This is a genomic window from Streptomyces sp. NPDC002809 (genome assembly GCF_040295435.1).
Lineage (GTDB): Bacteria > Actinomycetota > Actinomycetes > Streptomycetales > Streptomycetaceae > Streptomyces.
In genome coordinates this window covers 1-46,629 of the sequence record NZ_JBEOVJ010000067.1, presented here as the reverse complement: position 1 = coordinate 46,629, position 46,629 = coordinate 1, and the positions used below count along the sequence as shown (strand labels likewise).

Sequence of the window (46,629 nt, the reverse complement as noted above, 5' to 3'; positions counted from 1 at the left end):
GCGCGCCCCCCCCCCCCCCCGCCCGCCCCCCCCCCCCCCGCCCCGCGCCCCCCCCCCCCTCGGGGGGGGGGGCCCCCGCGTCGTTGTGCGGCAGGGCGTGCCGCCAAGTGTCCCGCAGTGCGTGCGACAGGCGTGCCGCAGTCGGCCGGGTCAGTCAGGGGCCGGGCCGGACGCCGGGGTCAGCCGGCCCGGGGGACCAGACGGCCCGGACCGCGCCCCAGTTCACTGCCGAGCTTCTTCTGAAGCTTCTTGTCCGTCGGTGTCAGCTTCTGCGGGCCACCGAGGGGTGGCACCCCCTCGACCCTCTGCCCGGGGGACCGAGGAGTCTCGTACCGCGTCGGCGCCGTTGCCAGGGTGATCAGCGTCAGCCCGATCAGCAGCACGGTGAACGCGATGGCCGCCCTGGTCCACAGCTGTGCCTTGCGCTCGCTGCCCGTGCGGATCAGGTCCGGAACGGGCAGCGAGGACGCCGGCTGGGCGAGGGCGAGGGCGCCGAGGTGTTCGTGCAGCAGCGCGGACTGCTCGTCCGGTGTCGAGGGCTCGGCCAGCTCGGGCAGCTGCTCGGCGACCGCGGCCCGGGCGTTCACCAGCCGGCCGGCCGCCGCCGGGGTGCTCGCCTCGGTCTCGGCCGCGGTCTCCGGCAGCCCCAGGCCGACCCCGTCGTGCAGGAGCAGGGTGCGGCGGTACGAGGGCGGCAAGGACAGCAGCGCGTCGAGCAGGGCGCGCGGGCCGGGTGCCTCGGGCGGCGGGTCCGGGTGGCGGTGCTCGCGGCGCAGCCGGTGCCACGGCGACATCGCGTACTCGTAGGCGGCCGCCCGCACCCAGCCCACCGGGTCGCGGTCCACGGCGACCTCCGGCCAGCGCTGCCAGGCCTGCTCGAAGGCCTTGCCGACGGCCTCACGGGAGAGGGCGCGGCGGCCGGTCAGCAGATAGGTCTGGCGGAAGAGCGCGGCGGCCGTGTGCCGGTACAGCGCGTCGAACGCCTCGGCGGGCGAGGGTCCGGCCCCGTCGCCCCCTCGGGTTCCCTCGGCCGCCTCGACCGTTTCGGCTGCACGGGGCGCCTCGGGTGCGGTGGTGCCGGGCTCGATCGGGTCCATGGCGTCGCTCCCGGTGGCTTCGACGGGGATCGGCGGACGGGTGCTCGGGGACGGCGTCGCGGTCGGCTCGGCGGCCTTCGGAGCCGAAGGGCCGGCTGATTCCGGGGCCGAGGGGCCGGCCGGTTCCGGAGTCGAAGGCCCGGCAGGTTCCGGAGCCGAAGGGCCGGCTGTTTCCGGGGCCGAGGGGCGGGCTGTCCTGGGGGCCGAAGGTCCGGCCGCCGTCTCCGGCACCCCGCCCACAGCAGCCTGAGACGGCTCACCCGCAGGCGCCTGAGACGGCTCACCCGCAGCCGCCCGCGAGGCCCCGCCCGCGGCAGGCCTCGACGCTCGGCCCTCAGCCGCCATCGCGACCGCGGCCGACCGGGCCTGTCGCGCGGTGGTGGCCCTCGGCCGGTTGTTCGGAGTAGCCGGCTTGACGGTGGAGGGGCGTGAGGTGGGCCGCGTACTGCCGGTTCCGATCAGCCGCGCGTACACCTCGCGCTTGCGTCCGCGCGGGCTGGTGCGGCCGGTCTCCCAGGCCCGGACCGTGGCCCGGGTGACGCCCACGGCAGCCGCGACCTGCTCCTCACTCAGTGACTTCGCCTCCCGCAGCCTGCGTCGCTCCTTGGGCGAGGGGAGCGGATGGGCGGCGGCCGCGCCGGTCGTGCTCTGCGTCATGAGGGCTCCCCGCCCGGCCTGCGCTGGGTCAAAAAGTACATAAACGTATATTGAGCGACACAACGGCCGTTCGCCCGTTACACGGAATAAGCGCGTGTCGTTGGGAGCATTGCGGCGTGACCCAAATGACCGAACGCGGCCCGTTGTTGTCGGCAGAGCACGGACGGTCCGCCGTGCAGGCCCGGGCGCTGTTGCGCGGGGCCGTCGCGGCAGGGCTGGGGCTGGGCTCCGTCGCCGTGCTCGTCGTGGTGCTCTGGATCAGTTCCCCGGCACCCGACAGCGGCCCGGGTGAGGCCGTCCACGCGGCGGCGGGGCTCTGGCTGCTCGCGCACGGCGCCGAACTGATCAGGACCGACACCCTGACCGGGGCTCCGGCCCCCGTCGGCGTCGTTCCGCTGCTCCTCACCGCCCTGCCGGTCTGGCTGGTGCACCGGGCTGCCAGGGACGTGCTGGAGCCCGAGGAGGGGCGCGGAGCTCCCTCGGCCGGGGGCACGATCGCCCTGGTCGCGGGGGGATACCTGCTGGTCGGGGCTGCTGTCGCGCTCTACGCCCGGGGTTCTTCGCTGTCCGCCCGGCCGCTGTCCCTGCTGTTCCCGTCGGTCCTCGTGGTGGCGGGCGCGGCGGCCGCCGGGGTGTGGACGGCCTCCGGGCGCCCGCTCGGGCCGCCGCCCTCGTGGGCGCCGGTGTGGCTGCACGAGGCGATGGCGCGCTCCCGGTTCGCGCGGCGCGCGGAGGCGGTGGGCCGGTCCGCGACGGCCGGTGTGGCGGTCCTGCTGGGCGGGGGCGCGCTGGTGGCCGGGGCGGCGCTGGTGTGGCACGCGGAACCGGTCCAGGAGTCGTTCCTGCGGCTCTCCGGCGACTGGGGCGGGCGCTTCGCGGTGCTCCTGCTGGCGCTGGCGCTGGTGCCGAACGCCGCGGTGTGGGGTGCCGCGTACGGGCTCGGCCCCGGCTTCGCGCTCGGTACGGCGTCCACGGCCACCCCGATCGCCTTCGAGGGGCACCCTTCGCTGCCGGACTTCCCGCTGCTGGCCGCGCTGCCGGCGCAGGGGGCCGGGACGCCCGTGAACTGGACGGCCGCGGCCGTGCCGGTCGCAGCCGCGCTGACGGTCGCCTGGTTCACCGTACGAAGGGCGGCGCCCGCCCATGGTGAGCGCGAGGGGGCGTGGAGCCTGCGCGAGACGGCGCTCACCACCGCGCTGGCGGCGGTCGGCTGCGGCATGGGTGCCGCTGTGCTGGCGGCCGCGGCCGGAGGGCCGCTGGGGACCCACGCGCTGGCACGGTTCGGCCCCGTCTGGTGGCTCGCGGGGGCGGCCGCCCTGGTGTGGACGGCGGCACTCGCCGTCCCGGTGGCGCTGCTGCTGCGGGCCTGGCGGCTGCGTGGGCGTACGCCGGCCGGACAGCGGGCGGCCGAGGCGCAGGGTGCCGTTCCGGGCGGGACGGTCGAGGGGCGGGAGCCCGGGGGAGTGGCGGAGGGGGAGGCCGGAAAGGCCCGGCGCACGTGGTGGCCGGGGCGCGGTCCCCGGCCGGCGGAACCCGCGGCGGACGAGACCCCCGTGGTCGTGCCCCGCCCGGCCGGGCCGGTGAGTCCTCGCCAGGGGAACGCGGACGACGAGTTCGATGCGTACGACTTCCTGCCGACCGACCCCTGGCATGCGAAGACGTCCGACGCGCCGCCGGCCCGGTCCGCTGCTCCCGCGGCACCCGGAGAAGCCGCCGCACCCGCCGGACCTGCAACACCCGAAGCACCTGCCGCACCCGGAGTGTCCGCACCGTCGACGGACCCCGCGGTGTTCGGACCGGCCGCGCCTCCCGGCCCGACCGGCCCGACCGGTTCGCGGGACGCTACTCCTTGACGCCGAAGAAGGGTTCCAGCGGCTTCGGGAGCAGGTCGTTGCAGGACAGCTGGCCCGCCTTGGTGAGGGAGTCGTTCACGCAGGTGTAGTAGTCGCGGTAGACCAACTGCACGGTGAACGTCGTCGCGACGACGGAAAGGGCGATCAGCGCCGTCACCAGGCCGCTGACCGCGGCCGTCGTCTGCTGCCGGCTGCCGCGCTGGACGTAGTTGGTTCCCTGCCGGCCCGCCGCGGCGGTGGATCCGGTGATCGGTGCCGGTGCGGACGGCGCGGACGGTGCGCCGGGTGCGGTTCCGTGGCCCTGTCCAGGGGTGCCCGTGCCGGGAGCTCCGGCCGGGCCGGCCGCCTCTCCCGGAGCCGACGGCTCCTTCCCCTTGGCCCGGAGCGCGCTGATCGACCAGTAGGTGGCGAGTGCGCCGAGCAGCAGCGCGATCTCCGGGAGGTCGAAGAGCGCGAAGAAGAAGGCCCACATGCCGGAGAGCAGTGAGTAGCGGGCGCGGCGCTGGATCGGGTCGGTCGGGTCCCAGCGCATGCCGCCGCGGGAGCCCTCCGGGCCGCCGCCCTGGCCGTTCGTCTGGCCGGGGCCGGTGGGGCGTCCGCCGAAGTTGCCGCTCTGGCGTCCCGGCTGGTGGCTGCTCCACTGGCTGCCCCAGGCGGGCCGGCTTTCGGAGGAACCGCCCTCGGGTGCGTCACCGGAGTCGCCGTTGCCCTCGCCGTTCGTATTGCCGTTGACCGGGTGGCGCGGCTGCCACGGCTGGTCGGGGCGATCCTCCGGCGGCGGGGCGAACGGGTTGTCGTCGCCGGGGCCGGAGGATCCGGATGAGCCGGCCGGTGAGGAGGAGGGTGGGGTGGAAGAAGAGGAAGAAGGTGTGGAAGAGGAGCCCGGCGCGGGGGACTGGCGTTCCCGCATCAGCAGTGAGGACCGCTCGGGCAGCGGGTGGCGGAAGGCGGTGCGGCGGCGTCGGTCCGGCATTTGGTGAACGTCTTCCCCATCTCGTCATTTCCGCCCGGCGGACGGTTCGCTGTCCCCTGACGCTACCCTCCGGCGCGGAGGGGCCGGAAGCTGGGCGTACGGGCGCGGTGGCCGACAGCTGCCACCCGGACCGCCCGCCCCTGCCGGGCCGGCGGTCACCGGACCCTCACCCCCGTCAGACGAGGGTCTTCCGAGGTGCCGGTATCGTTGCTGACGGTCGGCTCGTTCGTAGAGTTCCCCGTATCGAGGGGCGCGATTCTTTCGTATGACCGTACAAACAGCATGGCCGTCGTGCCGCCGCTCCCGCAACGTGGCGGGTGGTGCGGCCGCTTCGAACTGCTCCACACGTGAGAAAGGGCCCAGCCGTGGCCTCCCCGCTCCCCTCCGCCGGACCGGCCCGTCTGGTTGTCCTGGTCTCCGGTTCCGGTACGAACCTCCAAGCCCTGCTCGACACGATCGGCGACGACCCCGAGGCGTACGGCGCCCGGATCGTCGCGGTCGGTGCGGACCGCGACGGCATCGCGGGTCTGGAGCGGGCCGAGCGTGCCGGTCTTCCCACTTTCGTGTGCAGGGTCAAGGACCACGCGACACGTGAGGAGTGGGACGCCGCGCTCGCCGCGGCCACCGCCGCGCACCGCCCGGACCTCGTCGTGTCCGCGGGCTTCATGAAGATCGTGGGCAAGGAGTTCCTCGCCGGGTTCGGCGGCCGGTTCATCAACACCCATCCCGCCCTGCTCCCCAGCTTTCCCGGTGCCCACGGTGTGCGCGACGCGCTCGCGTACGGCGTGAAGGTCACCGGGTGCACCGTCCACTTCGTCGACGACGGCGTCGACACCGGTCCGATCATCGCGCAGGGCGTGGTCGAGGTGACCGAAGAGGACACCCCGGAGGGCGAAGCAGCCCTCCATGAACGCATCAAGGAAGTCGAGCGCAAGCTGCTCGTCGAGGCCGTGGGGCGGCTCGCCCGTGACGGCTATCGCATTGAGGGACGAAAGGTTCATCTCGGTCATGTCGGTGAATAACCCCACCCCGGTGAATAAGCCCATCCGCCGCGCCCTGATCAGCGTCTACGACAAGACGGGGCTCGAAGACCTCGCCCGTGGTCTGCACGAGGCGGGTGTCGAGCTGGTCTCCACCGGCTCCACCGCCGGGAAGATCGCCGCCGCCGGAGTACCGGTGACCAAGGTCGAGGAGCTCACCGGCTTCCCCGAGTGCCTCGACGGCCGCGTCAAGACGCTGCACCCCCGGGTACACGCCGGCATCCTCGCCGACCTGCGCCTGGACGCCCACCGCGAGCAGCTCGCCGAGCTCGGCGTGGAGCCGTTCGACCTGGTGGTCGTCAACCTCTACCCGTTCAAGGCGACCGTCGCCTCCGGCGCCTCCGACGACGAGTGCGTGGAGCAGATCGACATCGGCGGTCCGTCGATGGTCCGCGCCGCCGCCAAGAATCACCCGTCCGTGGCAGTCGTGACCAGCCCGGAGCGCTACGCCGACGTCCTCGCCGCGGTCAAGGCGGGCGGCTTCGACCTGACCGCCCGCAAGCGGCTCGCCGCCGAGGCCTTCCAGCACACGGCCGCCTACGACGTGGCCGTCGCCGCCTGGTTCGCCGCCGACTACGCCGCCGCGGACGACTCGGGCTTCCCCGACTTCTTCGGTACGACGTACGAGCGCGAGAACGTCCTGCGCTACGGCGAGAACCCGCACCAGCCCGCCGCGCTCTACACCTCCGGCGCCGGCGGTCTCGCCGAGGCGGAGCAGCTGCACGGCAAGGAGATGTCGTACAACAACTACACGGACACCGACGCCGCGCGCCGGGCCGCGTACGACCACGCCGAGCCGTGCGTCGCGATCATCAAGCACGCCAACCCGTGCGGCATCGCGATCGCCGACGACATCGCCGAGGCGCACCGCAACGCCCACGCCTGTGACCCGCTGTCGGCGTACGGCGGCGTCATCGCCGTCAACCGCCCGGTGACGGTCGCCATGGCCGAGCAGGTCGCCGAGATCTTCACCGAGGTCATCGTCGCCCCGGCGTACGAGGACGGTGCGGTCGAGGTCCTCACCCGCAAGAAGAACATCCGCGTGCTGCGCTGCCCCGAGGCCCCGTCAGCCGAGGTCGAGGTCAAGCCGATCGACGGCGGTGCGCTGCTCCAGGTCACCGACCGCCTCCAGGCCGACGGCGACGACCCGGCCAACTGGACGCTCGCCACGGGTGAGGCGCTCTCCGCCGACGAGCTCCGTGAGCTCGCCTTCGCCTGGAAGGCGTGCCGCGCGGTCAAGTCCAACGCGATCCTGCTCGCCAGGGACGGTGCCTCGGTCGGCGTCGGCATGGGGCAGGTCAACCGCGTCGACTCCGCGAAGCTCGCGGTGGAGCGCGCGGGCGAGGAGCGGGCACGGGGCGCGTACGCGGCCTCCGACGCCTTCTTCCCCTTCCCCGACGGGCTGGAGATCCTGACCGCGGCCGGCATCAAGGCCGTGGCCCAGCCGGGCGGTTCGGTCCGCGACGAGCTGGTCGTCGAGGCCGCGAAGAAGGCGGGCGTGACGATGTACTTCACGGGTACGCGCCACTTCTTCCACTGATTCGAGTCGCACCCGGCAGCGGGTGGCCCGGGTAAGACCGAAGGCCGCCAATTCCCCTGAAAGAGTGGGGAATTGGCGGCCTTCGCCGTGCGGTGAGGGTGGTTACGCCTTCAGCATGCTCACTTCGTCTTGATGACGATGGTGCTGCCGGCGCGGTCGTGCCAGCCCTGGAGCTTGCCCGAGTTGTCGAAGAAGGGGGAGAGGTAGACCAGCAGCGTGCCGAGGCCGCAGAAGAGCGAGCCGACCATCGGGATGATCCAGCGGATGAAGCCCGCACCCAGGCCGGGGGCCTGGCCGGTGTTCTCCCTGACGACCTTGACGTTGAGGACCATCTTGCCGAGCGTGGCGCCCCAGATGGAGACCATCAGCCACTCGTAGAGCAGCGCGATCAGCGCGAACACGGCGATGAAGCCGAGGAAGCCCGCGAGGATGCCGACACCGGCATCGGCCGCGTCGTTCACGCACTGGGTGTAGGCAGGAGTGCCGTACTCCATGCCGCTGCAGTCGTCGATGGACTCCGAGGCGCCCACGAGGCCCGCGACGCCGATCACCGAGAAGACCACGTAGAGGATGCCGTACGCGACGGCGTCCAGCGCACGCGCGCCCAGGCGGCGCCCCATCGTGGCGAGTTCGACGGTGCCGAGGCCCGCGACGTTGATGTAGCCGTTGTTGGCCTGAAGGGTGCCGCCCGGCTGCTGGGGCGGGTAGCCGTAGCCGGGCTGGCCCTGCGGGGGCACGCCGGGCTGCTGCTGCGGGTAGCCGTAACCCGGCTGACCCTGCGGCGGGACGCCCTGGGGGGCCTGCTGCGGGTAGCCGTAACCGGGCTGGCCCTGGGGCGGCTGGCCCTGCGGTGGCTGGCCGGGCTTCTGCCCGTAGGGATTGTTCGGGTTCGGGTCGCCGAAGCTCATCTGGGCGTTCCTCCAACGGACGTACGGGGACGAATGCGGCCGCGCGGAGGAAAGAAAACATCAGCGGTCCGCCCCCCGGGTACTTCTGCGGCACTGCGGCCTTCATCGTTATAAGCGGGACGTAAGTTTGTCCAGCCGCTGTCCAAGAAGTTGTCCAAGTGCAACCTTGTGTCCACGGCCGCGCCCGCAATTGGTCCGCGGGGCGGGTCATCCGCGAGAATGTGCCCATGACTGCCCAGATTCTCGATGGCAAGGCCACCGCAGCCGCGATCAAGTCCGATCTCACCGTCCGAGTAGCGGCCCTCAAGGCCCGGGGCATCACCCCCGGCCTGGGAACTCTGCTGGTCGGGGACGACCCGGGCAGCAGGTGGTACGTGAACGGCAAGCACAAGGACTGCGCCCAGGTCGGCATCGGCTCCATCCAGCGCGAACTTCCCGACACCGCCACGCAGGAGGAGATCGAGGACGTCGTCCGCGAGCTCAACGCCGACCCCGCGTGCACCGGTTACATCGTGCAGCTGCCCCTGCCCAAGGGGATCGACACCAACCGCGTCCTGGAGCTGATGGACCCGGCCAAGGACGCCGACGGTCTGCACCCGATGAGCCTGGGCCGGCTCGTACTCAACGAGCAGGGTCCGCTGCCCTGCACCCCGCAGGGTGTCGTGCAGTTGCTGCGTCACCACGGTGTCGAGATCAACGGGGCGCACGTGGTGGTCGTCGGGCGCGGCGTCACCATCGGCCGGTCGATCCCGCTGCTGCTGACCCGCAAGTCCGAGAACGCCACGGTGACCCAGTGCCACACCGGCACCCGTGACCTCTCCTCCCACCTCCGCCGGGCCGACATCATCGTCGCAGCCGCCGGCGTGCCGCACATCATCAAGCCCGAGGACGTGAAGCCGGGCGCGGCCGTGCTCGACGTCGGCGTCAGCCGCGACGAGAACGGCAAGATCGTCGGCGACGTCCACCCGGGCGTGGCCGAGGTCGCTGCCTGGATCTCGCCGAACCCGGGCGGTGTCGGTCCGATGACCCGCGCGCAGCTGCTCGTCAACGTGGTCGAGGCGGCCGAGCACGCCGCCGACGCCGCCGACGTCGTCTGAACCGGCTGATCCGATCCGGAAGGAACCCCATGGGTGCTGGTACGAGTCCGGCCGACCGGGCCGCCTCGGCGACCGGCCCGGCCGCCGAGCAGGCGGAGGGCACGACTGAGGCCGCGGCCGACGCCCCTGCCGCGGGTACGGCCGACGGTCCCGCCGTGGACGCGGCCGACGCCCCCGCCGCGGATACGGTCGATGCCTCCGACGCGGCCGACAGCCCTGGCGAGGGTTCGGAAGGCCGCACCGGCAGCCACCCGGAACCCGGCTCCGACGCGCCCCCCGTGAGGCGCCGGTCGCGGCGGTTCCCGTCGTTCACCAGGGACACCGCGCGTCCCGAGGGCGGCGGCCGGGCTGCGAGCGGGGACGCCCCGGCGCCCGCCCGCCAGTGGCCGCTGCTCGCCGTGCTCTGCACGGCCGGGGCCGGTCTGCTGATCGTGGCCGCCGATCCCTTCGCCGAGGCTTTCCGGATCGGCACGATCCTGATCGGTGTGGCGCTCATCGGCGGCGCGGTGCTGCGGCTCGTGGTCCCGTCGGTGGGCATGCTCGCGGTGCGGTCCCGCTTCACGGACCTGGTGACGTACGGACTGCTGGGCGTCCTCATCGTGATGCTGTCGCTCATGGCGCAGCCCAAGCCGTGGCTGGACATCCCGGTCCTGGAGGACGCGGTCCACTTCACGATCCGCTGAGGCCGGCCGGTCCGAACGGTGTCCGTCCCCTCCCCCGAGAAGGGACGGACACCAGGGGCGGGGCCCGCCGGAGCGAAAAGCTCCGGAATCTGGCGACTTGAGCGGCCTTGCCCCGTCCTGGCTCCAGCTTTGTTGACGGGGGTCGAGGGTTCAAGGCATGGCTGTTGCCTGTGGCACGGAAGTGACCATTCCGCCACGGTGTGATCGCTGGGCAACGGAGGCGGAACGCCCCCGGCCGCAACAGTGGCGGCATGAGGCGGCGACCCGCACACCCGGCCGCAACAGGGTGGGGGCGTGCGGGCGTGCGTGCTGACGCCTGAATGCCACCATGCGCTGTCTTCTCAGGAGCCGGCAGTCTGCGTTTGCGCATCTACTTGGGTAGTCCGGAACGGAAGACCACCGTTCGGACAGGGGGCAGACCTTGCGCGGCGCAGTGGAAGCCGGGCGAGCCGAACGGGACGCACATGCAACGAGTGGTAAGCGGTGCAGCAGTAAGCAGGGGGAATTGATGCCTCGTTGGAAGGCACTGCCGGAGGAGCTCGACCCACAGATCCGGGAGTTCACCGGCCAGCTGCGCAGACTCGTCGACCGCGGCGGCCTGAGCATCGCCACGGTGGCCGACCGGACGGGTTACAGCAAGACGTCGTGGGAGCGGTATCTGAACGGCCGGCTGCTCGCTCCCCGCGGGGCGATCGTCGAGCTCGCCGAGGTGACCGGTACCAACCAGGCCCATCTGAACACCATGTGGGAGCTGGCGGAACGGGCCTGGAGCCGTGCCGAGATGCGCCACGACATGACGATGGAGGCCATCCGGATCAGTCAGGCGCGGGCCGCGCTCGACGAGGCCGGGACCCGGCGTGGCCACGGCAGTCCCCGTCCCTCCGGCGCCGTCGGAACGGCGGAGGGTGCGGGGCCGGGCGCGGCGCCGGGTGAGGGGCACTCTCCGTCCGTGCCGGCTCAGCGCGGTTCTCTTCCGCGGGTACCGCCGCAGCCGGGGACCGGTCCGGACTCCGCCCCGGTCCCCGGCGGGCCGCCCGACGCTGCCTTCGCCGCTGCCGCTGCCGCTGCCGCTGCCGCCGGCGTCGGCGGACCGCGGCCGCCCGCGCCCGGTGACGGCGGGCGGGGCACGGCCGGGGGCACTCACAGGGCGGCCGTGATCGCGGCGGCTCTCGTGGGTGTTCTGCTCGTGGTCATCGGTGTGGTGCTGCTGATCGGCTGAAACGGCGACTCCGAGGACGACGCGGCCGCGACCACGCCCTCCCGACTCCGATGCCGACGACCAGCGCTCCGTTGCTCCCGCCGGGGTCGCGTGCAGCGGCTCCACGTGCGCGGGCCAGGACCCCGAGGCCATGGGCCGCGGCGGCGAACACGCCCGTACGCTTCTCCGGCGCCACTGCCGGCACAAGCGTCATGGAGGTGCGCCACAGCAGTATCCGTGCGGCGGCGTGGGCACGGATCACGGAGGCGTCCCCCGGCGACTCTGTGGAGGTCAGCGCGGGTGCGGCCGGGCAGAACGGCACGGCGGACGCGGCCGCGGACGCGTGCACGCCGATGGCGGCCGTGAAACGGGTTGCCGACGTCCGGGCGTGCGCGCTCCCCTCCCCGGCGCGGGGGTGCACGGCCGAAGCGGCCGGGTGAGCCGAAGGGCGTAGTGGGGTGAGCGGGGAGTGACCGGTTGTGTGCGGTGCCACAGGGGGGTGGGCGGCCGCGGGGTTCCGGGTCGGATAGCCTGATCGCTGGATATCTCTTCACATCAAGATTCAGGGATGTCCAGCATCAGGGGCCAGGAGCCCCCACCGCCAGCTGTCTAACGGAGATCGCCATGACCCGCACTCCCGTGAATGTCACCGTGACCGGCGCAGCCGGCCAGATCGGCTACGCGCTGCTCTTCCGCATCGCCTCCGGCCACCTGCTCGGCCCGGACGTGCCGGTCAACCTGCGTCTCCTGGAGATCCCGCAGGGGCTGAAGGCCGCCGAGGGCACCGCGATGGAGCTCGACGACTGCGCCTTCCCGCTGCTGCGCAACATCGAGATCACCGATGACGCCAACGTCGGCTTCGCCGGCGCGAACGTCGCCCTGCTCGTCGGCGCCCGCCCGCGCACCAAGGGCATGGAGCGCGGCGACCTGCTCTCCGCCAACGGCGGCATCTTCAAGCCGCAGGGCAAGGCGATCAACGACAACGCCGCGGACGACATCAAGGTTCTCGTCGTCGGCAACCCGGCCAACACCAACGCGCTCATCGCGCAGGCCGCCGCCCCGGACGTACCGGCGGAGCGCTTCACCGCGATGACCCGTCTGGACCACAACCGCGCGATCTCGCAGCTGGCCGCCAAGACTGGTGCCGCCGTCTCCGACATCAAGAAGCTGACGATCTGGGGCAACCACTCGGCCACCCAGTACCCGGACATCTTCCACGCGGAGATCGCCGGGAAGAACGCCGCCGAGCTCGTCAACGACGAGGCGTGGCTGGCCGACACCTTCATCCCGACCGTCGCCAAGCGCGGCGCCGCGATCATCGAGGCCCGTGGCGCGTCCTCGGCCGCCTCGGCCGCGAACGCCGCCATCGACCACGTGCACACCTGGGTCAACGGCACCGCCGAGGGCAACTGGACCTCCATGGGCATCCCGTCGGACGGCTCCTACGGTGTCCCCGAGGGCATCATCTCGTCCTTCCCCGTCACCACGGAGAACGGCACGTACAAGATCGTCCAGGGCCTGGACATCAACGAGTTCTCCCGTGCGCGCATCGACGCGTCGGTGAAGGAGCTCACCGAGGAGCGCGACGCGGTCCGCGAGCTCGGCCTGATCTGATCCGTCCGTCCCCTCGCGGGACACGGACGCCACCGCCCCCGGCAGCAGAGTCAGTCGCTGCCGGGGGCGGTGGCTTTCGCGTACGTACGGTGTGCCGATGCCTCAGGACGCGCGCAGCCCGTCGGCGATCCCGCCCAGGGCCGCCATGGCGCGGCGCTGGAGGCCGGGGCCGAACGTGACGCGGGCGGCTCCCAGTTCACCGAGACGCCGCGGGCCCGGACCGTCCGGCCGGGCGAGGGCGTTCAGCGGCACCGGCACGGCGGCGGCCAGGCGGGGGAGCGCCTCGGGCGGCGCCATGATCGGGTAGACGCCGTCGGCGCCCGCCGCCACGTACAGCAGCGCGCGGCGCACCGTTTCGGCCTCCTGGTCCGTGCCCTCCCGGACCCCGGTGACGTAGGTGTCCACCCGGGCGTTGACGAACAGCCCGTCCCCGGCGGCCGCCCGCACCTCCGCCAGCCGGTCCGCCTGCCGGCGGGCGTCCACGAGGACCCCGTCCACCGTGTCCTCCAGATTGCAGCCGACGGCCCCGGCATCGAGCAGCCGCTCCACCAGCTCCCGGGGCGCCAGCCCGTACCCGGCCTCGATGTCGGCCGACACGGGTACGGAGACGGCGCGGGCGATCCGCGCCACCGCCGCGAACATCTCGGCGGCGGGCGTTGCCCCGTCGGCGTACCCGAGCGAGGCCGCCACCCCGGCGCTCGGTGTGGCGAGGGCCGGGAACCCCGCGTCGGCGAGAACGCGGGCACTCGCGGCGTCCCACGGGCCGGGGAGGACCAGCGGATCGCCGGGGACGCGGCCGTGGTGCAGGGCGCGGAGGACGGACGCGGTCATGGAGCAGGCCTCCTGAGAAGCCGCGGACGCGGCAGGCGCGGCATGGTGGGACGGGCAGGGCGGGCGGGAGTCAGGAGCGGTGGTCGCCCGGGGTGTAGTGCCCCGGGACCATCCGGGTGGTCACGGCGAACCGGTTCCACGAATTGATCGTGATGATCGCGGCGATGAGATGGGCGAGCTCGGCGTCGTCGAAGTGCTTCGCGGCGTTCTCGTACACCTCGTCCGGAACGAAACCGTCGGTCAGGACGGTCATCGCCTCGGCCAGCGCGATCGCGGCGATCTCCTTCGGCGTGTAGAAGTGCTGCGACTCCTCCCAGGCGCTGAGCTGCACGATCCGCTCGATGGACTCACCTGCGGCGAGTGCGTCCTTGGTGTGCATGTCGAGGCAGAACGCGCAGTGGTTGAGCTGCGAGGACCGGATCTTCACCAGCTCGGCCACGACCGGGTCGAGCCCCTTGCGGGACGCGGCCTCCAGGCGGGCCATCGCCTTGTAGACGTCGGGGGCGTGCTCCGTCCACTGCATGCGGGGGGCGTGCTCGGGGGCGTACTCGGAGGTCGCGTGGTGGTGCGTGTTCGTCGTCATGGATATGACGCTACGTGGCGAGTGGCGCACCTGTATGGTCCATTTCCATGACAGATGCCTGGGCCGCTTTCGGGGCCGACCTGCATATCGACCTGACCGGATCGAGCGGGCTGCGGGCCGGTCTCATGGACGCCCTGCGGGAGGCGGCCCGGACCGGCCGACTGGCGCCCGGTACCCGGCTGCCGTCGTCCAGGACCCTCGCCGCCGACCTCGGCATCGCCCGCAACACCGTCGCCGACGCCTACGCGGAGCTGGTCGCCGAGGGCTGGCTCACCGCCCGGCAGGGCTCCGGCACCCGGGTGGCGCAGCGGTCGGAGCCGCGCCCGTCCGCGACCAGGGCCCCGCGCACCCGGCCGCATCGCAGCAGCCCCGCGTACAGCCTGATGCCCGGCTCGCCGGACCTGGCCACGTTCCCGCGCGCCGAATGGCTGAAGGCGGCCCGCCGCGCCCTCACCCGCGCACCCAACGACGCCTTCGGCTACGGCGACCCGCGCGGCCGCATCGAGCTGCGCACCGTGCTCGCCGACTATCTGGCACGGGCCCGCGGGGTGTACGCGGATCCCGAACGCATCGTGGTCTGCGCCGGCTTCGTCCACGGACTGAGGATGATGGGTCAGGTGCTGCGGGAGCGCCGCGTGCGCGAGGTGGCCGTCGAGTCGTACGGACTGGACGTGCACACGAGCCTGCTCACCGACGCCGGTCTGCGCATCCCCTGTCTCCCGCTCGACGGACTCGGCTCCCGGACCGGTGAACTGCCCGGGATGCGGGGCGCGGGAGCGGTGCTCCTGACACCCGCTCACCAGTTTCCGACCGGTGTGCCGCTCCACCCCGACCGGAGGGCCGCGGCCGTCGACTGGGCGCGCAGCACCGGTGGACTGATCCTGGAGGACGACTACGACGGAGAGTTCCGCTACGACCGCCAGCCGGTCGGCGCGCTCCAGGGACTGGACCCCGAACGTGTCGTGTACCTCGGGACGGCCAGCAAGTCCCTGGCGCCGGGGCTGCGGATGGGGTGGATGGTGGTGCCGGAGTCGCTGATGGGCGAGGTGACCGCGGCCAAGGGCTGGAGCGACTGGGCGTCGAGCGCGCTGGACCAGCTGACACTGGCGGAGTTCATCGCGTCCGGCGCGTACGACCGGCATGTGCGTTCCATGCGGCTGCGCTACCGCAACCGCCGCGACCAGCTGGTCGCGGCACTGGCGGAGCGGGCCCCCGCCATCCGCGTCAGCGGAATCGCCGCCGGCCTGCACGCCGTGCTCGAACTCCCGGAGGGCAGCGAGGCCGCGGTGATCCGCGCGGCGGCCTGGCAGGGACTCGCGGTGGAGGGGCTGTCCTTCTTCCGGCACCCGGAGGCCGAGGTGCGGCGCGAGGCGCTGGTCATCGGTTACGGAACGCCGACCGACAGCGCCTGGGCGGGGACGCTGGACGCACTGGTGCGGGTGCTGCCGTGAGGTGACGAGCGCGAGGCTACCGGCCCGCCCGATGCCCGATGCCCGGTCCGACCGGGCGCGCCGCGCGGCGGGTGTCACCACCGGCCCGGCGGTCGCGTAACAGCAGGTGCGGGGCGGTGTGATCCCGCGGAGAGGATTCCGTGACAGTCGATGTTCATGCAGACATGGACAGGATGATCGAAATTGCTACACATTCAGCTTGGGAGCCTGGATGTGAACCGTGCCCGTCTTCTCGATGTACAGGAATTCAGCCTTCCCGTCCCCGTTGATGTCGGCGAACTGGATGTCCTCCGGGGGGTATTGGGTGTCACTCACGATCTCGTGGATGGCTCCGAGGGTTACACCCGACTCCCCATCGCTTTTGTTGAGCCGGGCCTGTGCGCCGCCCCCGGGGGTGATGATGATCTGGTCGGCACGACCGTCTCCGTCGATGTCGGAGAACCTGATTTCACGGGGATGGCGAAGCGGTTGGCTGATCACCTCGGGCGGGGACCAGTCCAGGTACTTTCGGCCGTCCTTGGCTGTGAAGCCCTTGTTGTGCCAGACGGTCACCCTGCCGTCCGGTTCGACCCGCAGGTAGTCGTCGAGCCCGTCTCTGTCGATATCAGCAAACTGGATCTGCTTGATGTCCATCGAGCCGCCGGCGGAATCGCCCAAGGGCACGTCGGCGACGCCGTCGTACTTCTTCTTGCACATCCTCTCACCGGGATCGGCTTTTCCGTCCCAGGTGTAGACGGTCACCCCGCCGGTCCGGTCGACCACCATGCAGTCGGGTCCGCCACCCGTGTCCTTGATGTCGCCATCGATGTCGCCAAGGCGCAACGCAGCGCCGTCCGAACCGGCTTCAGGGTTGTACGAGTTTGCTCCCTGGTGGTCGAATTCAGGCAAGAGGCTGTTCTTGATGCCGTCGTTCCACCAGAACCGGAAGCGCTGGTTCATGTCGACTGCCACATATTCGGCCATGCCGTTTCCATTGATGTCGACCATCCAGAACCTGGTTGTGGTCGGAAACATCCTGGGCGGGATGGCACGGGTTTCCTTCCGCGCCGGGTCCGGAGCGATCGCACCGGTGCCTGAAGCAGATGGTTTGGCGTCCGCAGCGGGTGAGCCGGTGCCCGGTGTCCAAGGCATCGGGGCGAAACGCAGTACCGATGCGGCGACCGCCAGGGCGGCGATCACGGTGAACGTGATCAACGGGCGCCGCTGCTTCCTGACGGGCTTTCCCATGGCCGGGGCGGGTGCGGCGGGCTCCGTTGCCGGTTCGGGGCCGGGTGTCGAGGTGCGCAGAGCGATGCTCTTCGGAAGAGGCTCAGCCTTGCCTCCGTGCGGTGCACCGGCAGTTCCCGAAGGAGCCGGAGGCGCGGGCGGAGACGAGGACGGGCTCGGCGGCGTGGGGTCGGAGGCGTGCACCTCGTTGTGCGCGGCGAGGATGAGGCGGCGCAGAGCGGTGAAGGTCCGATGCCGGGGCGAATCGGTCGCGAGAATGCTGGAGTGGTCGCCCGGCAGCGCGGAGCTGTCAGGAAAGACGGACTGTGCCGAGGAGCGAGACACCACGCGGTCGCTTTCACCGGCGTACACCGAAACCGGAATGGGACAGGTCCGCTCGGTGATCGACGTGGCGTGCACGACATCGCGCAGGACTGTACGCAGGGTCGTGCTGACCTGGTCATTCAACGGGCGCAGATCCTTCTCCTGCGGATGACGCAGCCCAAAGGCGCGGCGACGCAGGGAGAGCATCAGCTCGGACCCGTTGCTCGGGCAGGCGATCATCACGATTCGATGGATTCGCGCCAGCTCGCCGCCTCTGCCGTCTTGGAGCATTCGAGCCAGGTATCGCTGGGCGACCAGCCCTCCTTGGCTATGGGTGACCAGTAACAGCTGGTCGAAGGCACCGGCCTCTGTGGCCAGATACTCCTTCAGGCTGTCTGCAACCGTGTCGATCGAGGGGAAGACCCGTAGCGGGTGAGCCAGCCACAGTCCGGTTGCATACTCGAACGCGAGCGGTTCGACGAACTCAAGTTCCCTGTCCGCGGAAATCAACGTCCGTAACGGATCCCACACCCTTGGCCCGGACATGATTCCGTGGATCATCACCAGTCCCAGCCGACTTTCCGTCACGAACCCAATCCCTTCCCCGAACGGATGGAACGTTCACTGTAATGCTCTCCCTCATGTACGGCTGACCAGCCTCAGGTTGACGGGAAGTGCGAAGAATGGGAACGATGCCGGGCACGATTGCCTCCGGTAACTTCTGCTACCGGACGGCCAGATGGTGGATCGCCGTCTCTCTCTGCACCGAACTGGTGCTGGACGTCTTGGAGATGGCAGTCCGGCAGCGTTGCCGTGCCGACGTCGACCTGTCTGATCCGGTAACAACACGATGCCGGCGAAACGGAACTGCGGATGCTGACCGCCCTGGCTCCGTACCGCCGCCACGCGCTCGTCGGCGAGCCTCGCCCGCGCGGTGCGGCCTCGACGGCGTGCTCGTCGCAGCCGCCGCCACCGGGCCCCTACCTCTGGCTCACCGCGGCCGGGGCGTCCCTCGCGTCCTCCGCCGGGGCCTCGCCGAACCGGGCCAGGGCCAGCGCTCCCGCCACGGCCACCGCGAAGCCGGTGACCGCCAGCCAGCCGAGGCCGTCACGGGTACGGTCCCCGAGCCACACGACCCCCACCAGCGCGGGCCCGATCGTCTCGCCCAGCACCATCCCGGCCGTGGCCGTCGTCACCGAACCGCGCTGCAGTGCCGAGGTGAGCAGCAGGAACGCCGAACCGCCGCCCACCAGCAGCGCGTACACGGCGGGATTGGTGACGAGCGCGGAGGGCGACATGTCGTCGATCAGCCGGACGGCGACCTCCACCACCCCGAAACCGCAGCCCGCGCCGAGCCCCAGGACGAGGGCGCGCCCCCGCTCGGGCAGCCGGCCCGCCGCGGTGCCGATCAGTAGGATGCCGACGGCGATGCCGAGCATCCACCAGCGCAGCGCATCCGATCCGGCGGCCCGTCCCTCCTCGCCCGAGGAGAGCCCCAGCATGCCGAGGCCCGCGCAGACCACGGCGACGGCCGTCCACTCGGTGGCGCTCAGCCGTACCCCGAGCAGCCGGGCGGCGACGACCGCGGTCACGGCGAGACTCGCGGCCAAGGCCGCGCCCACCGCGTAGATGGGCAGGGAGCGCAGGGCGATGATCTGGAACACGAATCCGAGGCCGTCGAGCGCGAGCCCGGCCACGTAACGCCACTGGCGAAGGGCCCGGAGCAGCAGCGCCGGATCCACCCCCGCACCGGCCCCCGGCTCGGCGGCGGCCCGCGCGGCGACGGCCTGAAGGACGGAGGCCGTGCCGAAGCAGACCGCGGAACCGAGCGCGCAGATCATCCCCAGGAGCACAACGGGGACTCTACTGGGACCGGGCGCGAGGTCCCGGTGCCGCCGGAACCCGGGGTCGCTCCGGAACGCGGTGCCAGCCGGAACGCGGTGCCAGCCGGAACCCGGGCCCGCTCCGGAACCCGGGCCCGCTCCGGAACCCGGGCCCGCTCCGGAACCCGGGCCCGCTCAGGAACCCGGGCCCGCTCCGGAACCCGGGCCCGCTCCGGAACCCGGGCCCGCTCAGGAACCCGGGCCCGCTCCGGAACCCCGGCCCGCTCCGGAACCCCGGCCCCAGCCCGCCTCTCGGCCGCGCCCCCGACCGCGCCCCCGGCCCCAGCCCGCCTCTCGGCCGCCCCCGATCGCGCCCCCGGTCCCAGCCCGCCTCTCGGCCGCGCCCCCGGCCGCGCCCCCGGTCCCAGCCCCCCACCTGTGCCAGCCGGTCAGCCGCGCAGCACCTCGCGCAGCTGCTCCAGCCCCCAGTCCAGGTCCTCCTTGCTGATCACCAGCGGCGGGGCGATCCGGATCGTCGAACCGTGGGTGTCCTTCACCAGCACCCGCCGGTCCATCAGCTTCTCCGAGATCTCCCGGCCCGTGCCGCGGCCCGGATCGATGTCGACACCCGCCCACAGCCCGCGGCCCCGCACCGCCTCCACCGCGCCGCCGCCCACCAGCAGCCCCAGCTCCTGATGGAGGTGCTCGCCCAGCTCCGCGGCCCGCTGCTGGTACTCGCCGGTGCGCAGCATCGCGATGACCTCGAGCGCCACCGCGCACGCCAGCGGATTGCCGCCGAACGTCGAGCCGTGCTCCCCGGGCCGGTAGATCCCCAGCACCGCCGCGGACGACACGACCGCCGACACCGGCACCACACCTCCGCCCAGCGCCTTGCCCAGCACGTACATGTCGGGCACGACACCCTCGTGCTCACATGCGAACGTCTTCCCGGTCCGACCGAGGCCCGACTGGATCTCGTCGGCGATGAACAGCACGTTCCGCTCGCGCGTCAGCTCCCGGACCCCGGGGAGATAGCCGGGCGGCGGCACCAGCACCCCGGCCTCGCCCTGGATCGGCTCAAGCAGCACCGCCACGGTGTTCTCGGTCATCGCCGCCCGCAGCGCGGTCAGGTCCCCGTACGGCACGATCTCGAACCCCGGGGTGTACGGACCGAAGTCCGCGCGCGCCTCGTGGTCCGTGGAGAAGCTGACGATCGTCGTCGTCCGGCCGTGGAAGTTGTCGGCGGCGACGATGATCTTCGCCATCCCGTCCGGGACGCCCTTGACCCGGTAGCCCCACTTGCGGGCCGTCTTCACGGCGGTCTCCACGGCCTCCGCCCCGGTGTTCATCGGCAGCACCATCTCCATGCCGCACAGCTCGGCGAGCCGCGTACAGAAGTCGGCGAACCGGTCGTGGTGGAACGCCCGTGAGGTGAGGGTCACCCGCTCCAGCTGTGCCTTGGCGGCGTCGATCAGACGGCGGTTGCCGTGGCCGAAGTTGAGCGCCGAGTAACCGGCGAGCATGTCGAGGTAGCGCCGGCCCTCGACATCGGTCATCCAGGCGCCCTCCGCCGTGGCGACGACGACGGGCAGCGGATGGTAGTTGTGCGCGCTGTGCGCCTCGGCGGAGGCGATGGCGTTTTCCGTGGTCGACACGGGGTCTCCGTTCGTCGTGCGGCGTGGGCTGGGGTCGTGCCCACTTTGTATCGTCGGTCGGATCGCCCACGAGGAAACCTTCACTTCACGGCGCGCCCGCGTTTTCCGCTGCCGTACTGGCCTTCGGGCCGTCGCAGGGCCCTGTCCGGAGTCCTCACGCCTTTCTTACACCGGCTGCCCGCGATCGGTTCCGTACCTGAGACAATGAGTTCCATGGCCTCTGAACGTCCCCGTGTGCTTTCCGGAATCCAGCCCACCGCAGGCTCGTTCCACCTCGGCAACTACCTCGGCGCGGTCCGTCAGTGGGTGGCTCTGCAGGAGTCCCACGACGCGTACTACATGGTGGTCGACCTGCACGCGATCACCGTCCCGCAGGATCCCGCGGAGCTGCGTGCCAACACCAGGCTCGCCGTCGCCCAGCTGCTTGCCGCCGGGCTGGACCCGGAGCGCTGCACGCTCTTCGTCCAGAGCCACGTCCCCGAGCACGCCCAGCTCGGGTGGGTCATGAACTGTCTGGCCGGATTCGGCGAGGCGTCCCGGATGACGCAGTTCAAGGACAAGTCCGCCAAGCAGGGCACCGACCGCACCACGGTGGGGCTCTTCACCTATCCGCTGCTGATGGTCGCCGACATCCTGCTCTACCAGGCCGACCAGGTCCCGGTGGGAGAGGACCAGCGCCAGCACCTGGAGCTGACCCGCAATCTCGCCGAGCGGTTCAACGGCACCTACGGGGACACCTTCACCGTGCCGGACCCGTACATCCTCAAGGAGACGGCGAAGATCTACGACCTGCAGGACCCGTCCGCCAAGATGAGCAAGTCGGCGGCGACCACCAAGGGTCTGATCAACCTCCTCGACGAGCCGAAGACGACCGCCAAGAAGGTGAAGAGCGCGGTCACGGACACCGACACCGTGATCCGGTTCGACCAGGCGGAGAAGCCGGGCGTCAGTAATCTGCTGTCCATCTACTCCACCCTCACCGACACGTCGGTCGCCGACCTGGAGCAGAAGTACGAGGGCAAGGGCTACGGTGCGCTGAAGACCGACCTCGCCGAGGTCATGGTCGATTTCGTCACACCGTTCCGTACCCGCACCCAGGAATATCTCGACGACACGGAGACGCTGGACTCCATCCTGGCCAAGGGAGCGGAGAAGGCCCGGGCCGTCGCCGCCGAGACCCTGGCGCGAACCTACGACCGGATGGGCCTTCTGCCGGTCAAGCACTGAGTCCAAGGACCCTGGCGTCAGGACCTCCACAGGCGGCACACTGGCGGCGTAAAGCATGCGGCCGGCAGTGGCTGAAAACAGACCATCGAGGATTGAGGAGAACGACGTGGGGACCGTAACGCTCGGCGTTTCGATCGCGGTCCCGGAGCCCTACGGCAGCCTGCTCCAGGAGCGGCGCGCGAGCTTCGGGGACCCTGCCGCACACGGCATTCCCACCCACGTCACCCTCCTGCCGCCGACCGAGGCGGAGGCGGCCGACCTGCCCGCGGTCGAGGCGCACCTCGCCGCGATCGCGACCGGCGGCCGCCCCTTCCCGATGCGACTGTCCGGCACGGGCACCTTCCGCCCGCTCTCGCCGGTCGTCTTCGTCCAGGTCGTCGAGGGCGCATCGGCCTGCTCCTGGCTCCAGAAGCGGGTCCGGGACGCCTCCGGGCCGCTGGTGCGCGAGCTCCAGTTCCCGTACCACCCGCATGTGACCGTGGCGCACGGCATCTCCGAAGCGGCGATGGACCGGGCCTACGCCGAGCTCGGCGACTACGAGGCGTCCTGGACCTGCGGTTCCTTCGCCCTGTACGAGCAGGGTGCGGACAGCGTCTGGCGCAAGATCAACGAGTTCCCGTTCGGAGCGGGCGGCGGCAGCCCCGCCGTCCCCGCGCAGAGCGGCAGCTCCATGGACGCGCCCTCGCTCCACGGCTGAGGAGCCCGCGGGCCCCGTACGCCACCGCACCCGTACGCCACCCCCTTGCTCCACAGCCGAGCGGGCCGGGCGGGCGACTGCCCTCCGCCTCAGACGGGCAGGCGCCGGAACAGCGGCCGCGGCACATGTCGCAGCGCCGACATCACGGCCCTCAGCGCTCCCGGCACCCACACGGTCTCCGAACGCCGCCGCAGCCCCGTCACGATCGCTTCCGCGACCGCGTCCGGCGTGGTCACGAGCGGGGTCCGGGTGAACGGGATCATCGCGAGCGGCGCCTCGGCCGCCGCGGGGCCGGACCCGGCCGGCGCGGTCGCAGGCCGGACGAGCCCGGGCCGTACGACCATCACGTGCACGCCCGTCCCGTGCAGTGCGTCCCCGAGGCCCTGCGCGAACGCGTCCAGGCCCGCCTTGCTCGACCCGTAGATGAAGTCCGCGCGCCGGGCGCGCTCCCCCGCCACCGAGGAGAGCACCACCAGGGAGCCATGGCCCTGCGCCTGGAGTGCGCCGGCGCACACCAGACCGGCGGAGACGGCCCCCGTGTAGTTCGTCTGGGCGACCCGGACCGCGGCGAGCGGCTCCTCCTCGTCACGCTCCTGGTCGCCGGGGATGCCGAAGGCGAGGAGCACCATGTCGATGTCGCCCTCGGTGAAGATCTTGCCGAGGCCGGTCTCGTGCGACTCGGTGTCCAGCGCGTCGAAGTCGACGGTACGGACGTAGGCGCCCCGGCCGCGCAGTTCGGCCGCGGCCGACTCCAGGGCGGGGGAGGGGCGTCCGGCCAGCCAGACCGTGCGGGTGCGGCGGGCGATCAGGCGGCGGGCGGTGGCGAGCCCGATCTCCGATGTGCCGCCGAGGATGAGCAGGGACTGCGGGGCACCGAAGGCATCCTTCACGGGAACGCTCCTTAAGGGCGGGTGGCGGAAGGCGGAAGGTGGAGAGCGGAGGGGGCGTTGCCGGAGGGGGTGCGTTGCCGGCGCGGTGGTTGTCGCGTCGTCAGAGGGAGAGCCTGCGCGACAGATCCGACCGGAATGCCCCGTGCGGGTCCAACTCGGCTCGGAGCTGCCGGAACGCGTCCAGTCGCGGGTACATCGCGGCCAGCGTGTCGGGGCGCAGCCGGGAGTCGGCCGTCAGACAGACCCGGCCGCCCGCCGCCGCCACCTCCTCGTCCATGCGGTCGAGGAAACGGGCCAGACCCGGCAGGGCCGCGGGCAGATCGAGGGCGAGGCTCCAGCCGGGTTCCGGGAAGGACAGCCAGCCGGGATCGCCGGGCCCGAACCGTTTGAGTACGGCGAGGAACGAAGGGCAGCGCCGCTGCGAGACCTGTCCGACGATCCGGCGCAGTGTCTCCGCCCGTCTGTCCCCGACGGCGAACTCGTAGTGCACGAAGGCGCTCCGGCCGCGGATCCCGTGCGCGTGCGGCGTGCCGTCCAGAGGGTGGAAGAACGTGGAGATCCGCTGGAGTTCACCGGTGCGGGACCGGGGCGCGCGGCGGTAGCGGAGCTCGTTGAACGCGGCGGCGGACATCCGGCCGAGCAGCCCGCCGGGCACGAACTCCGGTGCGAGGGAGTGCGCGGGAGGCAGGGGAGCGGAGCGGAAGAGCAAGGGCGTGCGCCGGGCGTGCGCTGGGAGCATGTGAAGAGGGGCGTGCTCCCCCTGGGTCAGGATGCCGCGCCCGGTGGACCGGCCGCGGGCGGTCAGGTCGACCCAGGCGGACGCATAGCGGTGGCGGCGGCTGCCGGTGGCGAGCCTCGTCATCAAGTCGTCGAGATCGAGGGCCCGTTCGGTGTCGACCGACATCAGTGACGTCACGACGGGATGGAACCGCAGCGTGGCCGAGAGGATCACCCCGGTCAGGCCCAGGCCTCCCGCGGTCGCGTCGAAGAGCGGAGTGCCGGGGCGGACCGTACGGATCCCGCCGTCCGCGGTGAGGAGTTCGAACTCCGTGACGTGGCGGGAGAAGGAGCCGGCGATGCGGTGGTTGTGACCGTGGACGTCGGAGCCGATCGCCCCGCCCACCGTGATGTACCGGCTGCCGGGCGTCACCGGCAGGAACCAGCCCAGCGGCAGCATCACCTCCAGCAGCCGGTGCAGGCTCACGCCCGCGTCGCACACCACGACACCGGTGCCGGCGTCGATGGTGCGGATCCGGTCGAGCGCCGTCATGTCGAGGACGGAGCCCCCGGCGTTCTGGGCCGCGTCGCCGTGGGACCGGCCCAGGCCACGGGCGATCGAGCCGCGCGGCCCGCAGCCGCGCACCGCGGCGACGGCCTCCTCGTAACTACGGGGGTGAAAGCGCAGCGCGGTCGTCGGGGCGGTACGGCCCCAGCCGGTCAGGGACACGGTGTCGACAGACATGAGGGTGACCGTATCGCCCGAGAAAACACCTTTGAGGGATTTGTTACAACACTCACCGAAATGGGTGATTGAAAGGGTGTCATCTCCCGCGCGGCGGACCGGTCGCCGGTTTTCGGTGCCCAGGAGGGTAGTCGTACGTTATGGACTGGCTGAAAAAACTCCCCCTCATCGGGCCGCTCGTCTCCCGGCTGATGGAGACGCACGCCTGGCGCAGCTACGAGACCCTGGACCGGGTGCACTGGGCCAGGCTGGCCGCGGCGATCACGTTCATCAGCTTCCTCGCCCTCTTCCCGCTGATCGCGGTCGGCGCGGCGATCGGCGCGGCGCTGCTCTCCGACGAGCAGCTGGACAAGATCGAGGACAAGATCGCCGAGCAGGTGCCCGGCATCTCCGATCAGCTGGGCATCGACAATCTGGTGGCCCACGCGGGGACCGTCGGGCTGGTGGCCGGTGCGCTGCTGCTCTTCACCGGCGTCGGCTGGATCGGCTCGATGCGGGACTGCCTGCGCGCGGTCTGGGAGATGGACGACCTGGACGAGGGCAATCCGGTCCTGCGCAAACTCAAGGACGCCGGGGTGCTGTTCGGGCTGGGCGGGGCGGCCCTGGTGACCCTGGCGATCTCCTCGGTGGGGTCCGTGGCAGTCGGCCGGGTCGCCGATCTGCTCAACATTCCGGAGAACGGCGCGGGCGGCGTACTGCTGCGCGTCGCGGCCCTGGTGGTGGCGGTGATCGCCGACTTCCTGCTGTTGCTCTATCTGCTGACCCTGCTGCCCGGCGTCGAGCCGCCGCGACACCGGCTCGTGGTCGCCGCGCTGATCGGCGCGGTCGGGTTCGAGCTGCTCAAGCTGCTGCTCGGCAGCTATATGAAGGGCGTCGCCTCGAAGAGCATGTACGGAGCCTTCGGTGTGCCGATCGCGTTGCTGCTGTGGATCAACTTCACGGCGAAGCTGCTGCTGTTCTGCGCCGCCTGGACTGCCACACGGAGCAAGGGGGACGCCGTCCCGGCGGCGGACACGGAAGAGGACTCCGTGCCCGCCGCCGGAAAGGAAGCCGGGGGCAGCACCCTCAGCGGCGGGGAAGGCGGCGCACCAGGTCCGGCAGCGGCCAGCGCCGGTTGACCAGGAACGCCGCCCCGGCCAGCAGCACCAGCACACCGCCGACGATGCCGAGGGCGATCCCGACCCCGCTCGTACGGTCGGCGGCCGCGACGGCCTTCGTGGCCCCGGGGCCGTTCCCGCCCTTGGCGGCGGCCGGCTTGTCGGCCTGGGAGCCCTTGCCCGTGCCCGTCCCGGTTCCGGTCTCGGCGGACTTCGGCGGAACGAGTTCGCCGACCGGGGTGACCTTGCCGCTCGCGGCGAAGCCCCAGTCGAGCAGGCTCGCCGCTTCCTTGTAGACGGCGTGCGTCTCGTTGGACGACGGGTTCATGACGGTGACGAGCAGCACCTTGCCGTTGCGCTCGGCGACGCCGGTGAAGGTGTTCCCGGCGTGCGTCGTGTAGCCGTTCTTGACACCCGCGATGCCCTTGTACGGAGTGACGCCGTCGGCCCCGGTGAGCAGCCGGTTGGTGTTCTGGATACCGAAGCTCTCGCGCTCCTTGCCCTTCTTCTGCTCACCCGGGAACTGTGCCGTGGCGGTCGAGCAGTACTCGCGGAAGTCCGCCTTCTGCAGCCCGCTGCGGGCGAACAGCGTGAGGTCGTACGCGCTGGAGACCTGGTTGGGGGCGTCGTAGCCGTCGGGCGACACCACCGTGGTGTCCAGGGCCTGGAGCTCGTCCGCGTGCGTCTGCATGTCGGCGACGGTCTTGGGCACCCCCCCGTACATCGAGGCCAGCACGTGCACCGCGTCGTTGCCCGAACGCAGGAAGACCCCGAGCCACAGGTCGTGCACCGTGTAGCTGAGGTCTTCCTTCACGCCGACCAGGCTGCTGCCCTCGCCGAGATCCGCGAGGTCCTCGTCCTTGACCGTGTACTCACGGGTCTTCGGCGTCAGCGTCGGCGCCTGCATCACCGTGTCGGCGAAGAGCATCTTCAAGGTGGATGCCGGAGGCAGCCGCCAGTGCGGATTGTGCGAGGCGAGCACGTCGCCGGTCTCCGCGTCCGAGACCATCCAGGACCTGCCGGTCAGATCCTTCGGCAGGACCGGAGCGCCGGCGCCGAGGTTGACCTGGGTCCCGCTCCGGCCGAGCTGCACGCCGCCGACCTGTGACATGCCGGCGGGCGGCTTCGGCTCGTCGTCCGTGGTGTCCTGACCGACCGCGGACGCGGGACCGACGAGGAAAACGGACAGCAAAGCGGCAGAGGTGACCGACAGCGCGGCCTTCTTGAGAGCTGGCACGGTCGAAAACGTACATGCAGTTGATCTGAATATGGATACCGGAGGTATGACCCGCCGTGTGTACCGCCGGGACAGCCCACCCCGGGCGGAGCGGCCGGAGCGTGACGGAGATACTGATTCCATGAAGCTCAGCCGCCCCGTCTCCTGGTTCCTGCTCGCTTTCGGGGTATGGAGCTGGTTCATTTGGGTCACTTTCGTAAAAAATCTGTGGAAAGACGGCAGTGGTCTCGCCTTCGACGACGCGGGTGACCCGACTGCCTACTTCTGGGTGCATCTGCTGCTCGCCATCACGTCCTTTCTCCTGGGGACGGCAGTGGGAGTGATCGGGTTCCGTGGCGTCAGGGCCCTGCGCAGCCAGGGCTCTTAGTACGTCGACTTCCGGCCGGTGCCGGATGCGGACAAACGAGACGAACGAGGCGGGGAGTGCGCGTGGCGGTCATGGGGTTCGCTCTGCTGGCGACCGCGGTGCTCGCGCTACTGGCCGTCGTGCACCGGTACGTGTGGCGCCGCCTCGTCGGTGACACGACGACAGCGGGCAGCCCCCTGCGCCGGGCCGGAACGGTGGCGGCGTACGTCCTGCCGTTGCTGAGCGTCGGCGCACTGGTCTCCGGGCGCACGGGGGCACCCTTCTGGCTCCAGCAGGTGCTGGCCTGGCCCGGCTACCTCTGGCTGGCCGCCCTGCTCTATCTGACGCTCGCCCTGCTGGCCGGCGAGGCGGTACGGCCGCTGCTGCGCCGGCTGCTCGCCCGCCGGGCCGCGGGTGCGCCCGAAGCGGCCGCGCCGGAAGCGGTGGCGGCGGAGACGGCCGCGCCGGAAGCGGTGGCAACGGAGACGGCCGCGCCGGAAGCGGTGGCGGCGCCCGCCGAACCGGTCACCGCCGCACACGCGTCCACCCTCACGACTGCGGCCCCGGCGGCTCCGGTTCCGCCGACCGCGGCCCCCGCGTCCCCGGCCCCCACCCCCGCCGGCCCTTCGCGCCGCCTCTTCGTCGCGCGGGCGGTCGGGGGCGCCGCCGCTGCCGCCGGACTCGGTACGACCGGCTACGGCGCCTACGGGGTGTTGCGCGGCCCCCGCGTCAAGCGCGTCACCGTCCCGCTCGCCAGGCTGCCCCGGTCCGCCCACGGCTTCCGGATCGCCGTCGTCAGCGACATCCACCTGGGCCCGATCCTGGGCCGGGCCCACACCCAGCGGATCGTCGACACGGTCAACCGGACCCAGCCCGACCTGATCGCGGTCGTCGGGGACCTGGTCGACGGATCGGTCGCCGATCTCGGCCCGGCCGCCGAGCCGCTCGCCCGGCTCCGCTCCCGGCACGGCGCGTTCTTTGTCACCGGCAACCACGAGTACTACTCGGGGGCCGCCGAATGGGTTGATCACGTAAGGGAATTGGGCCTTCACCCGCTGGAGAACTCCCGGGTCGAGGTCGACGGCTTCGATCTCGCCGGAGTCAATGACATCGCGGGCGAGAGCGAGGGGCAGGGCCCCGACTTCGGCCGGGCGCTCGGCGACCGGGATCCCGGTCGTGCCGCCGTCCTCATGGCCCACCAGCCCGTCGTCATCGACGAGGCGGTCGAGCACGGCGTGGACCTGCAGCTCTCCGGGCACACCCACGGCGGCCAGCTCTGGCCGGGCAACTACATCGCGGAACTGTCCAATCCCACGGTCGCGGGGCTCGAACGCTACGGCGACACCCAGCTGTACGTCACACGCGGCGCGGGCGCCTGGGGTCCGCCCGTGCGGGTCGGGGCGCCGTCCGACGTCACCGTCGTCGAGCTCGCGTCCCGCCGGGCGTAATCGCCGCACTGTTCACAATCCCCGCCCAACGACTCCGAAATGCCCGTTCGGGTGACCGGTGATGAACCCTCTGTATTCGACCTATCGACCCAAGGTTTCAACTAACGAACAAAAGGCTATGAGCCTCCGATTTCCTCTTCCAGATGTGAAAACCGTGTGATTGGCTGAGCGCGAACGTGCGGTGATCTGCGTATCTGAGCGCGACGCCGAGGTGGGGCTGGTAAGGGAGAGCACGGCAATGCGGTCGATCCGGCTACGGATTCTCGCGATTCTCGCGGTATTGGTCATCGCAGGCGTCGGCGCCTGGCAGTTGCTTCCCTCGGATGAGGGGAAGAGTGATCCGGTCACGGTCGGCACGACCGACGAGGTGACCTCGCTAGACCCGGCGGGCGCGTACGACGCGGGTTCGTGGGCGATGTACAGCAACGTCTACCAGTCGCTCATGACGTTCAAGTCCGGGGCGATCGTCCCCGAGCCGGACGCCGCCGAGAGCTGCGGCTTCATCGGCGGGAAGCTGCAGACGTACCAGTGCAAGCTCCGTGACGACGTGACCTTCTCCGACGGCAAGGAGATCACCGCCGAGGACGTCAAGTACTCCTTCGACCGGATGATGGAGATCAAGACGGACGTCGGTCCCTCCGTCCTGTTCCCCAGTCTGAAGAACGTGGTGGCCGAGGGCCGGACCGTCACCTTCAACCTCTCCGCGCGCGACGCGACCTTCCCGCAGAAGCTCGCCACCGGTGCGGGTTCGATCGTCGAGAAGGACGCCTACTCGGAGCGCAAGCTGCGCACCGACAACAAGGTCACCGGGTCCGGGCCGTACGTGCTGAAGTCGTACAACCCGGGTGTCTCCGCGGAGCTCGTGCCGAATGCGAACTACAAGGGCGCGCTGAAGAGCACCGGTGGTCCGGTCACCGTGCGCTACTACAAGCAGTCGGACGAACTCCTGGCAGCCTGGAAGTCCGGGCAGGTCGATGTCACGCACCGTCAGCTCCCGTCGTCCACGCTCGCCGAGCTGGACACCGCTGACGTCGGCCAGCGCGTGACCGAAGCCGACAGCGCCGAGATCCGCAACCTGGTCTTCAACGTCCGCAAGAGCTCACCGCTCGCCGACAAGAAGGTCCGCCAGGCCATCGCGGCGCTCATCGACCGCGCGCCCCTGGTGACGGACGTCTTCAAGAGCACCGTCGAACCGCTCTACTCGCTGATCCCGCAGGGCTACATCGGGCACAGCACCCCGTTCTTCGACGCGTACCCCGCGCCCGATTCCGAGCGTGCCAGGGAACTGATGCTGGAGGCGGGTGTCCAGCTGCCGCTGCACATCAACTTCGCCTATCGCGACGATGCCGAGTACACGAAGGAGTCCGCGGAGATCCGTCGCCAGCTGGAGGCGGACGGGCTGTTCAAGGTCACGATGAAGGCCGTGGAGTGGCAGACCTTCCAGAAGGGGTACGCGGCCGGTGAGTACGACATGTACACCCTCGGCTGGCTCCCCGACTACCCCGACCCCGACACCTTCAGCCAGCCGCTCGTCGGCCGCGACAGCAGCCTTCACAACGGCTACACCAGCAAGAAGATGGACCAGCTGATCAGCTCCACGCTGCAGTACAGCGACCGCAGCCGCACCTCGGCCGACTTCAAGGAGCTGCAGAAGCTGGTGGGCGAGGACGTGCCCCTCGTACCGCTGTGGCAGAAGAAGGACTACGTCCTCGCCAAGCCCGACATCTCCGGTTCGCAGTACCTCTCCGACGGCACCGGCATCTGGCGGCTGTGGGAACTGGGCTGGATCTGATCGGCATCGGTGCACGACGGCGAGCGGCCGTCCCGGGATTCGGATCCCGGGACGGCCGCTCGGTCGTTTCCGCACCGTCCTGCCGTCGTCACCCGGCCGCGGTCCGGCCCGTCGCTCCGGGCAGGAACTCCTCCAGCACCTCGTAGACCTGGCGCACGAGCGGCCGCAGCACCCGGAACCGGGACAGGGCGACGGCCCGCGCGACGATCGGGGCGGTGCGCTCGACGAGGCGGCGGCTGCGTTCGGCGTCGTCCGTCCGGTCGTAGACCCAGTACAGCACCAGGCCCATCTGGTTCAGCCACATCAGCTGGGGCAGCAGCTCGGCCAGTTCGGGGTCGATCTTGGTGCCGGAACCCGCCAGGCAGCGCTCGTGGATGGAGATCGCCGCCTCACGCGCGGCGACCGAGTCCTGCGAGAACGGGCTGAGCGGGCTTTCGGGGTCCGCGGCGTTCTTGAAGAACTGGGCGGCGAAGCGGTGGTACGGCTCCGCCACGTCCAGCCAGCAGAGCAGGACCCCGCGGATGCGTACCGCGAGGTCCTTGTCGCCGGCCAGGACCTGCTGGACCGCCGCTTCGTGCTCGGCGGCGATCCGGTCGTAGAAACCCTGGACGAGATGTTCCTTGGACGAGAAGTAGTAGTACGCGTTCCCCACGGAGACGCCGGCCTCCTGGGCGATGGCCCGCATCGTCGTCTTGTCGTAGCCGCGTTCGGCGAAGAGCCGGAGCGCGGTTTCGAGGATGAGTGTGCGGGTCTGCTCGCTCTTGGGAGCCTTGACTTCCTTCACGTCGTTCTCTTCCTTCACCACGGTCCCGAGGGTATCCGGACCGGCTACGTTCCAGGGCCGGGGCCCCGCACCCGGCACTCCCCGCCCGCACCTCCGCCGCCGTCCGTGCGGCACGGCTCGGCCGTCAGGGAGCGGTACTTGGCGGCGGCGAGGACGGTGGCCCGGGCGAACGGCCGGCCGGCCGGGGTGGTCAGCCAGTGGGCCGTCGGCCGGTACCCGTCCAGCGCCCAGAGGCAGACGATCCACGCGGAGGTGGAGCGGTAGATCTGCCCCCGGTCACCGATCACCGTGATCTCCTCCAGCGTGCCGGAGTGGTCGAGACCGGGAAAGCGGCGGTGCGCCTCCGCCGAGTCCGCCGGCACGAGGTCGAGTGGGACCAGCTGACGCCGGCTCATCAGCCACTGGCGCAGATGGACGCAGAGCGAGCACTGTGCGTCGTAGAGCACGGTGAGCCGTTCGACGGACAGCCGCCGTCCATCGGTGCGGGTCGTCATGGCCGGTCCTCACACCCTGGGGGCGGGCGCGGCCCACGGTCCCTGTCCCGGGCCCTGACCCACCCAGCCCTGCGGCGAGACGGGCGGGGTCTGCTCGCGTTCCATCAGGCCCCGGCGGCGGATCTTGTTCAGCACGTAGACGTTGCCCAGGTGCATGACCCCGAGGACGAGCAGGACGACGCCGACCTTGACCGACAGTGCCTCGAAGAGCTGCCGGGCGTCGGCGACGCCGTCGGAGTTCTTCAGGTAGAGCGTCACGAACCCCAGGTTGACCAGGTAGAAGCCCACCACCAGCAGGTGGTTGACGGCGTCGGCGAGCTTCTCGTTCCCGTGCAGCACATCGGCGAGGAACACCTTGCCGTTGCGGCTGAGCGTGCGGGCGACCCAGATGGTGAGCGCCACGCTGATGAGCAGATAGATGACGTACGCGACAACAGTGAGGTCCATGCCCCACCCTCCCTTGAACGCGTTCAAATGCTGTTGTCATGGACTGTAGACCCGTCTTTGAACATGTTCAAGCCGCGGCTTCGGTGGTGGCCGTCACGCTCTTCGCGGGCGGTCCGAAGTTCCGTACGCCCGGCACGGCCGCCGTGGCCAGGCAGGCCGCACCGACCATCAGTCCGGCTGCGGCGAGGGGGACTTCGGCGCCCCATGCGGCAGCGGCGAGCGGGGCCAGGGTGTAGCCGAGCGGCATCGCGCCGAGCGAGAGCAGCCAGTCGTACGAGGTCACCCGGGCGAGCGCGTGCGTGGGGACGGCGGACTGGACGGCGGTCTCCCAGACCGGGTTGAGGAACCCGAGTCCGGCCAGGGCGATCCCGTACGCGATGACGGCGACGGCGACGGGGGCGTGCGCGGCCAGCAGGCAGAGCGGGAGTGCGTAGAGGGCGAGGCCCAGGTTGGCGACGAGGACCGGACGGCGTGGCCGGGCGCGGCCGGCCACCAGGGAGCCGAGCAGCAGTCCGACGGCTCCGGTCTGGAGGAAGGCGACCCAGGCGCCCTTGCCGCCCAGGTCGTGGAGGAAGAGCGCCGGGCCGAGCGTCATCAGGACGGCGGCCGCACCGTTCCAGACGGCGTGGGCGATCAGGCTCGTCCAGTACCAGTCGCGGCTCCGGACCTCGCCCCAGCCCTCCTTGAGGTCGGCGATCACCGAGCGCCGCGGGATGGGGACGTGCCGGATGTCGATCGCGGCCAGCAGTGCGGCGCTCACGGCGAAGGTCGCGCCGTCCAGGACGAAGGCCCAGCCCGGCCCCGCGGTGAACACCAGCGCCCCGGCGACGGCCGGGCCGCCGATCCGGGTCGCGCTGCCGGCCACGGCCATCAGGGCGTTGGCGCGCAGCAGTCCGGACTCCGGCACGGTGCCGCGGATGAGCGGCGAGACGGTGGGCATCGAGAAGGCACCGGCGGCGCCGCCGATCGCCTCGGCCACGGCGATCTGCCACAACGCGGGTGTCCCGGAGAGCAGTTCGGCGCCGACGAAGAGCTGGGTGACGCACCGTACGAGGTCGGTGGTCAGTGCGACCGTGCGGGCGTTGAAGCGGTCACCGACCACGCCGCCGAGCGGCAGCAGGAGCAGCTTCGGCACCATCGCGCAGGCGAGCACCAGGGCGAGGGCGCCGGTCGAGTCGGTGGCCAGGTAGACGGCGATGCCGAGTGCGGCGGGGATCGCGGCGTCACCGAGCAGCGAGAGGCTGCGTCCGACGAAGAGCAGACGGAAGGACCGGGTACGTAAGGGGTGAGGCATGGGCGGGAATCTATTTCGTCACCGAACTATTCGTCAACGAAATATCAACTTCCGAAGCGTGGGAGGGTCCGGCGTAGGCTGTGGCTCATGCAGCAACGCGACTGGACCGACGGCCACGTGGAGCGATGGAAGCCGGTACTTCCCGACCTCGACCCCGATGTCGAGGGCGCGGTGACGCGGATGAAGAAGCTCTCCGTCCATCTGCGCCGGGTGCGTGAGCAGTCCCTGGTCGACTTCGATCTGGACCGCCAGGAGTTCGACACGCTGCACAAGCTCGCCGGCCGCAGCGGCAAGGCGGCCCCTTCCGAGCTCGCCGCCGACCTCGACCTCGCGCCCGCCTCCGTCACCGGCCGGCTGGACGCCCTGGAGCGCCGCGGATTCGTCCGCCGCAAGCCTTCCATCACCGACCGGCGGCGCGTCGATGTGGAGTTGACGGACGAGGGCCGCGCGACCTGGCTGGGCGCGATGGACATCCTCGGCCACGAGGAGTACCGGCTGCTGGGCGTGCTCGACAAGGACGAACGCACGCTGTTCAACGACATGTTGCGGCGCATCATGGTGGTCGCGGAGCACAAGGGCGGCGCGGACTGGGACTGACGGTCGAGGCAGCGCACCGGGCCTGCGAGGAGCCGTGGCGCCCGGCCTCGCAGGCCCGCCCCCCGCGGCACCGCCCTCGCCCCCGCACCCGGCCCTGCGAGGTGTCTCCCCGGCCCCGCTCGCCGTCCCGCTCACCGGCCCGTCAGGCGCCTTCCCCGGCGCCCTTGCGGTCCCGGTCTCCCGTGCCGTCCCCGGCCCCAGTGCCGTCCCCGGCCCCAGTGCCGTCCCCGGCCCCAGTGCCGTCCCCGGCTCCCTCGCGGCCCTGGGGCGTTCCCTCGGCGGCGTGCCGCGCCAGTTCGGCACGGAGCTCGTCCGGGCCGAGGGCCAGCAGCTCGCCGATCGCCGCGTTCCACCCCTCGGCCGCCCGTTCCGCTCCGGACCGGAACTCCCGTCGCAGCGGCCCGCCGGCCACCAGCAGGGCGACCGCGGCGAGCGGCCGCAGCAGCCATCGTCCGCGCACGGTCACCGTGACCTCCACCCGCCACCGGCCGTCGTCGGTCCGCTGCGGCCGCAGATACAGCCGGGCATCGGCCAGCAGGTGCTTCACCCGGGCCGTCGCCGGGGCGCGCGCCACCGGCAGGGCCCCGGGCGGCAGCGCAGCCGCCGACCACCACGAGGCCAGATCGATCCGCGCCTTCCCCGATCCGCGCTGCAGCACCCCCGAGTCCGCCGGGCCCCTCATCCGCGCCTCCGCCTCCACCAGCCGCGGCTGGTCGGGGCTGCGCAGACGCAGGGTCAGCCGCGCCGTGAGCTCGTCGGAGGACAGCAGCTGCTCCACGGCGACCGCGCTGCCGCGCCGCCACTCGCGCACGACCATGGTCATCTGTTCCGTCGCGCCGGCCCCCGTGAGGGCGTACCGCGCGCCCGGCCGCAAGTGACGGCCCCTGACCAGCTGGAGATCAGCGACGGGTGTCCCGTCCCCCAGGACGACGTCCCGGCCGCGGGCCCGGGTGGATTCGGCGAAGTCGCACATCAGCGCGGTCACTTCGCGGAGCCACTCCGGCTCCACGGGCAGGACGGTGACGGAATGCCGGAGCACGGCCATGGTCTCCCGCCCCCTTCGGATGCTCCCGGGTCCGTTCGCCCGGGGGGTCCGACCGTACCGCCGGGCAGCTCCCCGTACGGCAAGAGGCCCCGTCCTCCGCAGTGTTCCTGCGGAGGACGGGGCCTCTTGGTGCGCTCGGAGAATCCCGGCGATCCCGTGGGATCAGAAGCGACGCGTGATCAGCGCGCGCTTGACCTCCTGGATCGCCTTCGTGACCTCGATGCCACGCGGGCAGGCGTCCGTGCAGTTGAAGGTGGTGCGGCAGCGCCACACACCGTCACGGTCGTTGAGGATCTCCAGGCGCTGCTCGCCGCCCTCGTCACGCGAGTCGAAGATGAAGCGGTGCGCGTTGACGATCGCCGCCGGGCCGAAGTACTGGCCGTCGTTCCAGAACACCGGGCACGAGGACGTGCACGCGGCGCACAGGATGCACTTGGTGGTGTCGTCGAAGCGCTCGCGGTCCTCGGGGGACTGCAGACGCTCGCGGGTCGGCTCGTTCCCCTTGGTGATGAGGAAGGGCATGACGTCGCGGTAGGCCTGGAAGAAGGGGTCCATGTCGACCACGAGGTCCTTGAGGACCGTGAGGCCCTTGATGGCCTCGATCGTGATCGGCTTCTCCGGGTTCAGGTCCTTGATCAGCGTCTTGCAGGCCAGCCGGTTCTTGCCGTTGATCCGCATCGCGTCGGAACCGCAGATGCCGTGCGCGCACGAGCGGCGGAACGTCAGCGTGCCGTCGGTCTCCCACTTGATCTTGTGAAGGGCGTCGAGGACACGCTCCTTCGGGTCGATCTCGATCTGGAAGTCCTGCCACTGGGCCTCGTCGGAGACCTCCGGGTTGAACCGGCGGATCCGGAAGGTGGCCGTGATGTACGGCGAGTCGGCGAAACCGGCCTCGGGCTCAGGAGCCCTGTCTGCCTTTTCCAAGGTGGGGGTAGCCATCAGTACTTACGCTCCATCGGCTGGTAGCGGGTCACGACGACCGGCTTGTAGTCCAGCCGGATCGACTCGGTGCCGTCCTCGGCGACCTCGCGGTACGCCATGGTGTGGCGCATGAAGTTGACGTCGTCGCGGTTCGGGTAGTCCTCGCGGTAGTGACCGCCGCGGGACTCCTTGCGCGCCAGCGCCGAAGTCGCCATGACCTCGGCGAGGTCGAGCAGGTTGCCCAGCTCGATGGCCTCCAGCAGGTCCGTGTTGAACCGCTTGCCCTTGTCCTGGATGGACACGTTGAGGTAGCGCTCGCGCAGCTCGGCGATCTTGTCGACCGCGGTCTTGATCGTCTGCTCGGTGCGGAACACCATCACGTTGGCGTCCATGCACTCCTGCAGCTCCAGGCGGATCGCCGAGACGCGCTCGGTGCCCGTGGAGTTGCGCAGCCGCTCGACCTGGTCGACGACCGTCTGCGCCGGGTTCTCGGGAAGCTCGATGTAGTCGTTCTTCGCGGCGTACTCGGCGGCGGCGATGCCCGACCGGCGTCCGAAGACGTTGATGTCGAGCAGCGAGTTGGTGCCCAGGCGGTTGGCGCCGTGCACGGAGACACAGGCGACCTCGCCGGCGGCGTACAGGCCCGGGACGACGGTGGTGTTGTCGGCCAGCACCTCGCCCTCGACGTTGGTCGGGATGCCGCCCATGGCGTAGTGCGCGGTCGGCTGGATCGGGATCGGGTCCGTGTAGGGCTCGATGCCGAGGTACGTACGCGCGAACTCCGTGATGTCCGGGAGCTTGGCGTCCAGCTGCTCCGGCGGCAGGTGCGTGAGGTCGAGGTAGACGTGGTCGCCGGCCGGACCGCAGCCGCGGCCCTCACGGATCTCCGTGTAGATGGAGCGGGACACGACGTCACGGGACGCGAGGTCCTTCATGACGGGCGCGTACTTCTCCATGAAGCGCTCGCCGTCCTTGTTGCGGAGGATGCCGCCCTCACCGCGGGCGCCCTCCGTCAGCAGGATGCCCATGCGCCAGATGCCGGTCGGGTGGAACTGGAAGAACTCCATGTCCTCCAGCGGCAGACCCCGGCGGTAGCAGGCGGCCTGGCCGTCACCGGTCAGGGTGTGCGCGTTCGACGTCACCTTGAAGAACTTGCCGGTGCCGCCCGAGGCGTAGATGACCGACTTCGCCTGGAAGACGTGGATCTCGCCGGTGGCCAGCTCGTAGGCGACGACGCCGGCGGACTTCTTGACGCCGTCCTCCTCGACGACCAGCTGGTCCAGGACGTAGAACTCGTTGAAGAACTCCACGCCCTCCTTGACGCAGTTCTGGTACAGCGTCTGGAGGATCATGTGGCCGGTGCGGTCGCCCGAGTAGCAGGCGCGGCGGACCGGGGCCTCACCGTGGTTCCGGGAGTGACCGCCGAACCGGCGCTGGTCGATCTTGCCCTCGGGCGTACGGCCGAACGGCAGGCCCATCTTCTCCAGGTCGAGAACGGCGTCGATGGCCTCCTTCGCCAGGATCTCGGCGGCGTCCTGGTCGACCAGGTAGTCGCCGCCCTTGATCGTGTCGAAGGTGTGCCACTCCCAGTTGTCCTCCTCCACGTTGGCGAGCGCTGCGGCCATGCCGCCCTGCGCCGCGCCCGTGTGGGAGCGAGTGGGGTAGAGCTTGGTCAGCACGGCGGTGCGGCTGCGCTTGGTCGACTCGATGGCCGCGCGCATGCCGGCGCCGCCGGCGCCGACGATGACGGTGTCGTACTTGTGGATCTGCATGGTTTACCTCTGGTCCTTCGGGCCCGGCGCCTAGCGGATGTTCGGGTCGAAGGTGAAGATCACCAGCGTGCCCAGCAGGACGGTGAACACCGTGGCGGTGTACAGCAGCATCTTCAGCCAGAAGCGGGTGTTGTCCCGTTCGGCGTAGTCGTTGATGACCGTACGGAGACCGTTGGCACCGTGCAGCATGGCGAGCCACAGCATCGCCAGGTCCCACATCTGCCAGAACGGCGAGGCCCAGCGGCCCGCCACGAAGGCGAAGCCGATCTTGGAGACGCCGCCGTCCAGCACCAGCTGGATCAGCAGGTGGCCGATGACGAGGACGACCAGCACGATGCCCGACAGGCGCATGAAGAGCCAGGCGTACATCTCGAAGTTGGTGCGCGAGCCCTTGGGGGTCTTGCCGGTCCGCTTGCGCGGCGGCTCGATGACGGGCGCCGGGTTGTCGACGTCGTACAGGGCTGCGCCCTCGACGTCGCCGATCGCGGAAGTCTCGGTGGACATTGGCCTCAGCTCCCGAATACTTCGCGTACGGCGTGGCCGAGGACGGGGTACAGGGCCCCGACCATCAGCACGATCCAGATACCCAGTACGGCCCAGAGCATCTGCTTCTGAACGCGCGGGCCCTTGGCCCAGAAGTCCACGGCGACGATGCGCAGACCGTTGAGCGCGTGGAAGAGAATCGCGGCCACCAGGCCGTATTCGAGGAGCGCGACGATCGGCGTCTTGTACGTGGACACGACGTCGTCGTATGCCTCGGGGGAGACGCGGACGAGTGCGGTGTCCAGGACATGTACGAACAGGAAGAAGAAAATGAGGACACCGGTGACTCGATGAGCCACCCAGGACCACATGCCTTCCCGGCCGCGGTACAGCGTTCCAGCCGGCACGGAAGAACCCTCCGGGAGCGGGGATTGGGGTCGGCCGGCTTGACTGTCGGTCTGACCCGGCCGGGTACGGTCCACCGGCCCCGGCCATCGTAGCGACGGATTGTCGGTTCGATCGCGCGGGGGCCTCTGGTGTGATCAAAGTGGCAATGAATCAGGCACGGACGGGCTATGGACAGGGGTCGACGGGCCTGTTTGCCCGCCTGTGGCGGGGAATCGGCGCGCCGGGGTCCGCCGCCAACCCGTTACTGACTCGATACCAGCTCGATGATGCGTCCCCGGGCGAGTCGCCGCATCTCGTCGGCCGTGACCACCCGCTCGTGTTCGGGCTCGTGCCCCAGCCGGGCCCGGATGCCGGCCAGCACCTGGTCGGGGTGCTCGGCGGGCCGGACGTCGTCCAGGCAGATCACGAAGACATGACCGAACCTGCATTCGTACGCGGCGTGCGCGGCCGCCAGCGCGAGATGGGCGGAGTGCGGCGCGTCCGGGGGCAGCCCCGGGGAGACCTCGACGGCCAGCGCCTCGGTGCGGTCGGTGGGGGAGAGGTCGTAGCCCGCCTCGTCGGCGGCGGCGAGCAGTGCGTCCAGGTCCGGGTACGGGCGGTGGCCGGCCAGCCGCTGCGCCCAGCGGCGGCTGCCGTAGCACTCCAGCAGGACGGCCTCGGCCTCGGCGGCGGGCGCCGCGTTGAACCGGCGCAGGCAGTAGGAGGTGCGGCCGGGCACGGATCCACGGTTCTGTACGGGCACCGCGGCCCGCCGGGCGGAAGGGGGCGGCTGCTCGGGGAGGCCGGCCTGGGACTCGCTGGACCTGGACAGCGTGGGCTCCTCGAATCAACGGCATCTGTGAACCTGGAGTGGGGAGGGACCGAAGAGATCAGGTAGATGCAGGGTGAAGGGAGAGACGAATGTGCCTCAAAGCTAGCGACGCGGGGCAACGGCCGTCCGACGGATGCGCGAATTTCACCCGGACGGGAGAGTTTCGGGATGCCTGAGAGTCCAATCGGCGAGGAGAATGCCCGGCTATCTCCCTACATCCACTCCGTTTCTCTCCCTCCTGCCCTCTTTCCCCCCGAAACCGGAGGTTTCTGACTGATGGCACCCTCACGCGGCGCCCTCATGGCCGTTGCGGCGGTGGCCGCGGCGACCGTCACCGTCGCCGCCTGCGACAGCTCCGGCACCGAACACCGCAACGGCGCCGAGACGTCCCGCTCGGCGGCGTCACCGTCCGCGTCCCCCAAGCCCTCCCCGACCCGGAGCTACCCGCTCTCGAAGACACCCCGCACCATTCCCTCCGTACGCGAACACACCCCCGCCCGCGGCCCCGGCTGGCAGCCGGGGAAGAACAGCGCCGTGGTGATCGGCAAGGGCGACAAGGCGCTCGCCGACGAGGGGCGGCTGCTCGCCGGCGAACTGAGGATCAGCTACCGGGGCGAGGCCGCGGCCCGTGCGGGCGACGTGGAACTGGCCCTGAACCCGAAGGCCGGGGGCGGGCCCGAGTCGTACGCCCTGCGGACCCACGACGGACGTGTCACGATCAGCGGACCCGCCGAGGCAGGCGTCTTCTACGGCACCCGCACCCTCAAGCAGTCCGTGCGCGCCGACGGCACCATGCCCGAGGGCGAGGTGCGCGACCGTCCCGACCGCCCGCAGCGCGGGCTCAACCTCGACATCGCGCGCAAGCACTACAGCGCCGGCTGGATCAAGGACCGGCTGCGCAGCATGGCCGACATCAAGCTCAACCAGCTCGGCCTGCACTTCTCCGACGACCAGGCCTTCCGCATCGAGTCCGACACCCACCCCGAGGTCGTGTCGCCCCAGCACCTGACCAAGGCCGAGGTGCGGAGCATCGTCGACCTGGCCGGCCGGCTGCACATCGAGGTCGTCCCCGAGATCGACTCCCCGGGCCACCTCGGGGCGGTCCTGCTCGCCCACCCCGAGCTCCAGCTGCGCAACGTCTCGGGCGTGCCCTCGAAGGGATCGCTCGACATCTCGAAGCCGGGCGCGGCGAAGCTCGTCGACGAGCTCCTCGGCGAGTACACCGAACTGTTCGGGGGCGCCTACTGGCATCTGGGCGCCGACGAGTACCAGGCACTCACGGTGCCTGATCCCGCCGCCTCGTACCCGCAGCTGCAGCGCGCGGCCGTGAAGAGGTACGGGGCGCAGGCCGGCATCGAGGACCTCGCCACCGGCTGGCTCAACGACCGGGCGGCGGTGGTCCGGCCGCACGGCATGAAGCCCAAGGCGTGGAACGACGGGCTCTTCCGCGACAGCACCGTCCGGGCCGACAAGGACATCGAGATCGAGTACTGGACGGGCAAGGAGTACGGTGCCCGGCCGCCGGAGGACTACCTGCGCGAGGGGTTCAAGATGCTGAACCTCAACGACGAGTTCCTCTATTACGTGCTCGGCCAGCCCAACGCCTTCGTCTATCCCACGGGCAAGCGCATCTACGAGCAGTGGACCCCTCTCGTGCTGCGCGGCACGAGTCCCGTTCCTGCGAAGTACTCGGACCAGATCCTCGGCGGCCGGTTCGCCGTCTGGGGCGATCTGCCGAACGCCCAGACCGCGGAGCAGGTGGCGCAGGGCATCCGGATGCCGCTGCGGGCGACGTCCCAGAAGCTGTGGGATCCGGGCAAACCGAAGCTCAGCTGGGACGCCTTCAAGGCGCTCGCGACGGAGATCGACCAGGGCTGACCGCGGATGGTCCGAACCCCGTGGACAGCGTGGCGCGCGGAGGCTACCTTCCGCTTGCCGCGTGGTCCGGGGAGGGACGCGCGCTCCGTGCGTAGACGTCCGAATCCTGGGGGGTTCCACTTTCATGCTCTGCTCGCTCTGCGGTACGAGACCTGCCACCACCGCCGACGGGCGGTGCACGGTGTGCGCCGCCTTCCGCCGTTCACGGGCGGGCGGGCTGATGCCGACGCCGGCGGGGCCGCAGACCACCCGGTTCCTGCGGTCACCCGTCGGGCTCGGCAAGGCGGTGTGCGTGCTGCTCGGCGCGGTGGCCGTGGCGGACGTGCTGGCGCTCGGTGCCGGTGTCCACTCGCGGCAGGTGCTCAGCGAGGGGATGGCCGACGACTTCCTGACGTACGACGAAGCGGCGGGGGACCGCGCCGACATGCTGTACCAGGCCTCCGGATCACTGCAGGTGCTGACCTTCCTGGCCACCGTCGTGGTCTTTCTCGTCTGGTTCCGGCGAGTCCGGCTCAACGCGGAGGTGTTCGACGCGTACGCCCACTCGATGCGGCCCGGCTGGGCGATCGGCGCCTGGTTCGTACCCGTCGGTGCTCTCTGGCTGCCCCACCGTGTCGCGAGCGGCATCTGGACCGCGAGCTCCCCGGGCGGCAGCAGCCGGCCTACGGCCCCACGCGGGCTGCTGCACGCCTGGTGGGCGGCGTTGCTCTGCTCCGTGGCCTTCTCCCGGTACGCCGAGCAGGTCTACTCGGACGCCGAGGAGCCGGACGAGATCCTGAACGCCTTCGACCAGGTCATGGCCGCCGACGCGTTCGACATCGTCGCCGCCGTGCTCGCGATCCTGTTCGTGCGCCGGCTGAACGCGATGCAGGGCGAGCGGGCGGCGCAGGGGCCCGCTCCCGTCGTCGCGCCGATTCCGGCGGAGCGGGCCGACTGGCGCCGGGCGCACTGACGACCTGGCGCGAGTGCCGGACGACAGCGGGGCCGAGCGGCTGATATCAGACGGTACGAGTGACGATTTTCGGCCATTCGGCGCTGAAGGCGATAAGACGACGCGCTGCGTCCCCGTACGTCCGTGCACGGGGAGGCCGACGGGAGACGCCGATGAGCCTGCTCGAACTGATCGCCGCCGCTGACGCCCGGGGGCTCGCCGCGAGCGGGGCCGCCTGCCTCGACCGGTGCCTGCCGCAGCCCACCAGCGGGACCGAACCGGATCCCCTGCGCCCGCTCTGGGCCGGCTGCGCCGACCCGGACGACTGGCCGGACCGGCTGGCCGAGGCGCGGGCGGCGCTGGACGCCCTGCCCGATCCGCCGGAGAGCGTCCTGCGCATCCGGACTCTGCTCGGCGAGGCCCCCGCGGACCGGTCGGACGAGGCGCTGCGCGCCTGGGCGGGCGCGTGCTCGGTGCTGGCCCTCGACATCCACTGCGGGCACGACGCCGTACGCGCGGACGCCACGGAGCTGGTGGAGCGCTGCCGGGCCGGCGATCCGGAAGGGGCGGGGCCACTGCTGTCCGGGGAGGCCGCCCGGCAGGTCCGGATCCTGGAGATGCTCGCGGAGACCGGGGACGCCGCCCCCAAGGGTGCGGGGCTGCGCCAGGTGAGGGACGTCTCGACCGAGGGCCGGCGGGTGCTGCGGGCCGCGGTCTCCCGGCGGGCCCGGGTGCGCGGCTGACGCGGTACCGGTCCGCCTCCGGGGCGGGTTGCCCCGGAGCCGGACGCGACGACGGGCCGGATCATGGAGTGGATCAGGGCCGTCGTCGCGCACCTCCGCACCTCGCCGTCGGCCGGCCTGCGGACCGGCCTCGGCGATGTTTGGCGCCGGCGGCTGGACGCCTGCCCCGACGAGTGACGGAGAGACGGCTACCGGGCCGCCCCTGGCCTGCCCGGAGCGGCTGCTCTCTGCCTCCCGGGCCCGCGTCGACCTTCGTCGCCGGCACGTTCACCGAGGCTGCGGATCTTCGAGTGGTGAGATCTGGCAGGTGGGACACGCCGTACTCTCCGGCAGGAGAACTGGTCAGGGCTGACGAACCGATCCCGGGCTTCGACGAGTTGGAGGATCGCTTGCTCGCGGGCCGGCGTCGCCTTCGCGCATGCGGATGATTGCCGTGTCGTCGCAGATGGCAAAGCCCGTGAAGCAGCCATCGCGGTAGCAGTGCCCCGATGCCTTGGAGGGCGGGATTCCCGCCAAGCGTGGCTACGGGACAGCCCTAGGGCTGTGCAGATCCGATGGGAGCAACTTCGGTTCCGATGGGAGCAACTTCGGTGAGAATCACCATGGACGGCGACTGGCGCGCGGCGGTGACGGACGAGCCGCTGCACATCACCCCCCGCTTCGCAGGCGACGCCGTGTGCGTCATGCCCTGCGCGGACGTGAAGGAGCGTGAACGGTTCGTCGCGGAAGGCTTCGGTAGCCGGCACTGGCTGTGGGACACCCCCGATGTCTTCCGGTTCGCTCCGGACAGCCGGCAACTGGTCGGGGCCGAACTCCAGTTGCCGTACGTGTCCGCCGCCGCCGAGACGTCCACCCGCCTTCCCGCCATGCCTGCCGTACGCCCGGGCGGGCTCCGCGCGGAGGAGGTCCGGGACTTCCGGCATGAGACGTGCACGGTGCTGTGCCGCGCTCCCGGCGACGCCATGCTGATCTGTTTGCGCGACCTCGACGTCCTGGGTGAACCGCTGGAGGCCTGCATCGGCATCGCCCCGGACGTGGCGCTCCTCGTCCAGCACGGCACCGTCGTCGGCTGGTATCTGAACGACCCGGTCCGGTACTTGACCACTTGGTTCGCCGGCCCTGATCCAGCCCCGCCGTCCGACACCACGCGTCGGCTGCTCACCGAGTGCCTGGACCTGATCACCACGCCGGTGGTCGACGATCTGGTGGACGGCGAACCCGCCGCCCTGGCCCGACTCCGGGCCGCCGACGAAGCCCTGCGCAACCAACAAGAAGACCGGCACCGGGCCGACGCCCTGCTCGAACTCATCGCCACCATGGTCGAGGACTACGGAAACCGGTGACCGTGGTCGACGCGGGGCGTTCCGCGACGGGGGACATGCCTGGCGCCGCCCCCGTTCCCGGTCCTGCTCCCGACCGTCCATCATGTTCACATCGATCTTCTCGGTCTCGGCGACTGAAGGTAATCTTGGGCCAGGTATTCAAGTTCCGTTTTCGAGGCCCAGCGGGCGGGCTCGCAGTGAACCTGCGGGCGGAATTCGCTCCGATCGAATCCGGGGTCCCGCCGCACAGTATGCAGATACACAGAAGGATCTGGCTCGGCCTACCCGAATCCGGCCTGCACTGGAAGGACGCTGCCTGGTTGGCGTTCGGGGTCTCCATCAATTCCCGCGCCCTGAGTGAACTCCTGCCCGATGGCGTTCTCATTCACGTATCTTCACTCGACCATCCCCTGAGTGACTATCAGTCCGAGGCGGCAGCGCTGGCCATGGACGGGTGGCTCCATGAGCGGTTGGACATGGAGAGTTCAGGTGCTGCCGTCGCGTACGAGGCGTCACGAGGCCAGTTCGCATTCGCTTGGGGGGAGACTGCCTCCCCTTTCTCCGACGCTCCGCGTTGAAGCCTTCTGCGTGGTGAAATCCGCCCTGCCCGCCTGCCCTTGCCGGAGGGCAACCGTTCCTCGGAGGACCAGAATCATGTTCCGTGATCATCAGGAGCTCGATGTGACCGTGATCGCGGTCGCTGCGGTGGGCTCGAAGGTCGATGCCAACGGCGAGACCGGATTCATCGACCAGGTGAAGCACCCCTCCTGGTGGGACGAGAGCAGCGCACCGCCCCGGGCCGGGGACCGGCTGCACGTCGTCGTGCTCGACGCGAGCCGCGAGGAGCCCCGGTTCAGCGCGCTGCAGCTGGACATCGACATCGCGCGTCGCCTCCGGGACGCCGGCGGAGCCTGCCGGGGCAGGCCTTCTCGCAGGCGGATGACGGCAACGGCCGCATTCTCGAAGGTGTGGGAATCAATGTGCCCGGAGTGAAGGCGAAAGAGGGAATCATTGAGGCCCTGGGGTGGGATGCCAAGCTTGCGTCCGGGCGGATGAAGAAATTTGTGACGGAGGCTTGCGGGCATGGGTGAAGAGGCTTCTGGAGAGCTCCAGATCTACTCGGTGGAGGGCAGCGGTGGCGCGGTCGCTACGTGCATTGTCCGCTGCGTAGGCGGCGTGGTGCGCGTCGGTCAGCAGTTCAGGACTCGTCCGACTGGCGACGTAACAGGTGATCCGGTGCTCTTGAATCTGGACTGGATCAATTGCTATGAAACAATGATGGATTTCCTCCATCCGCCCTATGGTGCCGTCGTTCAATTGTCCGGGAGCGGGGTTGAATCACTGAAGCGGGGCGTAATCCTCGCCTCTATCGCAAATGGTGAGTGATGATGGCTCCACGCCCTCGTCAACTGCCCCACGGTACGCAATGGCGCTGATCATCGACTTCGATCGCCCGTCTGTCGCTCAGGGGGCGGAGCCGGGACCGTCTCCACGTCAACGGGAGCGGTACGAAGGTGAGTTGTTTCTCGGTGCCGCGCCACGGCGGAAAGGATCATGGCGCGGAGCCGGCCCGGATCCGGCCCTGAGCCCGTCCGTGCTCCGGCCCGGATCCGGCCCTGAGCCCGTCCGCGCATCGCCACCGGCTGATGCGTCGGCCTGCGCAGTGACGGAGAGGCGATGAGTGAAAGCCAACGCCTGCCGCCGGTCGCCGACTTCTGGTTCCGGAGCCCTCACGGCTGCCGGGACGCTCTCGTGCTCCTGCCCTGTGGGGGAGGGGGCGTCGGGTGGTCCTTCGACGGTGCGGTCGCGGGTGTTCCGGCCGACTTCCCGGGCGCGGAGGCCGCGTTGTCGGCGCCGGACAGCGCGGCGCAGTACGTGTCCACGGTGTCGTCGCCGCCTGCGGCCTCCGCCAGGCGCCGGAACGCCGCGCCTTGGTGTTTGCCGTTGCCCCTGGTCCATGCGTGGCAGAG

At 70.8% G+C, this 46,629-nt stretch carries 41 protein-coding genes and 2 pseudogenes; 21 read left to right on the top strand and 22 right to left on the bottom strand.

All coding sequences use genetic code 11. The features are described from left to right. Positions 1 to 179: 179 nt before the first annotated feature. Complete coding sequence (locus ABT025_RS39565) at positions 180 to 1,754, bottom strand: helix-turn-helix domain-containing protein (protein ID WP_502972059.1); 1,575 nt, start codon at positions 1,752 to 1,754, stop codon at positions 180 to 182. A 125-nt stretch (positions 1,755 to 1,879) separates the two neighbouring features. Between ABT025_RS39565 and ABT025_RS29785 the strand changes: the two genes are divergently transcribed. After that, positions 1,880 to 3,607, top strand: a complete 1,728-nt coding sequence (locus ABT025_RS29785) for a cell division protein PerM (protein WP_351001145.1) — start codon at positions 1,880 to 1,882, stop codon at positions 3,605 to 3,607. Here the strand turns inward: ABT025_RS29785 and ABT025_RS29780 are convergent. Then, entirely contained in the window at positions 3,597 to 4,580 is a 984-nt protein-coding gene (locus ABT025_RS29780) for a hypothetical protein (RefSeq protein ID WP_351001135.1), read from the bottom strand. The two genes, ABT025_RS29785 and ABT025_RS29780, sit on opposite strands and share 11 nt — an antisense overlap. A 365-nt stretch (positions 4,581 to 4,945) precedes the next feature. Here ABT025_RS29780 and purN point away from each other — a divergent pair, with 365 nt between their 5' ends. Next, the gene (gene purN, locus ABT025_RS29775) at positions 4,946 to 5,602 is read left to right on the top strand and encodes a phosphoribosylglycinamide formyltransferase (RefSeq protein WP_351001132.1); all 657 of its coding nucleotides are present in this window, start codon (positions 4,946 to 4,948) and stop codon (positions 5,600 to 5,602) included. Beyond that, positions 5,589 to 7,160 (top strand): bifunctional phosphoribosylaminoimidazolecarboxamide formyltransferase/IMP cyclohydrolase, encoded by a 1,572-nt coding sequence (gene purH / locus ABT025_RS29770; protein WP_351001129.1) that lies wholly within the window; start codon positions 5,589 to 5,591, stop codon positions 7,158 to 7,160. Before purN ends, purH begins: the two co-directional genes overlap by 14 nt. Before the next feature lie 119 nt (positions 7,161 to 7,279). Here purH and ABT025_RS29765 read toward each other — a convergent pair whose 3' ends face one another. After that, positions 7,280 to 8,068 carry an RDD family protein gene (locus tag ABT025_RS29765; RefSeq protein ID WP_351001126.1) on the bottom strand — a complete coding sequence of 263 codons (789 nt, stop codon included), beginning with the start codon at positions 8,066 to 8,068 and terminating at the stop codon, positions 7,280 to 7,282. Between the two features lie 227 nt (positions 8,069 to 8,295). Between ABT025_RS29765 and ABT025_RS29760 the strand changes: the two genes are divergently transcribed. The 4 genes and pseudogenes from ABT025_RS29760 to ABT025_RS29740 all read left to right on the top strand — a co-directional run bounded on the left by ABT025_RS29760 (position 8,296) and on the right by ABT025_RS29740 (position 12,660). After that, entirely contained in the window at positions 8,296 to 9,165 is an 870-nt protein-coding gene (locus tag ABT025_RS29760; protein ID WP_351001123.1) for a bifunctional methylenetetrahydrofolate dehydrogenase/methenyltetrahydrofolate cyclohydrolase, read from the top strand. Positions 9,166 to 9,194: 29 nt separating this feature from the next. Next, positions 9,195 to 9,848, top strand: coding sequence for a DUF3017 domain-containing protein (locus tag ABT025_RS29755; RefSeq protein ID WP_351001121.1), 654 nt, complete (start codon positions 9,195 to 9,197; stop codon positions 9,846 to 9,848). 508 nt (positions 9,849 to 10,356) lie between these two features. Beyond that, positions 10,357 to 10,932, top strand: a pseudogene (locus ABT025_RS29750) (helix-turn-helix domain-containing protein); the annotation flags it as partial. 738 nt (positions 10,933 to 11,670) lie between these two features. After that, on the top strand, positions 11,671 to 12,660 hold the full coding sequence (locus ABT025_RS29740) for a malate dehydrogenase (RefSeq protein ID WP_351001114.1): 990 nt from the start codon (positions 11,671 to 11,673) through the stop codon (positions 12,658 to 12,660). Between the two features lie 102 nt (positions 12,661 to 12,762). Here ABT025_RS29740 and ABT025_RS29735 read toward each other — a convergent pair whose 3' ends face one another. Both ABT025_RS29735 and ABT025_RS29730 read right to left on the bottom strand, forming a co-directional pair. Next, on the bottom strand, positions 12,763 to 13,491 hold the full coding sequence (locus ABT025_RS29735; RefSeq protein ID WP_351001111.1) for an isocitrate lyase/PEP mutase family protein: 729 nt from the start codon (positions 13,489 to 13,491) through the stop codon (positions 12,763 to 12,765). Between the two features lie 70 nt (positions 13,492 to 13,561). Next, positions 13,562 to 14,074, bottom strand: a complete 513-nt coding sequence (locus tag ABT025_RS29730) for a carboxymuconolactone decarboxylase family protein (RefSeq protein WP_351001108.1) — start codon at positions 14,072 to 14,074, stop codon at positions 13,562 to 13,564. A gap of 47 nt (positions 14,075 to 14,121) precedes the next feature. Here ABT025_RS29730 and pdxR point away from each other — a divergent pair, with 47 nt between their 5' ends. Next, positions 14,122 to 15,525: a MocR-like pyridoxine biosynthesis transcription factor PdxR gene (pdxR, locus tag ABT025_RS29725; RefSeq protein ID WP_351001105.1), complete on the top strand. Its 1,404-nt coding sequence runs from the start codon at positions 14,122 to 14,124 to the stop codon at positions 15,523 to 15,525. A gap of 186 nt (positions 15,526 to 15,711) precedes the next feature. Here pdxR and ABT025_RS29720 read toward each other — a convergent pair whose 3' ends face one another. From ABT025_RS29720 to rocD, 3 genes are all read right to left on the bottom strand, one after another. Further along, positions 15,712 to 17,643, bottom strand: a complete 1,932-nt coding sequence (locus tag ABT025_RS29720; protein ID WP_351001102.1) for an FG-GAP-like repeat-containing protein — start codon at positions 17,641 to 17,643, stop codon at positions 15,712 to 15,714. Between the two features lie 392 nt (positions 17,644 to 18,035). Next, on the bottom strand, positions 18,036 to 18,896 hold the full coding sequence (locus tag ABT025_RS29715; protein WP_351001143.1) for a DMT family protein: 861 nt from the start codon (positions 18,894 to 18,896) through the stop codon (positions 18,036 to 18,038). A 431-nt stretch (positions 18,897 to 19,327) separates the two neighbouring features. Continuing rightward, positions 19,328 to 20,533: an ornithine--oxo-acid transaminase gene (rocD, locus tag ABT025_RS29710; RefSeq protein WP_351001099.1), complete on the bottom strand. Its 1,206-nt coding sequence runs from the start codon at positions 20,531 to 20,533 to the stop codon at positions 19,328 to 19,330. A gap of 213 nt (positions 20,534 to 20,746) precedes the next feature. Here rocD and trpS point away from each other — a divergent pair, with 213 nt between their 5' ends. Both trpS and ABT025_RS29700 read left to right on the top strand, forming a co-directional pair. Then, on the top strand, positions 20,747 to 21,760 hold the full coding sequence (trpS, locus tag ABT025_RS29705; RefSeq protein WP_351001096.1) for a tryptophan--tRNA ligase: 1,014 nt from the start codon (positions 20,747 to 20,749) through the stop codon (positions 21,758 to 21,760). Between the two features lie 106 nt (positions 21,761 to 21,866). Next, positions 21,867 to 22,457 carry a 2'-5' RNA ligase family protein gene (locus ABT025_RS29700; protein WP_351001091.1) on the top strand — a complete coding sequence of 197 codons (591 nt, stop codon included), beginning with the start codon at positions 21,867 to 21,869 and terminating at the stop codon, positions 22,455 to 22,457. 89 nt (positions 22,458 to 22,546) lie between these two features. On the opposite strand, the gene dprE2 is transcribed toward ABT025_RS29700, so the two are convergent. Together dprE2 and dprE1 are read right to left on the bottom strand one after the other, a co-directional pair. Next, positions 22,547 to 23,347, bottom strand: a complete 801-nt coding sequence (gene dprE2 / locus ABT025_RS29695; RefSeq protein ID WP_351001088.1) for a decaprenylphospho-beta-D-erythro-pentofuranosid-2-ulose 2-reductase — start codon at positions 23,345 to 23,347, stop codon at positions 22,547 to 22,549. Between the two features lie 100 nt (positions 23,348 to 23,447). After that, positions 23,448 to 24,809, bottom strand: a complete 1,362-nt coding sequence (dprE1, locus tag ABT025_RS29690) for an FAD-binding oxidoreductase (RefSeq protein WP_351001085.1) — start codon at positions 24,807 to 24,809, stop codon at positions 23,448 to 23,450. 140 nt (positions 24,810 to 24,949) lie between these two features. Between dprE1 and ABT025_RS29685 the strand changes: the two genes are divergently transcribed. Then, on the top strand, positions 24,950 to 25,927 hold the full coding sequence (locus ABT025_RS29685; protein WP_351001083.1) for a YihY/virulence factor BrkB family protein: 978 nt from the start codon (positions 24,950 to 24,952) through the stop codon (positions 25,925 to 25,927). Here the strand turns inward: ABT025_RS29685 and ABT025_RS29680 are convergent. Continuing rightward, positions 25,875 to 27,143, bottom strand: a complete 1,269-nt coding sequence (locus ABT025_RS29680; protein ID WP_351001080.1) for a D-alanyl-D-alanine carboxypeptidase family protein — start codon at positions 27,141 to 27,143, stop codon at positions 25,875 to 25,877. The genes ABT025_RS29685 and ABT025_RS29680 overlap by 53 nt on opposite strands. A 121-nt stretch (positions 27,144 to 27,264) precedes the next feature. On the opposite strand from ABT025_RS29680, the gene ABT025_RS29675 reads away from it, so the two are divergent. From ABT025_RS29675 to ABT025_RS29665, 3 genes are all read left to right on the top strand, one after another. Further along, the gene (locus ABT025_RS29675; protein ID WP_351001077.1) at positions 27,265 to 27,510 is read left to right on the top strand and encodes an SCO4848 family membrane protein; all 246 of its coding nucleotides are present in this window, start codon (positions 27,265 to 27,267) and stop codon (positions 27,508 to 27,510) included. 71 nt (positions 27,511 to 27,581) lie between these two features. Next, the gene (locus tag ABT025_RS29670) at positions 27,582 to 28,937 is read left to right on the top strand and encodes a metallophosphoesterase (RefSeq protein ID WP_351001140.1); all 1,356 of its coding nucleotides are present in this window, start codon (positions 27,582 to 27,584) and stop codon (positions 28,935 to 28,937) included. Positions 28,938 to 29,175: 238 nt separating this feature from the next. Next, positions 29,176 to 30,729 carry an ABC transporter substrate-binding protein gene (locus tag ABT025_RS29665; protein WP_351001138.1) on the top strand — a complete coding sequence of 518 codons (1,554 nt, stop codon included), beginning with the start codon at positions 29,176 to 29,178 and terminating at the stop codon, positions 30,727 to 30,729. An 88-nt stretch (positions 30,730 to 30,817) separates the two neighbouring features. Here ABT025_RS29665 and ABT025_RS29660 read toward each other — a convergent pair whose 3' ends face one another. The 4 genes from ABT025_RS29660 to ABT025_RS29645 all read right to left on the bottom strand — a co-directional run bounded on the left by ABT025_RS29660 (position 30,818) and on the right by ABT025_RS29645 (position 33,748). Continuing rightward, entirely contained in the window at positions 30,818 to 31,534 is a 717-nt protein-coding gene (locus tag ABT025_RS29660; protein ID WP_351001074.1) for a TetR/AcrR family transcriptional regulator, read from the bottom strand. 23 nt (positions 31,535 to 31,557) lie between these two features. Beyond that, positions 31,558 to 32,007, bottom strand: a complete 450-nt coding sequence (locus ABT025_RS29655) for a thiol-disulfide oxidoreductase DCC family protein (RefSeq protein WP_351001071.1) — start codon at positions 32,005 to 32,007, stop codon at positions 31,558 to 31,560. A gap of 9 nt (positions 32,008 to 32,016) precedes the next feature. Further along, positions 32,017 to 32,454: a hypothetical protein gene (locus tag ABT025_RS29650; protein ID WP_351001068.1), complete on the bottom strand. Its 438-nt coding sequence runs from the start codon at positions 32,452 to 32,454 to the stop codon at positions 32,017 to 32,019. Positions 32,455 to 32,521: 67 nt separating this feature from the next. Further along, positions 32,522 to 33,748 carry an MFS transporter gene (locus tag ABT025_RS29645; protein WP_351001065.1) on the bottom strand — a complete coding sequence of 409 codons (1,227 nt, stop codon included), beginning with the start codon at positions 33,746 to 33,748 and terminating at the stop codon, positions 32,522 to 32,524. 87 nt (positions 33,749 to 33,835) lie between these two features. On the opposite strand from ABT025_RS29645, the gene ABT025_RS29640 reads away from it, so the two are divergent. Next, complete coding sequence (locus ABT025_RS29640; RefSeq protein WP_351001062.1) at positions 33,836 to 34,345, top strand: MarR family winged helix-turn-helix transcriptional regulator; 510 nt, start codon at positions 33,836 to 33,838, stop codon at positions 34,343 to 34,345. A 142-nt stretch (positions 34,346 to 34,487) separates the two neighbouring features. On the opposite strand, the gene ABT025_RS29635 is transcribed toward ABT025_RS29640, so the two are convergent. The 6 genes from ABT025_RS29635 to ABT025_RS29610 form a co-directional block, all read right to left on the bottom strand. Beyond that, positions 34,488 to 35,390: a hypothetical protein gene (locus tag ABT025_RS29635; protein WP_351001060.1), complete on the bottom strand. Its 903-nt coding sequence runs from the start codon at positions 35,388 to 35,390 to the stop codon at positions 34,488 to 34,490. 162 nt (positions 35,391 to 35,552) lie between these two features. Next, positions 35,553 to 36,329, bottom strand: a complete 777-nt coding sequence (locus ABT025_RS29630) for a succinate dehydrogenase iron-sulfur subunit (protein WP_351001057.1) — start codon at positions 36,327 to 36,329, stop codon at positions 35,553 to 35,555. Next, entirely contained in the window at positions 36,329 to 38,083 is a 1,755-nt protein-coding gene (gene sdhA, locus ABT025_RS29625) for a succinate dehydrogenase flavoprotein subunit (RefSeq protein WP_351001054.1), read from the bottom strand. The genes ABT025_RS29630 and sdhA overlap by 1 nt, the downstream gene beginning before the upstream one ends. A gap of 30 nt (positions 38,084 to 38,113) precedes the next feature. Beyond that, the gene (locus ABT025_RS29620) at positions 38,114 to 38,587 is read right to left on the bottom strand and encodes a succinate dehydrogenase hydrophobic membrane anchor subunit (RefSeq protein ID WP_351001051.1); all 474 of its coding nucleotides are present in this window, start codon (positions 38,585 to 38,587) and stop codon (positions 38,114 to 38,116) included. 5 nt (positions 38,588 to 38,592) lie between these two features. Beyond that, positions 38,593 to 38,973: a succinate dehydrogenase, cytochrome b556 subunit gene (gene sdhC, locus ABT025_RS29615; RefSeq protein ID WP_026249405.1), complete on the bottom strand. Its 381-nt coding sequence runs from the start codon at positions 38,971 to 38,973 to the stop codon at positions 38,593 to 38,595. 242 nt (positions 38,974 to 39,215) lie between these two features. After that, complete coding sequence (locus ABT025_RS29610) at positions 39,216 to 39,716, bottom strand: 2-oxo-4-hydroxy-4-carboxy-5-ureidoimidazoline decarboxylase (RefSeq protein ID WP_351001047.1); 501 nt, start codon at positions 39,714 to 39,716, stop codon at positions 39,216 to 39,218. Between the two features lie 345 nt (positions 39,717 to 40,061). On the opposite strand from ABT025_RS29610, the gene ABT025_RS29605 reads away from it, so the two are divergent. The 6 genes from ABT025_RS29605 (at position 40,062) to ABT025_RS29580 (ending at position 46,045) form a co-directional block, all read left to right on the top strand. After that, positions 40,062 to 41,663, top strand: a complete 1,602-nt coding sequence (locus ABT025_RS29605; RefSeq protein ID WP_351001044.1) for a beta-N-acetylhexosaminidase — start codon at positions 40,062 to 40,064, stop codon at positions 41,661 to 41,663. 124 nt (positions 41,664 to 41,787) lie between these two features. After that, a complete protein-coding gene (locus ABT025_RS29600) occupies positions 41,788 to 42,615 on the top strand; it encodes a DUF4328 domain-containing protein (RefSeq protein WP_351001041.1) in 828 nt (275 codons plus the stop codon). A 152-nt stretch (positions 42,616 to 42,767) separates the two neighbouring features. After that, positions 42,768 to 43,337 (top strand): hypothetical protein, encoded by a 570-nt coding sequence (locus ABT025_RS29595; RefSeq protein WP_351001039.1) that lies wholly within the window; start codon positions 42,768 to 42,770, stop codon positions 43,335 to 43,337. Positions 43,338 to 43,927: 590 nt separating this feature from the next. Further along, a complete protein-coding gene (locus ABT025_RS29590) occupies positions 43,928 to 44,680 on the top strand; it encodes a hypothetical protein (protein WP_351001037.1) in 753 nt (250 codons plus the stop codon). 633 nt (positions 44,681 to 45,313) lie between these two features. Further along, a complete protein-coding gene (locus ABT025_RS29585) occupies positions 45,314 to 45,652 on the top strand; it encodes a hypothetical protein (RefSeq protein WP_351001034.1) in 339 nt (112 codons plus the stop codon). A gap of 90 nt (positions 45,653 to 45,742) precedes the next feature. Further along, complete coding sequence (locus tag ABT025_RS29580; protein ID WP_351001031.1) at positions 45,743 to 46,045, top strand: hypothetical protein; 303 nt, start codon at positions 45,743 to 45,745, stop codon at positions 46,043 to 46,045. Between the two features lie 344 nt (positions 46,046 to 46,389). Here the strand turns inward: ABT025_RS29580 and ABT025_RS29575 are convergent. After that, positions 46,390 to 46,629, bottom strand: a pseudogene (locus ABT025_RS29575) (hypothetical protein); the annotation flags it as partial.

What these genes read in the sequence shown, in the direction of transcription:
- ABT025_RS29655 (WP_351001071.1), bottom strand. Translation starts at nt 32,007, where the DNA reads ATGACGACCCGCACCGATGGACGGCGGCTGTCCGTCGAACGGCTCACC.
- ABT025_RS29685 (WP_351001083.1), top strand. Translation starts at nt 24,950, where the DNA reads ATGGACTGGCTGAAAAAACTCCCCCTCATCGGGCCGCTCGTCTCCCGG.
- ABT025_RS29620 (WP_351001051.1), bottom strand. Translation starts at nt 38,587, where the DNA reads ATGTCCACCGAGACTTCCGCGATCGGCGACGTCGAGGGCGCAGCCCTG.
- ABT025_RS29765 (WP_351001126.1), bottom strand. Translation starts at nt 8,068, where the DNA reads ATGAGCTTCGGCGACCCGAACCCGAACAATCCCTACGGGCAGAAGCCC.
- ABT025_RS29665 (WP_351001138.1), top strand. Translation starts at nt 29,176, where the DNA reads ATGCGGTCGATCCGGCTACGGATTCTCGCGATTCTCGCGGTATTGGTC.
- ABT025_RS29785 (WP_351001145.1), top strand. Translation starts at nt 1,880, where the DNA reads ATGACCGAACGCGGCCCGTTGTTGTCGGCAGAGCACGGACGGTCCGCC.
- ABT025_RS29600 (WP_351001041.1), top strand. Translation starts at nt 41,788, where the DNA reads ATGCTCTGCTCGCTCTGCGGTACGAGACCTGCCACCACCGCCGACGGG.
- ABT025_RS29650 (WP_351001068.1), bottom strand. Translation starts at nt 32,454, where the DNA reads ATGGACCTCACTGTTGTCGCGTACGTCATCTATCTGCTCATCAGCGTG.
- ABT025_RS29595 (WP_351001039.1), top strand. Translation starts at nt 42,768, where the DNA reads ATGAGCCTGCTCGAACTGATCGCCGCCGCTGACGCCCGGGGGCTCGCC.
- ABT025_RS29630 (WP_351001057.1), bottom strand. Translation starts at nt 36,329, where the DNA reads ATGGCTACCCCCACCTTGGAAAAGGCAGACAGGGCTCCTGAGCCCGAG.
- ABT025_RS29580 (WP_351001031.1), top strand. Translation starts at nt 45,743, where the DNA reads ATGGGTGAAGAGGCTTCTGGAGAGCTCCAGATCTACTCGGTGGAGGGC.
- ABT025_RS29635 (WP_351001060.1), bottom strand. Translation starts at nt 35,390, where the DNA reads ATGGCCGTGCTCCGGCATTCCGTCACCGTCCTGCCCGTGGAGCCGGAG.
- ABT025_RS29760 (WP_351001123.1), top strand. Translation starts at nt 8,296, where the DNA reads ATGACTGCCCAGATTCTCGATGGCAAGGCCACCGCAGCCGCGATCAAG.
- ABT025_RS29735 (WP_351001111.1), bottom strand. Translation starts at nt 13,491, where the DNA reads ATGACCGCGTCCGTCCTCCGCGCCCTGCACCACGGCCGCGTCCCCGGC.
- ABT025_RS29740 (WP_351001114.1), top strand. Translation starts at nt 11,671, where the DNA reads ATGACCCGCACTCCCGTGAATGTCACCGTGACCGGCGCAGCCGGCCAG.
- ABT025_RS29645 (WP_351001065.1), bottom strand. Translation starts at nt 33,748, where the DNA reads ATGCCTCACCCCTTACGTACCCGGTCCTTCCGTCTGCTCTTCGTCGGA.
- ABT025_RS29585 (WP_351001034.1), top strand. Translation starts at nt 45,314, where the DNA reads ATGTTCCGTGATCATCAGGAGCTCGATGTGACCGTGATCGCGGTCGCT.
- ABT025_RS29730 (WP_351001108.1), bottom strand. Translation starts at nt 14,074, where the DNA reads ATGACGACGAACACGCACCACCACGCGACCTCCGAGTACGCCCCCGAG.
- sdhA (WP_351001054.1), bottom strand. Translation starts at nt 38,083, where the DNA reads ATGCAGATCCACAAGTACGACACCGTCATCGTCGGCGCCGGCGGCGCC.
- ABT025_RS29670 (WP_351001140.1), top strand. Translation starts at nt 27,582, where the DNA reads ATGGGGTTCGCTCTGCTGGCGACCGCGGTGCTCGCGCTACTGGCCGTC.
- purH (WP_351001129.1), top strand. Translation starts at nt 5,589, where the DNA reads ATGTCGGTGAATAACCCCACCCCGGTGAATAAGCCCATCCGCCGCGCC.
- ABT025_RS29780 (WP_351001135.1), bottom strand. Translation starts at nt 4,580, where the DNA reads ATGCCGGACCGACGCCGCCGCACCGCCTTCCGCCACCCGCTGCCCGAG.
- dprE1 (WP_351001085.1), bottom strand. Translation starts at nt 24,809, where the DNA reads ATGTCTGTCGACACCGTGTCCCTGACCGGCTGGGGCCGTACCGCCCCG.
- ABT025_RS29640 (WP_351001062.1), top strand. Translation starts at nt 33,836, where the DNA reads ATGCAGCAACGCGACTGGACCGACGGCCACGTGGAGCGATGGAAGCCG.
- pdxR (WP_351001105.1), top strand. Translation starts at nt 14,122, where the DNA reads ATGACAGATGCCTGGGCCGCTTTCGGGGCCGACCTGCATATCGACCTG.
- ABT025_RS29605 (WP_351001044.1), top strand. Translation starts at nt 40,062, where the DNA reads ATGGCACCCTCACGCGGCGCCCTCATGGCCGTTGCGGCGGTGGCCGCG.
- ABT025_RS29715 (WP_351001143.1), bottom strand. Translation starts at nt 18,896, where the DNA reads ATGATCTGCGCGCTCGGTTCCGCGGTCTGCTTCGGCACGGCCTCCGTC.
- trpS (WP_351001096.1), top strand. Translation starts at nt 20,747, where the DNA reads ATGGCCTCTGAACGTCCCCGTGTGCTTTCCGGAATCCAGCCCACCGCA.
- ABT025_RS29675 (WP_351001077.1), top strand. Translation starts at nt 27,265, where the DNA reads ATGAAGCTCAGCCGCCCCGTCTCCTGGTTCCTGCTCGCTTTCGGGGTA.
- ABT025_RS39565 (WP_502972059.1), bottom strand. Translation starts at nt 1,754, where the DNA reads ATGACGCAGAGCACGACCGGCGCGGCCGCCGCCCATCCGCTCCCCTCG.
- ABT025_RS29755 (WP_351001121.1), top strand. Translation starts at nt 9,195, where the DNA reads ATGGGTGCTGGTACGAGTCCGGCCGACCGGGCCGCCTCGGCGACCGGC.